At 42.8% G+C, this 57671-nt stretch carries 52 protein-coding genes (1 of these 52 cut by a window edge); 1 reads left to right on the forward strand and 51 read right to left on the reverse strand.

All coding sequences use genetic code 11. The features are described 5' to 3' along the window. The 13 genes from pknB to ACFRAK_RS05565 all read right to left on the reverse strand — a co-directional run. A protein-coding gene (gene pknB / locus ACFRAK_RS05505; protein ID WP_260284225.1) for a Stk1 family PASTA domain-containing Ser/Thr kinase crosses the window boundary here: on the reverse strand, window positions 1–83 show its start. The gene continues 1951 nt to the left of window position 1, outside the view; the window shows 83 of its 2034 coding nt (coding positions 1–83); it begins with the start codon at window positions 81–83; the stop codon falls past the left edge of the window. Between the two features lie 5 nt (window positions 84–88). Beyond that, window positions 89–838 carry a Stp1/IreP family PP2C-type Ser/Thr phosphatase gene (locus ACFRAK_RS05510; RefSeq protein WP_260284223.1) on the reverse strand — a complete coding sequence of 250 codons (750 nt, stop codon included), beginning with the start codon at window positions 836–838 and terminating at the stop codon, window positions 89–91. A 4-nt stretch (window positions 839–842) separates the two neighbouring features. Continuing rightward, window positions 843–1937 (reverse strand): dual-specificity RNA methyltransferase RlmN, encoded by a 1095-nt coding sequence (rlmN, locus tag ACFRAK_RS05515; RefSeq protein ID WP_387599803.1) that lies wholly within the window; start codon window positions 1935–1937, stop codon window positions 843–845. Further along, entirely contained in the window at window positions 1937–3289 is a 1353-nt protein-coding gene (gene rsmB, locus ACFRAK_RS05520; protein WP_260284221.1) for a 16S rRNA (cytosine(967)-C(5))-methyltransferase RsmB, read from the reverse strand. The genes rlmN and rsmB overlap by 1 nt, the downstream gene beginning before the upstream one ends. Beyond that, window positions 3276–4235 carry a methionyl-tRNA formyltransferase gene (gene fmt, locus ACFRAK_RS05525; RefSeq protein ID WP_387599800.1) on the reverse strand — a complete coding sequence of 320 codons (960 nt, stop codon included), beginning with the start codon at window positions 4233–4235 and terminating at the stop codon, window positions 3276–3278. The genes rsmB and fmt overlap by 14 nt, the downstream gene beginning before the upstream one ends. Further along, window positions 4232–4717, reverse strand: coding sequence for a peptide deformylase (gene def, locus ACFRAK_RS05530; protein ID WP_387599798.1), 486 nt, complete (start codon window positions 4715–4717; stop codon window positions 4232–4234). Before def ends, fmt begins: the two co-directional genes overlap by 4 nt. A 93-nt stretch (window positions 4718–4810) precedes the next feature. Then, entirely contained in the window at window positions 4811–7222 is a 2412-nt protein-coding gene (gene priA / locus ACFRAK_RS05535) for a primosomal protein N' (protein WP_387599795.1), read from the reverse strand. A gap of 6 nt (window positions 7223–7228) precedes the next feature. After that, window positions 7229–8437, reverse strand: coding sequence for a bifunctional phosphopantothenoylcysteine decarboxylase/phosphopantothenate--cysteine ligase CoaBC (coaBC, locus tag ACFRAK_RS05540; RefSeq protein WP_394571403.1), 1209 nt, complete (start codon window positions 8435–8437; stop codon window positions 7229–7231). Between the two features lie 260 nt (window positions 8438–8697). Next, window positions 8698–8901: a DNA-directed RNA polymerase subunit omega gene (gene rpoZ / locus ACFRAK_RS05545; RefSeq protein WP_260284216.1), complete on the reverse strand. Its 204-nt coding sequence runs from the start codon at window positions 8899–8901 to the stop codon at window positions 8698–8700. Window positions 8902–8904: 3 nt separating this feature from the next. After that, window positions 8905–9519 (reverse strand): guanylate kinase, encoded by a 615-nt coding sequence (gene gmk, locus ACFRAK_RS05550; protein WP_034313809.1) that lies wholly within the window; start codon window positions 9517–9519, stop codon window positions 8905–8907. 10 nt (window positions 9520–9529) lie between these two features. Beyond that, window positions 9530–9793 (reverse strand): extracellular matrix/biofilm regulator RemA, encoded by a 264-nt coding sequence (gene remA / locus ACFRAK_RS05555; protein WP_034313813.1) that lies wholly within the window; start codon window positions 9791–9793, stop codon window positions 9530–9532. A 53-nt stretch (window positions 9794–9846) separates the two neighbouring features. Beyond that, a complete protein-coding gene (locus ACFRAK_RS05560; protein WP_387599788.1) occupies window positions 9847–10722 on the reverse strand; it encodes a YicC/YloC family endoribonuclease in 876 nt (291 codons plus the stop codon). 155 nt (window positions 10723–10877) lie between these two features. Continuing rightward, the gene (locus tag ACFRAK_RS05565; RefSeq protein WP_394571446.1) at window positions 10878–13556 is read right to left on the reverse strand and encodes a calcium-translocating P-type ATPase, SERCA-type; all 2679 of its coding nucleotides are present in this window, start codon (window positions 13554–13556) and stop codon (window positions 10878–10880) included. Window positions 13557–13977: 421 nt separating this feature from the next. On the opposite strand from ACFRAK_RS05565, the gene ACFRAK_RS05570 reads away from it, so the two are divergent. Further along, a complete protein-coding gene (locus ACFRAK_RS05570; protein ID WP_394571404.1) occupies window positions 13978–15699 on the forward strand; it encodes an Rqc2 family fibronectin-binding protein in 1722 nt (573 codons plus the stop codon). Window positions 15700–15751: 52 nt separating this feature from the next. Here ACFRAK_RS05570 and pyrE read toward each other — a convergent pair whose 3' ends face one another. The 38 genes from pyrE to rsmH form a co-directional block, all read right to left on the reverse strand. Further along, window positions 15752–16387 (reverse strand): orotate phosphoribosyltransferase, encoded by a 636-nt coding sequence (pyrE, locus tag ACFRAK_RS05575; protein ID WP_098371060.1) that lies wholly within the window; start codon window positions 16385–16387, stop codon window positions 15752–15754. After that, window positions 16381–17097 carry an orotidine-5'-phosphate decarboxylase gene (pyrF, locus tag ACFRAK_RS05580; protein WP_387599783.1) on the reverse strand — a complete coding sequence of 239 codons (717 nt, stop codon included), beginning with the start codon at window positions 17095–17097 and terminating at the stop codon, window positions 16381–16383. Before pyrF ends, pyrE begins: the two co-directional genes overlap by 7 nt. Continuing rightward, entirely contained in the window at window positions 17069–18010 is a 942-nt protein-coding gene (locus ACFRAK_RS05585) for a dihydroorotate dehydrogenase (protein WP_387705940.1), read from the reverse strand. The genes pyrF and ACFRAK_RS05585 overlap by 29 nt, the downstream gene beginning before the upstream one ends. Then, complete coding sequence (locus tag ACFRAK_RS05590) at window positions 18007–18786, reverse strand: dihydroorotate dehydrogenase electron transfer subunit (protein WP_387599777.1); 780 nt, start codon at window positions 18784–18786, stop codon at window positions 18007–18009. Before ACFRAK_RS05590 ends, ACFRAK_RS05585 begins: the two co-directional genes overlap by 4 nt. Continuing rightward, window positions 18783–21989, reverse strand: a complete 3207-nt coding sequence (gene carB / locus ACFRAK_RS05595) for a carbamoyl-phosphate synthase large subunit (RefSeq protein WP_394571405.1) — start codon at window positions 21987–21989, stop codon at window positions 18783–18785. Before carB ends, ACFRAK_RS05590 begins: the two co-directional genes overlap by 4 nt. Then, the gene (locus tag ACFRAK_RS05600; protein WP_192203979.1) at window positions 21968–23074 is read right to left on the reverse strand and encodes a carbamoyl phosphate synthase small subunit; all 1107 of its coding nucleotides are present in this window, start codon (window positions 23072–23074) and stop codon (window positions 21968–21970) included. The genes carB and ACFRAK_RS05600 overlap by 22 nt, the downstream gene beginning before the upstream one ends. Then, entirely contained in the window at window positions 23071–24357 is a 1287-nt protein-coding gene (locus ACFRAK_RS05605) for a dihydroorotase (RefSeq protein ID WP_387599771.1), read from the reverse strand. The genes ACFRAK_RS05600 and ACFRAK_RS05605 overlap by 4 nt, the downstream gene beginning before the upstream one ends. Further along, window positions 24320–25255, reverse strand: a complete 936-nt coding sequence (locus ACFRAK_RS05610) for an aspartate carbamoyltransferase catalytic subunit (protein ID WP_394571406.1) — start codon at window positions 25253–25255, stop codon at window positions 24320–24322. The genes ACFRAK_RS05605 and ACFRAK_RS05610 overlap by 38 nt, the downstream gene beginning before the upstream one ends. Window positions 25256–25450: 195 nt before the next feature. Then, window positions 25451–26740 (reverse strand): solute carrier family 23 protein, encoded by a 1290-nt coding sequence (locus ACFRAK_RS05615; RefSeq protein ID WP_260284206.1) that lies wholly within the window; start codon window positions 26738–26740, stop codon window positions 25451–25453. A 176-nt stretch (window positions 26741–26916) separates the two neighbouring features. Continuing rightward, the gene (pyrR, locus tag ACFRAK_RS05620) at window positions 26917–27459 is read right to left on the reverse strand and encodes a bifunctional pyr operon transcriptional regulator/uracil phosphoribosyltransferase PyrR (RefSeq protein ID WP_387599766.1); all 543 of its coding nucleotides are present in this window, start codon (window positions 27457–27459) and stop codon (window positions 26917–26919) included. Window positions 27460–27654: 195 nt separating this feature from the next. Further along, a complete protein-coding gene (locus tag ACFRAK_RS05625; protein ID WP_377395942.1) occupies window positions 27655–28572 on the reverse strand; it encodes an RluA family pseudouridine synthase in 918 nt (305 codons plus the stop codon). After that, window positions 28565–29035, reverse strand: a complete 471-nt coding sequence (lspA, locus tag ACFRAK_RS05630; RefSeq protein ID WP_394571407.1) for a signal peptidase II — start codon at window positions 29033–29035, stop codon at window positions 28565–28567. Before lspA ends, ACFRAK_RS05625 begins: the two co-directional genes overlap by 8 nt. A gap of 207 nt (window positions 29036–29242) precedes the next feature. Then, complete coding sequence (ileS, locus tag ACFRAK_RS05635) at window positions 29243–32011, reverse strand: isoleucine--tRNA ligase (protein WP_387705952.1); 2769 nt, start codon at window positions 32009–32011, stop codon at window positions 29243–29245. Window positions 32012–32404: 393 nt separating this feature from the next. Continuing rightward, window positions 32405–32920, reverse strand: coding sequence for a DivIVA domain-containing protein (locus ACFRAK_RS05640; protein ID WP_034313857.1), 516 nt, complete (start codon window positions 32918–32920; stop codon window positions 32405–32407). An 85-nt stretch (window positions 32921–33005) separates the two neighbouring features. Beyond that, window positions 33006–33779, reverse strand: a complete 774-nt coding sequence (locus ACFRAK_RS05645; RefSeq protein ID WP_394571408.1) for a YlmH family RNA-binding protein — start codon at window positions 33777–33779, stop codon at window positions 33006–33008. 132 nt (window positions 33780–33911) lie between these two features. Further along, complete coding sequence (locus ACFRAK_RS05650; protein WP_053345253.1) at window positions 33912–34178, reverse strand: YggT family protein; 267 nt, start codon at window positions 34176–34178, stop codon at window positions 33912–33914. A 6-nt stretch (window positions 34179–34184) separates the two neighbouring features. After that, on the reverse strand, window positions 34185–34649 hold the full coding sequence (locus ACFRAK_RS05655) for a cell division protein SepF (RefSeq protein ID WP_076366647.1): 465 nt from the start codon (window positions 34647–34649) through the stop codon (window positions 34185–34187). A gap of 21 nt (window positions 34650–34670) precedes the next feature. Next, entirely contained in the window at window positions 34671–35342 is a 672-nt protein-coding gene (locus tag ACFRAK_RS05660; RefSeq protein WP_260284204.1) for a YggS family pyridoxal phosphate-dependent enzyme, read from the reverse strand. A gap of 2 nt (window positions 35343–35344) precedes the next feature. Beyond that, a complete protein-coding gene (pgeF, locus tag ACFRAK_RS05665; RefSeq protein ID WP_394571409.1) occupies window positions 35345–36172 on the reverse strand; it encodes a peptidoglycan editing factor PgeF in 828 nt (275 codons plus the stop codon). 55 nt (window positions 36173–36227) lie between these two features. Continuing rightward, window positions 36228–36497, reverse strand: a complete 270-nt coding sequence (locus ACFRAK_RS05670) for a YlmC/YmxH family sporulation protein (protein ID WP_394571410.1) — start codon at window positions 36495–36497, stop codon at window positions 36228–36230. Between the two features lie 227 nt (window positions 36498–36724). Then, window positions 36725–37504 (reverse strand): RNA polymerase sporulation sigma factor SigG, encoded by a 780-nt coding sequence (gene sigG, locus ACFRAK_RS05675; RefSeq protein WP_034313871.1) that lies wholly within the window; start codon window positions 37502–37504, stop codon window positions 36725–36727. Between the two features lie 150 nt (window positions 37505–37654). Beyond that, on the reverse strand, window positions 37655–38374 hold the full coding sequence (sigE, locus tag ACFRAK_RS05680; RefSeq protein ID WP_034313874.1) for an RNA polymerase sporulation sigma factor SigE: 720 nt from the start codon (window positions 38372–38374) through the stop codon (window positions 37655–37657). Between the two features lie 59 nt (window positions 38375–38433). Next, complete coding sequence (spoIIGA, locus tag ACFRAK_RS05685; RefSeq protein WP_394571411.1) at window positions 38434–39360, reverse strand: sigma-E processing peptidase SpoIIGA; 927 nt, start codon at window positions 39358–39360, stop codon at window positions 38434–38436. Between the two features lie 496 nt (window positions 39361–39856). Continuing rightward, entirely contained in the window at window positions 39857–41014 is a 1158-nt protein-coding gene (gene ftsZ / locus ACFRAK_RS05690) for a cell division protein FtsZ (RefSeq protein ID WP_101224586.1), read from the reverse strand. Between the two features lie 44 nt (window positions 41015–41058). Then, entirely contained in the window at window positions 41059–42357 is a 1299-nt protein-coding gene (gene ftsA / locus ACFRAK_RS05695; RefSeq protein WP_394571412.1) for a cell division protein FtsA, read from the reverse strand. Between the two features lie 264 nt (window positions 42358–42621). Then, entirely contained in the window at window positions 42622–42987 is a 366-nt protein-coding gene (locus ACFRAK_RS05700) for a small basic family protein (protein ID WP_098371078.1), read from the reverse strand. Next, window positions 42987–43697, reverse strand: a complete 711-nt coding sequence (locus ACFRAK_RS05705) for a DUF881 domain-containing protein (protein ID WP_387707157.1) — start codon at window positions 43695–43697, stop codon at window positions 42987–42989. Before ACFRAK_RS05705 ends, ACFRAK_RS05700 begins: the two co-directional genes overlap by 1 nt. Before the next feature lie 42 nt (window positions 43698–43739). Continuing rightward, window positions 43740–44432 carry a DUF881 domain-containing protein gene (locus ACFRAK_RS05710; protein ID WP_387599744.1) on the reverse strand — a complete coding sequence of 231 codons (693 nt, stop codon included), beginning with the start codon at window positions 44430–44432 and terminating at the stop codon, window positions 43740–43742. Further along, a complete protein-coding gene (locus ACFRAK_RS05715) occupies window positions 44419–45201 on the reverse strand; it encodes a cell division protein FtsQ/DivIB (protein WP_387599741.1) in 783 nt (260 codons plus the stop codon). The genes ACFRAK_RS05710 and ACFRAK_RS05715 overlap by 14 nt, the downstream gene beginning before the upstream one ends. 131 nt (window positions 45202–45332) lie before the next feature. Beyond that, entirely contained in the window at window positions 45333–46241 is a 909-nt protein-coding gene (murB, locus tag ACFRAK_RS05720; RefSeq protein WP_394571413.1) for a UDP-N-acetylmuramate dehydrogenase, read from the reverse strand. A 353-nt stretch (window positions 46242–46594) separates the two neighbouring features. Beyond that, the gene (gene spoVE, locus ACFRAK_RS05725; protein ID WP_192203965.1) at window positions 46595–47695 is read right to left on the reverse strand and encodes a stage V sporulation protein E; all 1101 of its coding nucleotides are present in this window, start codon (window positions 47693–47695) and stop codon (window positions 46595–46597) included. Window positions 47696–47855: 160 nt separating this feature from the next. Then, window positions 47856–49208 carry a UDP-N-acetylmuramoyl-L-alanine--D-glutamate ligase gene (gene murD / locus ACFRAK_RS05730; protein WP_394571414.1) on the reverse strand — a complete coding sequence of 451 codons (1353 nt, stop codon included), beginning with the start codon at window positions 49206–49208 and terminating at the stop codon, window positions 47856–47858. Continuing rightward, on the reverse strand, window positions 49209–50186 hold the full coding sequence (gene mraY / locus ACFRAK_RS05735; RefSeq protein WP_192203963.1) for a phospho-N-acetylmuramoyl-pentapeptide-transferase: 978 nt from the start codon (window positions 50184–50186) through the stop codon (window positions 49209–49211). It lies immediately after the preceding gene. A gap of 317 nt (window positions 50187–50503) precedes the next feature. Next, window positions 50504–51976 carry a UDP-N-acetylmuramoyl-L-alanyl-D-glutamate--2,6-diaminopimelate ligase gene (locus ACFRAK_RS05740; protein ID WP_387599732.1) on the reverse strand — a complete coding sequence of 491 codons (1473 nt, stop codon included), beginning with the start codon at window positions 51974–51976 and terminating at the stop codon, window positions 50504–50506. 158 nt (window positions 51977–52134) lie between these two features. After that, entirely contained in the window at window positions 52135–54057 is a 1923-nt protein-coding gene (locus ACFRAK_RS05745) for a stage V sporulation protein D (protein ID WP_387599729.1), read from the reverse strand. A 116-nt stretch (window positions 54058–54173) separates the two neighbouring features. Further along, complete coding sequence (locus ACFRAK_RS05750; protein WP_387706357.1) at window positions 54174–56330, reverse strand: penicillin-binding protein; 2157 nt, start codon at window positions 56328–56330, stop codon at window positions 54174–54176. Window positions 56331–56332: 2 nt separating this feature from the next. Further along, window positions 56333–56689, reverse strand: a complete 357-nt coding sequence (gene ftsL / locus ACFRAK_RS05755; RefSeq protein WP_101224576.1) for a cell division protein FtsL — start codon at window positions 56687–56689, stop codon at window positions 56333–56335. 33 nt (window positions 56690–56722) lie between these two features. Further along, window positions 56723–57655 (reverse strand): 16S rRNA (cytosine(1402)-N(4))-methyltransferase RsmH, encoded by a 933-nt coding sequence (gene rsmH, locus ACFRAK_RS05760; RefSeq protein ID WP_057278450.1) that lies wholly within the window; start codon window positions 57653–57655, stop codon window positions 56723–56725. Between the last annotated feature and the right edge of the window lie 16 nt (window positions 57656–57671).

Raw genomic sequence — 57671 nt, forward strand, 5'->3', positions numbered from 1 at the left:
GCAAGGTAAACATTTGCCATACCGCCGCCACCGACCATCTCGATCAGTTTATAACGGCCGTTGATTCTTCTACCAATCAACATTCAATTCACCTGCTTTCACTTTCTTCAGTAAATTGAACAAGCACAAGGGTGATATTATCTTCCCCACCGTAGTGATTGGCCTTATCTATTAATGAAATCGCCTTTTCTTCAAGTGACTGGCCATTGGTTATGGTTTCTTCCAGTTCCTGTTCACTCACTTTGTTCGTCAATCCATCAGAACAAAGCAATAGTAAATCATTTTCTTCGAAAATGACAGTCATAACGTCCATTTCCACTTGCATTTCTGTTCCCAGGGCTCGTAATAAAACATTTTTCCGTGGGTGGTTTTCGGCATCTTCCTTTGAAATCTGCCCGGAACGGACCAATTCATTAACAAGTGAATGATCTTCCGTGACCTGCTTAAAGCCGCTCTCATTATACAAATAACATCGGCTGTCCCCGATGTTGGCAATGGTAGCAAACTTGTCGGTGCAAATGGCTGCAACAATGGTGGTCCCCATGCCCTTACATTCCGTATTCGCTTCAGCATGTTCAAAAAGCAACTGATTGACCAAGACGATTTGCTGCTTCAGCCAATCCTCGGCATCATTTGCCGTTTCGATACCTGTAGATGCTTCCCAGCCCTTTTTCAGAAGGTCTATCGTCATTGCACTGGCTACATCCCCGGCACGGTGGCCGCCCATGCCATCTGCAACGATGGCAAGGCGAACGCCTTCCGAGTTCTTAAAGATTCCGCCATTATCTTCATTATGCTGGCGGACTTTTCCACGGTCTGTCTTAAATATTGCCCTCATAGGGTCACCTCGTCTCTTCTTTGCGCTCCTTGGCCCGAAGCTGGCCGCAGGCTGCGTCAATATCACTGCCTTGTTCCCTTCGGATCGTTACATTAATGCCGCGCTTCTTCAATGTTTTTTCAAACTCAAAAATTTGGTCCCGAGGTGTACGTACATAGTTGCGTTCAGGTACATAGTTAACCGGTATTAAGTTAACATGGCATTTTATCCCTTTTATTAAACTTGCTAATTCTTCTGCGTGCTCCACTGTATCATTTTCGCCACCGAATAGACCATATTCAAAACTTACACGGCGACCTGTTTTTTCTGTATAGTATTTGATGGCTTCAATCAAGTCTGGAAGTTTGTAGGCCTTATTGATCGGCATCAATTTACTTCTCAATTCCGTATTCGGTGCATGAAGGGAAACAGCAAAGTTTATTTGCATGCTTTCTTCGGCAAACTTATAGATTTTAGGAATGATTCCACTTGTGGAAACGGTAATATGACGGGCCCCGATGTTCAAGCCTTTTTCATGGTTTATATTCTTCAAGAATGACATCATATTATCGTAGTTATCAAACGGTTCACCGATTCCCATGATAACGACAGAACTAACACGTTCATCCAATTCGTCAAGTGCTTGCTGAACTTTAACGACCTGGGCAACAATTTCCCCTGATTCAAGATTACGCTTTAAACCGCCTAATGTCGATGCACAGAATGTACAGCCAATTCTACATCCTACCTGCGTTGTCACGCAAATGGAGTTTCCGTATTCATGGCGCATCAGCACCGTTTCAATCGAATATCCATCATGGAGTTCAAATAAAAACTTCATCGTTCCGTCATTGGACGTTTGCTGAATCAAAGTCTTCAATGTCGTGAAGGTGAATTGTGATTCAAGCTTATCCCGTAATGTTTTCGAAAGGTTGGACATATCTTCAAAACTGGAGACACGCTTTTTATAAAGCCAGTCATATACTTGATCGGCCCGGAATGCCTTCTCTCCATTTTGAACAAGCCATTCTTTAATTTGGTGAAGCTCTAATGAGTAGATCGATGGTTTTTCTGGTGTCGTGTCTTTTCTTACTCTAGATGATTTAGTGATTTCTGCCATTACAGCACCTTCTTTCTAAAACTCGCAATAAAGAATCCGTCACTGCTAAAATATTGCGGAAAAACTTGCAGCGTATGACCCTCGATAAATGGCTGAACGCTTTCAGGCATTCTTGTGGACAAGGATGCATCGCTTTCAAAATCCGGATGGCTTTCCAAAAATGCTGCAGCGACTTTGTCATTTTCTTCTTTATCCACCGTACAGGTACTATATACTAACCGTCCGCCTTGCTTAACAAGCGGGGCAGCCGATTCCAATAATTGTATTTGTATACTTGAGAGTTTCATTATATCATCTTTTGTTTTAGTGTACTTTACATCAGGCTTCCGGCGCATGACTCCCAACCCGGAACATGGTGCATCGATCAGCACCCTGTCAAACCCTTCCTTATTAAAGTGTTCTTGCACTTTCCTGCTATCAAGGGCCATTGTCTTAATATTGTTTCTGAGTTTTAGGCGCTCAGCCTGCTCTTTAATGAGCTTGACCTTATGCTCATGAAGGTCGAGCGCATATACTTGTCCAGTGGTCAAGCCTTCTGCGATATGTGTCGTTTTCCCTCCAGGTGCAGCACAGCAATCAAGTACAGCATCATTTTCATTCGCACCTAATGCATGGGCTACAAGCATTGAACTCTCGTCCTGAATCGATAAATACCCTAATTTGTAGCTTTCTGAATGAGCAAGATTCCCTTTATAGCTGACGATTGCCTCGGGAACGACTTCACTTGCCTCAACATCATATCCTTCTTCCGTTAATATGCTGATCAGTTCACGGCGTGAAATCTTCTTTAAATTAACCCGTCCCGTCTGTAAAGGCGCAGTTAAGTTGATTTCACACATTTCCTTGGTTTTTTCATAACCAAATTGCTCTACCCAACGCTTGACCAACCAAATTGGGTGACTCACTTCTATGGAAAGCCGTTCCAGATCATCTTTAATATCACCTAAAGAAGGAACACCATTTCTTTGAATATTACGAAGCACACCATTTACCATCGAAGATGTACCTTTATGCCCGCGCTTTTTGGAAATTTCGACGGCCTCGAAAATGATTGCATGATCAGGCACTTTATCTAAATAGACCATTTGATAAACGGAAAGTCTAAGTAAATTGATGACCCAGCTTTGCGTTTTTTTCGGTTGTTTGATATATGGGTTCAAATAATAATCCAAAGTCATCTTCCGCTGTATGGTTCCGTAGCTTATTTCTGTAAGCAGTCCGCTATCCACGGCGGATAACTGGTGCTTTTTAATCAAATTGTTCAATAATAGGTTACTGTAGGATTGGTTTTTCTCTACAGATTCCAAGATATCGAGAGCGATTTCACGTACTCCCTTTTTAGTTTGCTTCATTCTGTTCTCCTAACTTCATGCCTGCTTTAATGAACGATCCGGCTCCGCGTAAATAATCTTTCGCCGGCATTTTTTTCTTTCCTGAAGGCTGCAGTTCTGTAACTAGTATTGCCGTCTCATTGCCTGTTGAAACGATGAAACCATCACTTTGTACATCAATGACCGTGCCCGGCACTGCCTGATTGCCATCTTCAAGTTTCTTCACCTGCCAAATTTTCAAAATGGCCCCGTCTAAGGTTGTATAAGCAACAGGCCAAGGATTCAGGCCACGTACATGGTTATAGATGTCTTCCCCTGATTTCGACCAGTCGATTTTTTCCTCAGACCGTTTTATGTTAGGCGCAAAAGACGCTTTTGCCTCATCCTGCTTGATTGCCTGCAGCTCCTGATTTATAAGTTTCGGAAGCGTCTCTGCAAGTAAATCCGACCCTATCTTGCTTAATTTATCATGAAGTGAACCTACATTGTCTTCTTCCTCTATAATCACTTCCGCCTGGGTCAATATATCACCGGCATCCAATTTTTCCGCCATATACATGATGGTTATTCCCGTCTTTTCTTTCCCTTGTAAGATGGAATAATGAATTGGCGCCCCTCCACGCAGTTCAGGAAGCAGGGAGGCATGAACATTAATACATCCGTACTTAGGGGCATCCAGCAATTCATTCGGAAGGATTTGACCGAAAGCTGCCGTCACCACTAAGTCAGGATTCAACGCAATGATTTTTTCAAGTTCTTCTTTTTCTCGGATTTTTTCGGGCTGATAAACGGGGATCCCCTGCTTTTCGGCTTCGACCTTAACTGGCGGCGGCGTCAGCACCTTTTTGCGTCCTACTGGACGATCTGGCTGCGTGACCACAGCGATCACATCATACCCTTCATCAATGATTCTTCTCAATACCGGCACTGAAAAGTCCGGCGTACCCATAAATATAATTTTTGTCATTCTTCCCCAAACCTTTCTAACTCTTCTTCCGAAATATACCGGGAGACCTTACTTGTAAATAAAACGCCTTGCAGATGATCAATTTCATGCTGAAGGGCCCTCGCGAGGAAATCCTCCGCTTCTATCTCGAAAAAAGATCCTTTTCGGTCTTGTGCCCTGACTTTGACACGGTATGGACGCGATACTTCACCATATAAGCTCGGGAAGCTCAAGCATCCTTCAACACCTGTCTGTTCGCCTTCCACTTCCAGCACTTCCGGATTAATAAGTTCGATAGCACCTGACCCTTCATCTATTTCAACGACGGCCACTTGCTTTTTCACGCCAACCTGAGGTGCTGCAAGTCCAACGCCATCCGCCTCCACCATCGTTTCATACATATTATTTAACAGCTTTGCCAACTTTTTATCAAAACTTGTTACTTTATCGCATTTTTGTTGTAAAATTTTTTCAGGAAACAAGACAATCGGTAAAATAGCCAAAATTAAAGGTACCCTCCTAGATATGAAAAACAACACTTCATTATAAAAACGCAAGCTGTAACAGCTCGCGGTAATCATCCATCTCTCAAACAATTACATCATGATCTGTGGATTTAAATCTATTGAAATCTGCAGATGATTTTGAGCGGTTTCTTTTTGGTAATGCTCCAAAAGTGTGCGTAGATGCTGATTAAGGTCCGGCTCTCGTTTGTATTTTATCAGACATTGATAGCGATATCTATTGTTGATTCGACTAATGGGCGAAGCAACCGGACCCAGTACGATAGAATCCCGATTCAATCGTGAGCCTAAATAATTGGTGATTTTTTCAGTAACACTGACCGTCTTCATTAAGTCTTCATGTGAAACGGTTATAAGGACAACATAATAATAGGGAGGGTAATGACTTTGCCTCCTTAAATGCATCTCCCGTTCATAAAAAGCATCAAAATCCTGTAAGGCAGAAAGTTCTATGCTGTAATGCTCAGGCGTATAGGTTTGGATGACCACTTCTCCCGGAAGCTGATGACGTCCCGCCCTTCCGCTTACCTGTGTCAGAAGCTGGAATGTCTTTTCAGAAGAACGGAAATCGGGCAGATGCAGCATCGTATCAGCTGATAGGACTCCAACAAGAGTGATATTAGGAAAATCAAGGCCCTTGGCTATCATTTGGGTGCCTAGCAATATATCGGCCTTCCCTTCACCAAAGGCATTCAGCAACCGCTCATGTGAACCTTTCTTGCTCGTCGTGTCAACATCCATTCGTATGACCCGTGCTTCAGGGAGGATTTTTGCCAGCTCTTCTTCAACCTTTTGAGTGCCTGTACCGAAGAACCTTATATGTTCACTTTCACATTCAGGGCAAACGGAAGGCATTCCCTCTTCAAACCCACAATAATGGCATTTCATTATATCATTAAAGCGATGATAAGTAAGTGAAATGTCACAATTTGGGCAGTTGATGACCAATCCGCAGCTTCGGCACATCACAAAGGAAGAATGTCCCCTTTTATTTAGCATCAGGACTGTTTGCTCTCCCTTCTCAAGCCGGTCTTTCAGCTTGGTAAAGAGCAGCTCCGAAAACATGGAACGATTTCCCGTTCTTAGTTCTTCCCTCATATCTACAATATCCACTGCCGGCAACGCATTTTTATTCATCCTCTGGCTAAGTGTCAATAATTTATAGACGTTTTTCTTGGCACGCGCAAAAGATTCAAGTGTAGGTGTGGCGCTGCCAAGAATTACCGGACACTTATATGATTTTGCTCTTTCAATGGCAACATCCCTGGCGTGGTACCTTGGGGTTTCTTCTTGCTTATAACTGGATTCATGTTCTTCATCAATGATGATCAGCCCCAGGTTTTCAAAAGGAGCAAACACGGCTGAACGCGCGCCCACCACCACTTTAACTTCCTTACGGTGAATTTTCCGCCATTCATCATATTTTTCACCTACGGATAAACCGCTATGCATGACAGCTACCTGCTCACCAAATCGTTCCTTAAACCGCTTCACCGTCTGTGGCGTTAAGGAGATTTCAGGTACAAGCATGATGGCTTCCTTCCCTTTTTCAATGACAGAGGCAATTGCCTGTAGATACACTTCCGTCTTCCCGCTGCCTGTTACACCATATAAAAGAAAGACATCATGTTCATCATGATGTATTTTCTCGTTGATGGGCTTCAAGGCAGCTGTTTGTTCAGCCGTTAGTGTAAAGGGTGTGGATTTTTCGAACACACGGTTTTCATACGGATCACGGTATATTTCTTGATCCATTTCCGCCAAAGCCCCTTTTGACACTAGGGATTTCACGGTACTGCTTGATGTGTTTATCAATTCAAGCAATTCCTTTAACGGAATGGGTTCTTGATGTTCAATAAAGTATTGAAGGAGTTCCTGTTGTTTTTTTGCATGGCTGGACATGGCTGATGCCATTTCTTTCAGTTCCTTAGGGGAAAGCAAAGATTTAATGACACGGACCGTCTTTTTATTTAGTCGGTTTTTCACATTATATACGAGCTCAAGACTGCCATTTTGCATTTCCTTTTGGAAGAGGGAGGCGTTCTCCCCTTCAATCACGTCTTTCCATGATATTGAATCATTTTTTCCGAATAGGTTTTGAATGAAGAGAGGCAACTGATCCTTTTTATCTTCAACGACTTTAATAACTTTTTCATACTTAGCTTTCATCGCTGCCGGAAGCATGGCTTGCAGCGCTGAAATTTTAAAACACATCGCCTCTTTAGTCAACCAGTCACCAAGCTGCAGCAATTCATCATTAAGGATGGGCTCCAAATCCATTGGTTCCTTTATATTGCGTAATTTCGCAAAGTCGCTTTTAGCTTTTAAGCCTGTAACGAATCCCTGCACCATTCTTGGTCCGAACGGCACGATGACCCGCATTCCGGGCTTGATGACTTGGTTCCACTTTTGAGGTATGCGATAGTCGAATTCTCGATCCGTTTGTTTAGCAGGTACATCCACGATTACGGATGCTATATCCATAAGACATCATTCCTTTTGCATGCGGGATACTTCTGACAGAATGCTTTTAGCTATATCCGCTTTACTCATTTTTGGAAGTTCGGTCGCACTTCCATCTTTACCGTAAATGGTCACGATGTTCGTATCCGTTCCAAATCCTGCCCCTGCGATGGTAACATTATTGGCAACAATCATATCTGCATTCTTTTTGACTAATTTTCCTCTTGCATATTCTTCAACGTTGTTCGTTTCAGCCGCAAAACCTACCAAGATTTGATGAGTTTTATTTTCACCGAGTTCCTTAAGGATATCCTTTGTCCGTTCAAATTCAATCACATTTTCCCCTGGCTGCTTTTTCATCTTTTGAGCATGATAAATCTTTGGTTTATAGTCCGCCACTGCAGCCGTCATGATTACGACGTCGCTGGAATCGAACTGTTCGAATGCCGCATCATACATATCCGCTGCAGATTCCACTGGTATTACTCTAGCCTTGAAAGGTGGCGTCAAGTTCACAGGACCAGTAATCAATGTCACTTCAGCACCCATTTCAATTGCCTCTTCTGCTAGGGCATAGCCCATTTTTCCGCTGGAATGATTCGTCACGTAACGCACCGGATCAATCGCTTCACGAGTCGGTCCTGCCGTTATCAAATATTTCTTTCCTTTAAGAGGCTTTTTCTGTGATTTGCGTTCACCGAAATATCGATTAAGATGTTCTACGATTGTTTCCGGTTCCTCCAATCGCCCTTTTCCTACATAACCGCAGGCCAAATACCCTTCGCCCGGTTCAATGAATTGATATCCAAACGACCGAAGTGTCTCCATATTTTTCTGAACCGCTGGATGGACGTACATGTGCACGTTCATTGCCGGCGCAACCCAAACAGGTGCTTCCGTTGCCAGTAGCGTAGTCGTGATCATATCATCCGCGATTCCATTGGCCACCTTGCCAATGACATTGGCTGTAGCTGGGGCCAAAAGGATGATATCAGCCCAATCAGCCAAGTCGATGTGGGCAATGACTGAAGAATCCTTCTCATCAAAAGTATCTGTATAAACATCATTTCTCGAAAGCGCCTGAAAGGTGAGCGGCGTCACGAACTTACGTGCCGATTCACTCATGATCACTTTTACATGCGCACCTTCCTGAGTTAATTTACTTGTCAGGGCAGCAGCCTTAAATACAGCAATCCCGCCGGTGACACAAAGAAGTACTTTTTTATCGATAAGCATGCAAATTTCCCCTAACTATACATTCTATTTTTTCTAATTATGACGGAAAACCAAAGAAATTTCATTTGAAATGCGCAATAACATATGGATCCTCCAGAAATTCCATATATCACCTGACTTCATCAGTGATTTTGGTTACTTATAAAAAAATCAAAACAAACAGGCCTGACACCTTGGCCGCAGGAAGGAAGCACTTTCCAAATGTAACGCTCCTGTTTGCTTTAGGGTGTCAGGCCCGATAGGTTAAGCTATGTGTTCTCTTAGTTTTCCTCGTAAGAATTATCATAAGTCAATTTACCGGAATGAATTTCTTCAAGGGCACGACCTACCGATTTATGGGAAACCGGTTTTACGAGGCAGTTATCTTTAATTTGCATTTCCCTGGCGCGTTTAGCCGCCACTGATACAAGTGAGTATTTAGAATCGATTTTAAGTAATAGAGAATCAATTGATGGATATAACATAATTTATTCCGCCTCCAACATTTTTTTATATAAAACAGCAACTCTTTCCCGACGGCAATGCTCGGCAATTACAATTGCATTAATTCGCGCACATGCGGCATCCACATGATCATTTTCAACAACATAATCGTACAGATCCATAAGTTCTATTTCTTCCTTAGCCACCTTCATACGTCCTTTTATCGCTTCCTCCGTCTCGGTTCCGCGAGTAACGATGCGGCTTTCGAGTTCAGTCAAACTCGGAGGAGCAAGGAAAATGAAAAGTCCTTCAGGGAATTTCTCCCGGACCTGTTTAGCTCCTTGAACTTCTATTTCCAGAAATACATCTTTTCCGGAATCGATTGTTTCACGGACATAATCCACGGGTGTTCCATAATAATTACCGACGAACTCAGCATATTCCAGTAATTTTCCTTCTTCGATAAGTGCTTCGAATTCCTCGCGTTTTTTGAAGAAATAGTCCACGCCGTCCACTTCACCATGGCGAGGCAGCCGTGTCGTCATCGAAATTGAATATTCGAATGCCGTCCCTGGCTGAGAAAAAATCGCCTTCCTTACAGTTCCTTTACCAACACCGGATGGACCGGACAAAACGATTAATAAACCTTTTTCTCTCATATTGTTTCAGTTACCCCTCTTCTACGCTGTCATCTCTATCTTGGAGCCGTGCAGCAACCGTTTCCGGTTGAACGGCAGATAAGATAACATGGTCGCTGTCTGTAATTATTACGGCCCTGGTTCTTCTACCATATGTAGCATCTATTAAGGATCCGCGGTCCCGGGCGTCCTGGATGATCCTTTTGATCGGAGCCGATTCCGGGCTCACGATCGATACGATCCGGTTTGCGGAAACGATATTCCCAAAACCAATATTAATGAGCTTTATTGACATTTTTGTCCCCCATTCATATCTATTGTCACCTTGTTAGGTTCATCATAAACCGACTACTCGATATTTTGAACCTGTTCCTTTAATTTTTCAAGAAGACTTTTCATTTCCACCACTTCTTTGGTAATGGCCGAATCATTCGCCTTTGATCCGATCGTATTGACTTCCCTGTTCATTTCCTGGACAAGGAAGTCAAGTTTTCTTCCAATTGGTTCATTATGGGTAAGCGTTCTTGAAAATTGCTGTATATGGCTATCGAGTCTGGTCAGTTCTTCATTTATATCACATTTATCAGCAAAAATGGCCGCTTCTGTAATAATGCGGCTATCTTCGATCAATCCTTCAGTCAACTCGGCCAGCTTGATTTCCAACCTGGCTTTATATTTCTCGACGACTGAAGGTGCATGCATTTTGACCCCTGCTACAATCTCACCGAACCTTTTCAGCTGGTGTTTCATGTCCAAGGCCAGTTCCTGACCTTCCAGATTCCGCATTTTTTTCAGATTTTCCAATGCCCCCGTGACAGCCTTCAATAATAGGGATTCCAAATCGGCAGGAACCGCAGGTACTTCTTCCGTCATGAAAATCGATTCAAGTTGCAGCATATCCTGTAATGTAATGGAACTTTCCAGATTGTACTTTCGCTTGACTTCATCCATCAAACCCACATACTGATCCGCAAGATTCCAATCGATCATCACCTTTTTGGAAACTAGGCTCTCACCTTCCACTGTAATGAAGATTTCCACCCGTCCCCTTCTTATGTATTGATTCGCCTTCTTCTTCACCTTTTCTTCCAAAATCAAAAGCTGGCGCGGCATCCGAATCGTATATTCACAAAAACGATGGTTCACGGTCTTAATTTCGGCAAAAACCTTGACCTGTTCGTTTTCCGCTTCTTCTCTTCCATAGCCCGTCATACTGGTAACCATGGTTCCACATCCTATCAAACATAATGTAGTAATTTGGCCTTTAACTTTCATTATATATTAGCTACAGCATGAAAACTTTAGCTCACAAATAAAATACTACAAAAATAAAAAGGCAATAGAGCATGACTCTACCACCTTAAAGATTATAACATATATCATTGTGCTTTTCTTGCTAAAAAGGTTCCAGCCAGTAAAAAAGTTGGAATGGATGCCATCCCTATAACTAATAGCCAATCCCTTCCCGAAATTGGTACTGTATGAAAGATTGTTTGTAAAGGCTGGACATACATGACGGCTACCAACAATAATAGGGATGATAGTACCGCCCCCACTAGATAAAGGTTACCGAATGGATTTCTCGAGAAGATCGAATGTTCGCTTCGGCAATCGAATACATGTATTAGCTGAGCTAAGACCAAGGTAGCAAACGCAATCGTTTGTGCATATGCAAGATTATCCGGATTTGCACGGTATACTACATAAAATGCGATCAATGTAGAAATCCCGATCAGAAACCCACGGGAGATGATCTTCCAGCCAAGCCCTCTTCCAAAAACTCCTTCATTAGCATTTCTTGGTTTTCTTTTCATTACATCTTCTTCTGGGGAATCCAATCCCAATGCCATTGCAGGCAGTCCGTCGGTAATAAGGTTCACGAATAAGATCTGGATTGGTATCAAAGGTAACGGCAAGGCAAACAGCATCGCAAAAAACATGACCAAAATCTCCCCAACATTGGAAGCAAGCAGATAACGGATGAACTTCCTGATGTTTTCGTAAATATTCCTGCCTTCATTGATGGCCGATTTAATTGTGGCAAAATTGTCGTCAACCAATATCAAGGAAGAAGCTTCCTTAGCGACATCAGTACCCGTGATACCCATGGATATACCAATATCCGCTGATTTTATCGCAGGGGCATCATTGACACCATCCCCTGTCATTGCAACAACATGTCCTTTACTTTGCAAGGCTTTTACGATTTTCAACTTATGTTCAGGGGAAACGCGGGCAAATACCGAAACACTTTCAACAACTTCCTCAAGTTCCCCGACTTCCATGTCGGCCAATTGCCGTCCTTCCAGTACACGGTCTTTTCCTTTTAAAATACCAAGTTCTTTAGCTATTGCCTTTGCGGTTATTATATGGTCGCCAGTAATCATGACAGTTTTGATCCCCGCATCCCTGCATTCCTTAACTGCCTGCTTCACTTCCGGACGTGGGGGATCGATCATGCCCTGCAGCCCCATGAAGGTCAAATTGCACTCAGCTTCGGTTTCATGAAGCAAAATCGTTCCTTTTGAAAGGGGTTTATAACCAACAGCAATCATTCGAAGTGCCTGCGAGGCAAGCTCATTCATATCCTGTTGCACCCTTTCCTTACTCTTCTGATTCAATATTTCCGACTTTCCTTCCCAAAGAATCGTGTCGGACTGGGCGATTAATACATCAGGTGCGCCTTTTACGATGACGAAATGTTTATCTTTTTCATCCTTCACTATGACACTCATCATTTTGCGGATTGAGTCAAATGGAAACTCCTTGACTATCGTAAATCTCTTAGACAAGTGTTCCCTCGTCATGCCCGCTTTCATTGCCGCGACCAACATCGCCCCTTCTGTCGGATCACCGTCCAAAATATATCGTTTACCATCCTCCTTTAACTCGGCATTATTACAGAGCATGCCGAATGTAATTATTTGAAGCAAGGCATTATGGTTTTTCGGGGCAACTGAAACTCCTTCTAAAGAAAACTCTCCGACCGGATTATAACCAGTACCGCCGACATCCCAAGTTTTCCCTCCACTCCAAACCTTCGTCACCGTCATTTTGTTTTGTGTAAGTGTTCCTGTCTTATCTGAGCAAATCACCGTTGCGCAGCCAAGCGTTTCTACAGCAGGAAGCTTGCGTACTATCGCTTTTTGTTTGATCATACGCTGAACGCCCAAAGACAATGCTACAGTCACAATGGCTGGCAAGCCCTCGGGAATCGCCGCAACAGCCAAAGATACCCCGGCCAAAAACATCGTATAGAGGTCATGCCCTTGAATGACACCAGTCAGGACCACTATTACAGTTAATATTAAAGCCGTGACGATCAAAATTTTTCCTAGCTGCTCCAACCTCCGTTGAAGTGGTGTTTCTTTTGTTTCAGCAGTCTGCAGGAGATCTGCAATCTTGCCCATCGCCGTATTCATACCAGTAGCGATTACGATTCCGACCCCATTTCCCCTTGTTACCATCGTTCCCATAAACGCCATATTTTCCTGATCACCGATACCTTCAACCTCATTCATCAATGGATCAGAAGATTTAACTGCCGGGAGTGACTCACCGGTAAGTGCAGACTCTTCTATTTCAAGGCTTGAATGCTCGATGATCCGTAAATCGGCACCAATTCGGTCACCACTTGAAAACTTCAGGATATCCCCTACTACGACTTCTCTCGATGGGACTTTCAGCCACTGGCCATCCCGAAGTACGTTAACTTGCGGCGCAGCCATTTCCTTTAGGGCATCCAGGGATTTCTCTGCCTTCCGTTCTTGAAAAAACCCAAGTAATCCATTCAAAAAAACAATCGCCATGATGGCAATCGCATCGATATATTCACCCAATATCCCGGAGACTAGGGTCGCGGCAAGTAAAACTATGACCATGAAATCTTTGAATTGGGCGAAAAATAAAAGAATGGCTGATTGTTTTTCTCCTTCCTTCAATTCGTTAAAACCATGCTTTCGCAGCCTGTCCTTTACTTCATCATCGTCCAAACCGTGTGTAACGTTTGTTTGAAGCGCTTTCTCCATTTCTTGATTATTCATTTCCTTGAACTCCATCAAGTATCACACATCCCTTTGAATAGAATGAAATAGGCTCCTGTATACATCTCAACAGGCGCTTTTTGCTTTATTCATCCAACACCTGCCTGCTTACCGATACATAAAACAACCTGCTCTTCTTCCATGATTATTCAGACTCGTCCAAAATAATGCTATAATTAAACAGAATTGCGGAAAGAAGAACGATCCGGATAATTTATGAATGAACGACCGCTAATCATGATGAATGGACTAAATTTGCATTTAATCTCAGAAACAAAAAAATCAGCCATTCAATTTATCTAAACTATCAACCCCAGCTTTTCACCCAGTTCGCTAAAAAATTGGGATTAGCTAAAATGGGCAGCCCCTGATGCTTTGATAACGCCCGGCAAAAATGAGTTCTTAGAAAATCTTATGTAAAGGAAGTAAAAATAGAATGTCATTTGATGGATTATTCACGAAAGCGATGACGGAAGAAATCGCTTCTATATTAAAAGGTGGACGAATCAATAAGGTACACCAGCCTTATAAAAATGAAGTTATACTGGTTGTTCGTGCTGGAGGTAAGAACCATAAGCTCTTACTATCAGCCCACCCAAGTTATTCGAGGGTGCAAATGACCGAAGAAAGTTATGAAAATCCCAAAGAGGCACCCATGTTCTGTATGCTTCTTAGGAAGCACCTCGAAGGCTATACGATAGAAAATATTTATCAATATGAACTTGATAGGATGATCATTTTTGAAGTGAAGGGCCGCAATGAGCTTGGTGATGTCTCTCAAAAGCAGTTAATCATTGAAATCATGGGGCGTCACAGCAACATTGTTTTAGTCGATAAAGAACGAAATATGATTTTGGACAGCATTAAGCATGTTTCACATGCTGTTAACAGTTATCGTGCAATATTGCCCGGCCAGGAATATTTGGCCCCGCCCGCACAAGAAAAGAAGAATCCCTTCGAGGCCACAGAGGACGATATAAGAAAGAATATCGACTTCAATGCAGGAAAGCTGGATCGACAGCTTGTTGCCCATTTTTCTGGAGTTTCGCCATTAGTTGCAAAGGAAGCCGTTTACCGGGCTGGACTTGCCAACAGCACGACCCTTCCATCAGCTTTTTTAAAGATTATCCAAGAAATCTCGGAGCAAAACTATACCGCGATGATCAGACAAGATGGAAATAAAGAAGTTTTTTATATGCTTTCACTCGATCATCTGACTGGGAATCAACGTACATTCCCTTCATTGAGCGAGATGCTCGACCGCTATTACTTCGGAAAGGCAGAAAGAGATCGAGTAAAGCAAAAGAGCCAGGATGTAGAACGTTTCATTACTAATGAAATAGAAAAGAACTCAAAAAAAATCGGGAAGCTCGAACGTACATTAAAAGATACGGAACGCGGAGAACAGTATCAGTTGTTCGGTGAGCTGCTTACAGCTAATCTATATCAAATGAAAAAAGGCATGAAGGAAATAGAAGTCGTCAATTATTATGATGAAGAACAAAGTATGGTCAACATCCCGCTTGACCCGTTAAAAAATCCATCAGATAATGCACAGAAGTACTTCTCCAGATACCAAAAGTCCAAAAATGCAGTCGGAGTCGTCCAAGAACAAATCGAAAAAACAAAATTGGAATTGTCCTACTTTGAAGCCTTGCATCAGCAGCTCCAATCAGCTTCACCCAGAGATATTGAGGAGATTCGCGAAGAACTACAGGAAGAAGGATACATTAGGCAAAAAAAGAAAAAAGGCATGAAAAAGCCTGCAAATGCAAAACCGCAGCTTGAAACATATTATGCTACAGATGGAGATCTCATTTTTGTCGGGAAAAATAATAAACAAAATGATTATCTAACGAATAAGTTTGCACGCCGTGATGAAATATGGCTTCATACCAAAGATATACCTGGCTCACATGTTGTGATTCGAAATGAATCGCCAAGTGAAAAAACGATAAAAGAGGCAGCCGTATTAGCAGCATTCTTCAGTAAAGCACAGCAATCAAGCTCAGTGCCCGTTGACTTCACACAAGTTCGCCATGTTAAGAAACCGAATGGTTCCAAACCCGGGTTCGTGATCTACGACCAGCAGCAGACCGTATATATTACACCTGATGCCGATACTGTCATACGCTTAAAGGAAGCGGTAAAGGATTGAAAGGTAAAAAATAGAGGTGACCCAATCCTTCGTGATTGGGTCACCTCTATTTTCATGCAGAAATCCAAGCCGTATCAGCCGGATTCTCACGCCATTTTTTTAGCTTTTCCAATTCTTCTGCTGTGATGTACCCTTTTTCATTAGCGACTTTTATCAAAGTCGAGTAGTCACTCAATGAATGGTTAATAATGCCCTCAGCATCGAATTTTTCTTTTCCTTTTTCCAATTCGTAAGTGAAGATCGAAACGACTCCTAGAACATCACAGCCAGCTTCTTTCAGCGCGTTAACAGCAGTAATCACACTTCCGCCGGTTGAAATCAAGTCTTCCACAACCACCACTTTTTGTCCTGGAACAGCACGGCCTTCAATTTGATTGCCCTTTCCATGCTCCTTGGCTTTGGATCGAACATAGCACATCGGTGCATTTAATTTTTCACTCACCCAAGCTGCATGCGGAATGCCGGCAGTTGCTGTGCCTGCAATCAGTTCAGCCTCAGGGAAATTCTGTTCAATCAATCCTTTTAATCCTTCCGCTATTTCATTGCGAACCTCTGGGTACGAAAGGGTTAAGCGGTTGTCACAATAAATGGGTGATTGAATCCCAGATGCCCAAGTAAAGGGGTCATTCGGCTGCAGGTACACTGCTTTTATTTCCAATAGATGTTCAGCTATCTTATTATTTAACATGATATTCCCTCCCAAGCTGCTTTCATATCCAAATACGCCTTTAATGGATCTGCCGCCCCCGTTATGGCTCTCCCTACAACGATGGCATCCGCTCCAAAACCCCTAGCCTGTTCAGGCGTTGCAATTCTCTTTTGATCATGCGCTTGTCCACCTGCACTTCGGATTCCAGGTGTGACCGTTAAGAATTCATGACTGATGCGTTCATGTATGTTCTTTACTTCATGGGTGGAACAGACGACGCCATCCAATCCTGCCTGTCTAGTAAGTTTTGCATAATGGAGGACCGAATCCTCCAGAGATCCGGCAATGTTTTGCTCAACATTCATTTGTTCCTGTGATGTGCTCGTCAGTTGGGTAACCCCTATGCATAATGGGCGTTTTTTACCAGCGGACGTTCCCTTATCCAAACCTTCCATGGCTGCTTCCATCATCTTTTGTCCACCCGCCGCATGGACATTGACCATGTCAGCCCCTAAAGTTGCCAATCCTGTCATGGCCATTTTGACGGTATTCGGAATATCATGAAGCTTCAAATCCAAAAACACATCGTGGCCTTGCTCTTTTACGAAAGAAATTATTGATGGTCCATTCTGATAAAATAATTCCATCCCCACTTTTACAGCCAATTTTTCCGAATGGAACTGTTTTAGGAATTCTTCTGTTTGAATGAGGTCAGGAAAATCAAGAGCGATAATTAGTGACTGTTTCATTCTGCTTCCAGCTCCTTCCGGTACATTGTGAAATATGATCAAATCCGAGCTCATCCAACAATTTCGGTAATTCTTCGATGATGGTCGGGCATACAAAGGGATCCACGAAGTTAGCGGTTCCCACCGCAACAGCACTTGCACCCGCATAGAAAAATTCAATGACGTCTTGCGCTGTAGCGATGCCGCCCATTCCGATGATCGGAATAGACACTTGCTGGCTTACCTCATAAATCATCCGGAGCGCAACAGGTTTTATTGCAGGACCAGATAACCCACCCGTCCTGTTAGAAAGGATCGGTCTGCCAGTTTTTAAATCCAATCGCATGCCGACTAATGTATTAATCATTGTCAAACCGTCGGCACCGCCCTCTTCTACTGCTTTGGCCATTTCCACAATATTACTGACATTCGGTGAAAGCTTCACATACACAGGGACGGAAGACACTTCCTTGACCGCCTTGGTCACCTCTTTGGCAACTTCCGGCACCGTACCGAAAGCAATGCCACCTTCTTTAACATTCGGACAAGAGATATTCAATTCAAGTGCTTTTACATTCCCCACCTTACTTATATCACTGGCAACCTTTACATAGTCATCTATTTGCGAACCGGCAACGTTGGCGATGATGGGAACATCATACCCGCCTAGCCAGGCCAATTCTTCACTGATGACCTTTTCTAAACCTGGATTCTGCAGACCGATGGCGTTCAGCATTCCCGATGAGGTTTCCGCAACACGCGGAGTAGGGTTACCGAACCTCGGTTCAGGAGTGGTCGCTTTGATCATGATCGCCCCAAGAATATCCAAGTCGAAAAATTGACTGTATTCACGGCCGAATCCAAAGCATCCAGATGCTGGCATGACTGGGTTTTTCAAGTTTAATCCTGGTAATTCCACTGAAAGCCTGCTCATAATACCACCTCTCCTGCCCGGAATACGGGTCCATCACTGCATACCTTTTTATAACTGAAACCAGTTGGATCATCCCCTGTATGACACACGCAGGCAAAGCATGCACCGATGCCGCATCCCATCCTTTCCTCAAGGGACAGGTATAGCTTTTTCTCACGATAGCCCGCTTCCAACGCTCTTAACATTGGTGTAGGCCCGCATGAAAAGATCGTTGCAAACTCTTGCTCGAGGTTGTCTATTACAGTCGTAACAAATCCTTTTGTCCCATAAGAACCATCAACCGTAGCAATATAGGTATCACCTAATTCACTGAATTCTTTTTCGTAAAAGATGGCTGACTTGGTCTGGAAGCCCAATACATGGATTACCTTAACACCTTTTGCAACCAACATCCGTGATAATTGATACAGGGGCGGGACCCCAATCCCGCCACCAACCAATAATGCCGTTTCGCCCTTTTTGGCCTCATGAACGGGAAATCCGTTGCCAAGGGGTCCAAGGATATCGACCGCTTCCGCCTCTTTACGCTGTGATAACAGCGCCGTTCCTTTACCTTCAGCCCGGTATATCATCGTGAACTGCTTTTCACTGTTGTCGTAAGAAGAAATTGAAATCGGGCGTCTTAGCAATGGCTCAGTGCCATCTGTTGTCTTGACTTGGACAAACTGGCCTGGCTGATTCATCTCTGAAACCAATTCACCTTGAAGAGTAAGTTCAAAAATGGATGGGGCCAGTTCCTTATGATTTAACACCTTCATTCTTTCCTTCTTGATCATATATAGCTCACCTCACGACTTTTTTCCGTTTTTCCCATTGCTTCTGCCGAGAAAGTCATCGATTCTATCACTCTTAAAATAGCTTCTGCCGTATCAAGTGATGTTAGGCATGTCACTCCATTTTCAACCGATTCACGCCGGATTCTGAAACCATCTCGGGCAGGCTGCTTACCTTTTGTCAAAGTATTTATGACAAATTGTGCTTCCCCGTTCCGGATAACATCCAGCAGGTTTGTACCTTCTTCGCCAATTTTACCGACAATCGCAGTCGGGATGCCGGATTGCTTCAATAAGGCAGCAGTTCCGCTGGTGGCTATCAGCTTGAAACCGATATTATGGAAACGTTTTGCTAAAAGTAGCGCTTCTTGCTTATCTTTATCAGATATCGTCAATAACACCGAACCATGCCCCTTAATTTTGAAACCCGAAGCGACCAGCCCTTTGTATAAAGCCTTTTCAAGGGTGCTATCTTTCCCCATTACTTCACCAGTCGATTTCATTTCAGGTCCGAGTGAGATGTCCACACCTCTTAATTTTGCAAAAGAGAAGACCGGCACTTTCACATAGACCCCAGTTTGTTCTGGCACTAACCCCGATTTGTAACCTTGGCTTTCAAGTGTGTGGCCCAAGATGACCTTCGTGGCTAAGTTGGCCATCGGCACGTTCGTAATTTTACTTAAGAATGGAACGGTCCGGCTTGAACGTGGATTTACTTCAATCACATACACTTCTTCATTGCTGATGACATATTGAATGTTCAAGAGACCAATTATATTCAAACCTTTTGCCAACCGGGTCGTATAATCGATGATTACTTTTTTTTGTTTTTCCGTTAAATTTTGAGGCGGATAGACTGCAATCGAATCACCTGAATGGACGCCGGCACGTTCGATATGCTCCATGATTCCAGGGATAACGACGGTTTCGCCATCGGAAATTCCATCAACTTCAATTTCCTTACCCGTTAAGTAGCGGTCGATCAGGACAGGATGATCCGGATTTATTTTCACTGCATTTTTCATGTAATGCAGCAATTCCTCTTGTTTATAGACGATTTCCATCGCTCTTCCTCCGAGAACATACGATGGCCTTACTAAAACCGGATAACCAATATCTTCAGCGATGACGATTGCTTCATCAACCGATGTTGCAGTTTTACCCTTTGGCTGCGGAATGCCTAAATCCTTAAGTGCTCTTTCGAATTTATTGCGATTTTCCGCCCTATCCAGGTCTTCAAGTGAAGTACCAAGGATCTTCACTCCTCTTTCAACAAGACCATCTGCAAGGTTGATTGCTGTCTGTCCCCCAAACTGGACGATGACCCCTTCCGGTTTTTCCAAATCGATGACATGCATGACATCTTCAATAGTCAATGGTTCGAAATAAAGTTTGTCGGAGATACTGAAATCCGTCGAAACTGTTTCTGGATTGTTGTTGATGATGATCGCTTCATATCCCGCTTCTTTAATGGCCCATACAGAATGTACGGTCGCATAATCAAACTCTACTCCTTGCCCGATCCTAATTGGGCCTGACCCCAGAACAATGACACTTTTCTTGGCAGTAACGATGGATTCATTCTCATCTTCGTATGTCCCATAAAAATACGGTGTTTCCGATTCGAATTCCGCAGCACATGTATCAACCATTTTATAAACAGGGATGATTCCTTGCTGTTTCCGGTACTCATAGACGTCAATTTCGGGAACTCCCCATATTTCTGCAATCGTTTTGTCAGAAAACCCTAGTTCTTTAGCCTTTTGCAATACTTCACAATCGAAAGAATGTTCTTTAAGCTGCTTTTCAAAGTCGATTATTTTTTTCAACTTATGCAAGAAGAATAAATCGATCTGGCTCCATTCGTGTATTGTTTCAATCGTTATTCCCCTTCTTAATGCTTCACCGATATAGAATAACCGTTCATCTCCCGCTTTCCTGATCCGTTTCTCTATTTTTCCATCTTCAAACTCGTCATTCAAATTAAGATGGTATATACCCGCTTCAAGGGAACGGACAGCTTTTAGGATTGATTCCTCGAATGTACGGCCGATTGCCATGACTTCTCCGGTCGCCTTCATTTGGGTCCCGAGTCTACGGTTGGCGCTTTCGAACTTATCGAAAGGCCAGCGCGGAATTTTCGTAACGACATAGTCCAGTGCCGGTTCGAAGCTGGCATAGGTTTTGCCAGTGACAGGGTTCATCATTTCATCGAGCGTCAAACCAACGGCTATCTTTGCTGCAAGCTTTGCAATTGGATATCCTGTTGCTTTTGAGGCAAGTGCCGACGAACGGCTGACCCTTGGGTTCACTTCGATGACATAATATTGATAGCTGTTTGGATCTAGCGCCAGCTGAACATTACATCCACCTTCAATCTTCAAGGCACGGATAATCTTCAAAGACGTATTTCGAAGCATTTGGTACTCTCTGTCACTTAATGTTTGGCTTGGTGCGGCAACAATTGAATCGCCTGTATGGACACCGACAGGATCGAAGTTTTCCATATTACAAACGACTATCGCATTATCATTCGAATCACGCATCACTTCATATTCCACTTCTTTGAAACCGGCAATGCTCTTCTCAAGCAGACATTGGTGTACCGGGCTGCTTTTCAGGCCACCCTCAACAATCTCGATCAGCTGCTCTTCGTTATCACAAATCCCACCGCCTGTTCCGCCAAGCGTGAAGGCAGGACGAACAATGACTGGGTATCCGACCCGTTCTACGAATGTATATGCCTCTTCCAAGTTATGAATAATGTCGCTATCAGGTACCGGTTCCCCTAGATCGTTCATCAGCGTACGGAAAAGGTCACGGTCTTCCGCTTGTTGGATAGCTGAAAGTTTGGTCCCAAGAATCTGTACATTGCATTCTTCCAGGATTCCTGCTTCGGCAAGCTCGACTGCCATGTTCAAGCCGGTCTGTCCGCCCAAGGTAGGTAACAGTGCATCCGGGCGCTCTTTACGAATGATTTTGCTGACAAATTCCAATGTGATCGGTTCGATATAAACCGCGTCAGCCATTTCACTGTCTGTCATGATCGTAGCAGGGTTAGAGTTAATCAGGATCACTCGATAACCTTCTTCTTTTAAGGCTATACACGCTTGAGTTCCTGCATAATCGAACTCGGCGGCCTGTCCGATGACGATCGGACCGGAACCAATTACTAGGATGCTTTTTATATCAGTGCGTTTTGGCATGTTTTTTCCCCCTTGTTTGTTGCAGCTTCAATCATTTGTAAGAATTCATTGAATAAGTAGTTGGCATCTTCCGGCCCTGGTGATGCTTCCGGGTGATATTGTACTGTGAAAGCCGGATACTTTTTATGGCGCAGGCCTTCAATCGTATCATCATTCAATGCTGTATGTGTCACAATAAGATCTGTATTTTCAATGGAAAGCTCTTCTACTGTATATCCATGATTTTGAGATGTGATGGATACCTTTCCGGTACGAAGGTCCCTAACCGGATGATTAGATCCTCGATGGCCAAATTTTAATTTTTCCGTATCCGCCCCGTTTGCAAGTGCGAATAATTGATGACCTAAACAGATTCCGAATAATGGCACTTGCGTTTGGATTGTACGGATCATTTCAAGCGTCTCATGAACACTTTTCGGATCTCCAGGACCGTTTGAAAGCATCACGCCATCCGGATGATATTGCATCACTTCTTCGGCCGTGACGTTATAAGGCACAACCACGACATCACAGCCGCGCTTCGTCAACTCACGTAATATCCCATGCTTCATGCCATAGTCTACAAGAACTACCCGCGGGCCTCTGCCCGGGCTGGAATATGGTGCTTTTGTTGAAACCTGTTTCACTTGATTAGAAGGAATCACCGTTGCTTTCAACTGGGAAACCACTTCTTTTGCATCTTTATTGATATTGCAGAGCGCCCCTTTAAGTGCACCTGATTTCCTGATGATCCTTGTCAGCTTTCTCGTATCGATTCCGCTTATACCAGGTATGTTCTTCATTTTCAGATATTCATCAAGTGATAATTGGTTTCTCCAGTTGGAAGGAAGTTCTGCTGTTTCCTTAACGACGAAACCCGATATAGCTGGATTGATGGATTCAAAGTCATCCCGGTTTATTCCGTAGTTCCCGATTAATGGATACGTAAGTGTAACGATCTGACCGCAATAGGATGGATCGGATAGAATCTCCTGGTACCCTGTCATTCCTGTATTAAAAACGACTTCACCTATTTTTTCTACTTCCCCTCCGAATGCTTCCCCAAGGAATACTGTCCCGTCTTCTAAAATTAGCTGTCTTTTCATCCTTGAACACGTCCTTTTTCCCAAGCTATTTTTCCTTCCGCAATCGTCATGACTGGCCAGCCATAACATTTCTTTTCATTAAAAGGTGTATTTTTTCCTTTTGAAGCAAACTCTTCAGCATTAATTTCTTTTTCTGTTTCCAAATCGATGAGCACGATATCCGCAATAGCACCTTCCTTTAGCTCTCCATAAGGAAGGGAGAAACTTTCAGAGGGTTTAATTGTCATGAAATCGATCAATTGCTTTAATGTAATGACGCCCTTTTTAACCAATTCGGTGTAAAGCAGCGGGAAGGCCGTTTCCAATCCCACTATTCCGAAAGGAGCCAGCTGCATTCCCTGCGCTTTTTCCTCTGCCGCATGCGGGGCATGGTCTGTTGCTATAAAATCGATGGTTCCGTCAAGCAGTCCTTCTATCAATGCATCCCGGTCTTCACGGCCTCTTAATGGCGGGTTCATTTTATAATTCGTATCAAGTCCCGGTATATCATCTTCACACAATAATAAGTGATGCGGTGTAACTTCAGCTGTGACGCGGATACCGGCGCGTTTGGCATCCCTTACCGTCCTTACCGATTCCTTTGTGGATATATGGCATACGTGATAATGGCAATCCGCAGCTTCAGCAAGGAGGATATCCCGGGCAATATGTACAGCCTCACATACGGATGGAATTCCATTGATTCCCTGTTCTTTTGAGAATCTTCCTTCATGGACGGAGCCTTTATTAATTAAGCTATTGTCTTCACAATGAGCAACTATGGCCATATCTTGAGCGGCTGCCCGTTTCATCGCTTCCAGCATCATCCCAGCTTCTTGAATTCCCACGCCATCGTCCGTAAAGGCGAAAGCACCCGTTTGTTTTAATGAAGAAAAGTCGGTCAACTCCTTGCCGGCTTCCCTAATTGTAATGGAAGCATATGGGAGTACCCTTACATGAGCGGTTTCTTCAATTTTCCTGTTTAGCGCTTCAAGGTTTTCCACTGTATCGGGAACTGGCCTTGTATTGGGCATTGCCGCTACTGTAGTGAAACCGCCTCTTGCCGCTGCAAGCGTTCCACTTGCGATTGTTTCTTTATGTTCACCGCCCGGTTCGCGTAAATGGACATGCAGATCAACGAATCCTGATGTAATAAGTAACCCTTCAGCGTCAACTACTTTACAACTTTCCGTTGCCAAGTTCTCGCCGATTTTTGTGATGACCTTGCCTTCCATTTCAATGTCCGCTTTTTTGAATGAGTTTTGATTATCTAGCAATACTCCATTTTTGATTACTGTTTTCATGAATGTTTCCCCCTCCGGATTGTTCAAGCACATTTTTTAATACGGCCATTCTAATAAACACGCCATTTTCCATTTGTTTGAAAATTCTTGAGCGGCTGCATTCGACTAAATCACTGTCTATTTCAACACCGCGGTTTATTGGTGCAGGATGCATGATGATCGCACCCGGTTTCATATTTTTTTCACGTTGTTTGGTCAGGCCGAAACTTTCCAGATAATCTCCATTTGCCTGATCGTATTTTTCAATATGCCTTTCATGCTGTATTCTGAGCAGCATGACCACATCCGAGGTAGCTACCGCATGGTCGATGTCTTCATACCTTCCCAAACTGTTTGTTCTGTCAAACCATTCAGGCGGACCCGAAAATACGACATTCGCTCCTAAACGGGTTAATGCTTCTGCATTCGATTTCGCAACCCGACTATGCCTCACATCACCGATTATGGCAATCTTCAGACCTTTGAAACTTTTAAACTCTTGTTTTATCGTCAATAAGTCCAGTAATGATTGGGTTGGATGATTTCCGCAGCCATCCCCTGCGTTGATTATTGGAATCCCGATCTTCTCATTCAATTCATCAAAATAATTATCCTGTTCATGACGGATGATCAAGGCATTCACACCTATTGCTTCTAACGTTTTAACAGTGTCATATAAGGTTTCACCTTTTAACACGGATGATGTACCCGCATCAAAAGGAATGACCTCAAGCCCCAATTTCCTTTCAGCCATTTCAAAGCTTGATTTTGTACGTGTACTAGGTTCAAAGAAGAGATTGGCAACTGTGGTCTGCTGCTTTGGATTCCAGCTAGATCCGTTGGCAAAACCCTCTGCCTCATGTAAAATTCTTTCAATATCAGTTAAAGCCAATTCATTCATGGTCAATAATTTTTTCATCGATCCTGCTCCTTTCACATTTGTGATGCGGGGCATAAAAAATACCCCGCCATTAAGGACAGGGTGTAGGTCATAAAGAGGTGAGGACACGGAATGGTTTACACTTTATCCCGTTCTCATTCTCTTTACAGCAACACCCTTTTAAGCCTCTCTGGACTTCTTTTAAAAGGTGATTTATTGTTTTAATGCAATATCTTATTTTTCAAATATATCTCCGGATATTTTTTCACGGTCCGGAAGAATCAAGTTAAGAAGGATTCCGACGATGGCTGAAAGTGCCATTCCGGAAAGCGATACCGTTTCCGATAGTTGTACGAACGCCCCTCCTATTCCTAACACCAGGATGACTGAAGCTATCATCAGGTTCCTTTTCTTGTCAAAATCGACCTTATTATCAATCAGCATCCTCAATCCACTGGATGCGATGATTCCGAAGAGCAAGATGGAAATACCGCCCATCACAGCTGTAGGTATCGAGCTGATGACTGCTGAAATCTTACCGTTAAAGCCAAAGATGATTGCAGTCAATGCTGCCCCACCGATGATATACACACTGTACGCCTTTGTCATAGTCAGGACCCCAATATTCTCGCCATATGAAGTCAGCGGCGGCCCACCGATTAAGGAACCGATCATGATTCCTGCTCCATCTCCTAAAATCGAGCGATGCAAACCAGGATTTTCTAAAAAATTCCTGCCGACTACTTTGCTCAGTACCATCTGGTGTCCGATATGTTCTGATAAAGTTACGATGGCAACCGGTACCATGATGGCAATGACTTCCCATGAGAAGGACGGTGTATAGGTTACATATGGAAACATGAATTCAGGCATTTCCCACCATTGTGCTGACTTGATCGGTTCATAATCTATTATTCCTGCAACAGCCGAACAGCCGTAGCCGACTATGATTCCCATTAATATGGGGATCAAGTTAATGAATCCCTTAAAGAACACGTTACAGATGATGGTTACCGCTAAGGTGATCAGCGCTATCACTATATATGTGACGCTGTATTTATCTTGTGGATCATACATTGCCATGTCCACGGCCGTTCCGGCAAGGCTTAGTCCGATTACGATAATCACCGGACCCACCACAACCGGAGGAAGTATATTCATTAACCAGCGCAATCCGACTTTTTGGATAATCAGAGCTACTATCCCATATATGAACCCTGCTGCAAAACAGCCGATCATGGCCGCTTCCGGACCCCCTAGAGCCTTAGCTGCTATGATTGGCGTAATGAAAGCGAAAGATGAACCGAGATAAGCTGGTATCTTACCTTTGGTTATCAATAAGTATGAAAGTGTGCCCAATCCGCTTGAAACCAGTGCTACCGCCGGGCTTAATCCTACCAAGAATGGCACCAGCACCGTTGCACCGAACATGGCGAACAAATGCTGGATGCTTAACGTAATCCACTGGCCAGCCTTTGGCACGTCCTCGACATCCAGTACGATGTCCCTTTTAGTTTCTTCCATTTCCGTATCCCCCTCATGAAAATCCCATCAAAACTGCAAAAACCCTCTTTGCCATATACAAAGAGGGTTTCTCAGAAGGCAAATGTCCATGCTTAGACACAGCTCTCCCGATTGACTCCCCTTTGCCAGCCTCTCTGGACTGTCTTTAAAAGGGTAATATGAAATTTTCATGTTGTTTAGTTTTCTAATATAGTAACTTGATCTAATTCATCTACTTCTGTTAAAGTAACCGTAATTTTTTCAGATTGGGAAGTCGGAACGTTTTTACCGACAAAATCCGCGCGAATCGGCAATTCCCTATGCCCCCTGTCTACTAATACGGCGAGCTGGATTTGCGAAGGTCTTCCCAAATCCACCAGAGCATCCATTGCCGCTCTTACGGTTCTGCCTGTGAAAAGAACATCATCCACTAAAATCACTTTCTTGTCAGTGATGTTGACCGGAATGTCCGAGCCTTTTACGATGGGTTCCCCATCATTGGTCTTTTTCGAAAGATCATCACGATAAAGTGTAATATCCAGTTCACCAAGTTCTATTTCCTTGCCTTCTATTTGATTGATGCGCTTTGCAAGTCGGTCAGCGAGGAAAATCCCGCGAGTACGTATCCCGATTAAGACGCAATCCTCAATACCCTTATTTTTCTCAATAATTTCATGGGCAATTCTCGTCAAGGCTCTGCTAATGGCCTGCTCATCAAGTACTATGGCTTTCTCATTCAACACGTCGGCCACCCCGATTCCTTTTTTCTGATAGTCAATTTCAACAAAAAATCCTCATGCCAAGAAGGCATGAGGATTTACTCGCCATGGGCATGGTTATCCCACTTTGCGTATCCGTTTCCTTCTCAGTCTCTCTGAACTGTGTTAAAGGTTCTTATTAAGTTGTTATTATAATATATCAAAAAAAAGAATTTGTCAATCCTTACTTCTACGTAATTGATTAATTAGATTTTCAAACTCTTCCGGAATCGGAGCTTCGAATTCCATATACTCATTTGTACGTGGATGGATGAAACCTAGAAGACCAGCGTGCAACGCTTGTCCATCTAATTTCAGTGTCTTTTTCGGACCATATTTCGGATCTCCCGCCAGCGGGAAACCAATGTATTTCATGTGAACACGGATTTGATGTGTTCTTCCTGTTTCAAGCTGGCATTCCACCAAAGTGAAAGCTTTGAAGCGTTCGATGACACGGAAATGCGTGACAGCATTTTTGGAATTCGAATCTGTGACAGTCATGCTTTGGCGATCCTTTTTATCGCGGCCAATCGGTGCATCGATCGTTCCGAAGTCATGAGGGATCACACCATGTACTACAGCTTGATACTTACGGGTAACCGTTTTGTCAACAAGCTGCTGTACCAGTTTCTCATGTGCCATATCATTTTTGGCAACCATCAATAAACCTGATGTATCTTTGTCGATTCGATGGACGATTCCAGGCCGCATGACTCCGTTGATTCCAGAAAGGTCCTTGCAGTGAGCCATCAATCCATTTACAAGCGTGCCAGATACATGTCCCGGTGCCGGATGGACGACCATGCCGCTCGGTTTATTAACGACGAGTACATCTTTATCTTCATAATAGATATCCAAATCCATTTCCTCTGCTACCGCATCCAATTCCTCAAGTTCAGGAATCGTCACTTCGATTGTATCGCCAGGAATAGCTTTGTAATTCGTCTTTATCGCCGTGCCATTTACCAAAACATGATCATCCTTAATCCATTGCTGGACCTGAGTACGTGACCATTCCTCATTCAAAGTGGAAAGGGCCTTATCAATCCTAACTCCTTTTAGTGTTTCATCGATGCTGTATAACCTTTTATCCATTATCTTTCTCCTTAGCGTTTTTTTCTTCTAAAAACATATGAATCACGAGCAGTCCGACACCAATTGAAAGCGCAGCATCAGCTACATTAAATACCGGGAAACTGTAGCTGAAAATATAGGCATGAACGAAATCCACTACTTCCTGACGAGCAACACGATCGATGAAATTACCAATCGCACCGCCTAGCATGAGAGCAAGTGCAACTCCAATCAAAATGCTTCCCTTCGCCATTTTCTGAATATAATAGACAAGTCCAATAATGACAGCGATGGTGATGATGTAGAAAAACCACATTTGACCTTGTAGAATTCCCCATGCTGCCCCACGATTACGATGCGAGGTGATATATAGAAGGTTTTCAATAATTTCAATGCTTTCTCCGTACTCCATTTTTTTCACAATCATCCATTTTGTCAGCTGATCGAGAGCTATGACCAAAAGGGCAATCAAATAATAAAACACATTTTTTCCCCCAAACTAATCAAATCTTCACTTTTGAATTGTAGCATAAACTAGAAATAATGACTAATCCGAAAAGAATTAGTCTGCTAACTGTACCTGAAGAATATCGGGAAGATTGGATAAAGGTAAAATTCCCTATTGCGGTTTTAGCTTCATTCCCGCAAAAAAAGCCGGCCCTTTATAAAAGGACCGGTTTTTTTGCGGGTATTATTGATTCACGTAATGCTCTTTCACGACTGTAGCACAACGCGGGCAAAGTGTCGGATGTTCTTCCACTTGTCCTACTTCCTTCGAAACATTCCAGCAACGTTCACACGTTTCACCTTCTGCTTTTGTAACAAGGATCGCTATATCCTCAAGTTTAACCGCCTCTGCTGGGGCATTTGCCACATCGCCAGCGATTTCGAATTCGGATACGATGAATAGCTGTTCAAAGCTTTCCTTGATGCCATCAAGCAGATTCTTCGTTTCTTCATTAACATATACCATCACTTTAGCGTTCAGTGATTTTCCGATGACCTTCTTGTTACGGGCTTCTTCTAATGCTTTCAGAACATTATCACGGACATCCATGAACGCCGTCCATTTTTCTTCAATGACTTCAGCATCATCAACTGGAATTTCTTCAGGCATCAATGTCAACTGTACACTTTCTTCCGTTACACCCGGAATGAACGCCCATACTTCATCAGCTGTATGAGAGAGGATCGGTGACACCAATTTGGTTAAGCTGACCAATGATTCGTAAAGGACCGTTTGAATGGCCAAACGCTCTTTACCATTCGGAGCCTCACAATAAAGAATGTCTTTTGCATAATCAAGGTAGAACGAACTTAAATCCTGTGTACAGAAATTATTGACCATATTATAAATTGTAGCAAACTCATAATTTTCATAACTTAGCTTCGACTGTTTGATCAGCTTATTCAATTTAACGAGCATGTATCGATCGACTTCAGGCAATTCTTGGACTGCCACTTTATCGGTTTTTGGATTGAATCCATCCAAATTCCCTAACAGGAAGCGGAATGTATTACGGATTTTTCGGTAAACTTCCGAAACTTGTTTTAAAATAGGATCGGAAACCCTGACATCCGATTGGTAATCCACCGAAGCTACCCAAAGGCGTAAGATATCAGCACCAAGTTGGTTCATGACCTTGGATGGCAGTACAACGTTCCCGATCGACTTACTCATTTTACGGCCTTCGCCATCCAATGCGAAACCGTGGCTAAGTACACCTTTATATGGTGCTTTGCCAGTAACTGCAACACTTGTTGAAAGCGATGAGTTAAACCAGCCGCGATATTGATCGGACCCTTCTAAATAAAGGTCAGCAGGCCGTTGCAAGTCGTCTCTCTCTTCAAGTACCGCTTGATGAGAAGAACCGGAATCGAACCAAACGTCCATGATATCCGTTTCTTTCGTGAAGATACCATTCGGGCTGCCTTCATGTGTATAGCCATCAGGCAGAAGATCTTTCGCATCACGCTCAAACCAGATATTTGAACCGTGTTCGCGGAATAGCTTTGAAATATGGTTGATTGTTTCATCCGTAATGATCGGCTCGCCATTTTCTGCATAAAACACTGGAATTGGCACTCCCCAAGCGCGTTGGCGGGAAATGCACCAATCCCCGCGGTCACGGACCATATTGAATAGGCGCGTTTCGCCCCAAGCCGGTACCCATTTGGTTTCTTCAATCGCTTCCAGTAGTTCATTGCGGAAGTCTTTGATTGACGCAAACCATTGTGCTGTTGCACGGAAGATCGTTGGCTTCTTCGTCCGCCAGTCATGCGGGTAAGAGTGTGTAATGAACGTCAAGTTCAATAACGCGCCTACTTCAGTTAATTTTTCGGTAATAGGTTTATTCGCTTGATCATAAAATAATCCGGCAAATTCCCCTGCCTCTTCCGTCATGACTCCTTTTTCATCTACAGGACAAAGTACGTCCAATCCATATTTTTGCCCAACGATAAAGTCATCTTCACCATGGCCAGGCGCAGTATGAACACAACCCGTTCCAGCTTCAGTCGTTACGTGTTCACCTAACATCACTAAAGATTCACGGTCATATAGTGGATGTTTGGCAACAGCACGGTCCAACTCGCTTCCTTTTACTGTTTTCAGGATAGACGGGTTTTCCCAGCCTAATGTTTCCGTAACCGACTCAAGCAGTGCCTCAGCAAGTAAGAATTTTTCATTTTCGACAGCCACTACTACGTAATTTAATTGCGGATGCAATGAAATACCAAGATTAGCAGGAATCGTCCATGGAGTTGTCGTCCAGATGATGATTTTGACGCCCTCTTCGATTACACCTTTGCCATCTGTGACTTCAAAAGCAACATAGATGGATGCAGAACGTTTGTCTTGATATTCAATTTCTGCTTCGGCAAGAGCTGATTCACTTGACGGGGACCAATAAACAGGTTTTTTCCCTTTATAAATATAGCCTTTTTTCGCCATTTCACCGAATACCTTGATTTGCTGTGCTTCATATTCAGGCTTTAATGTGATATATGGATTATCCCAATCCCCACGGACCCCTATTCTCTTAAACTGCTCACGTTGATTGTTAATCTGACCATAAGCATACTCTTCACAAAGCTTTCTGAATTCGGCAACGCTCATTTCTTTCCGTTTCACGCCTTTTTTTGTCAATGCCGTTTCGATCGGAAGCCCATGCGTATCCCAGCCAGGTACATACGGTGCTTGAAAACCGCTCATTGATTTAAATCGGACAATGAAATCCTTTAAAACCTTGTTCATTGCATGGCCCATATGGATATCGCCGTTTGCATACGGAGGTCCATCATGCAAAATGAATAAAGGACGCCCTTCCGTTTGTTCTTGCACTTTTTTATAGATGTTCATTTCATTCCATTTTTCTTGGATTTCCGGTTCACGTTTCGGCAAATTCCCCCGCATTGGAAATTCAGTTTTAGGCATCAATAAGGTATCTTTGTATTCCATCATAAAATCCTCCATCCGTCTTTACATAAATTCATTCGAACCGATGACTTGATATCCGGCCAAAATAAAAAGCCCTCTCATCCCTAAAAAAGGGACGAGAAAGCTTAGCTTCCCGCGGTACCACCCTGGCTAGAAAGATTCACAAAGTGAATCCAACCTCTCGAGCATTCGTAACGTGAATGAAACGCTTCATTTACTTACTGCAAAAGCAGGTTCAACTCAGAACTCAAGGGTGATCTTCAATATCTTCGCTTATTCCGGGCTTTCACCATCCCCGGTTCGCTAAAAATAAGTGTGTGAAGAATTTACTTTCCCTGTCATCGTCTAATTTCATAATGAATAGTATTGTTAAAAAATTATATGCGAAAAAAGTGTTCAAAGTCAAGGAATCGTTTAAATTTCCTCTTCCACTCTCTCATTTAATTCTATTTCGGTCGCATCAACTTCATAATCCAGAAGATGATCCCAATCGTCATTGTCCAGCAAATCGAGCTGTGCACCGACAAGCATTTTGAAACGCGTCCGGAATACTTTGGATTGCTTTTTCAAATCCTCAATATCCATCGCTATTTTCCTTGCTTTCACGAGTGACTCATTGACGATCCTGTCCGCGTTCTTCTCTGCTTCCTTTATGATCAGTTTCGCTTCTTTTTGGGCATTGCGCCTTAATTCCTCGGCTGCTTCCTGAGCGACAATAATCGACTTGTTAAGTGTACCCTCAATTGTCGTAAAATGTCCCAAACGATCAAAAGTCTCGTTCAGTTTATCTTCAAGTTCTTTCTTCTCCCTCAAAATCAGTTCATAATCTTTAATGACCTGGTCGAGAAATTCATTAACTTCATCTTCATCATACCCACGAAATACTTTGTTAAATTCCTTGTTATGTATATCTATCGGGGTTAAGGGCATTACGGCACCTCCAGAACGGTTTCTACTCTAGTATGTTAAAACTCTATATTCGACAATAAATTTATAAATCCTGCTTTTTATTGAATTATTTTTGTCTGCCTAACGAGATTCTCCACTTATCCTTCTTGGTTTTTCCATCGATTGAAGCTATTTTACATCTGCCAAAACCTCTGATGGAAAGTGTATCATTTTCACGGCATTCTTCCGAGACGTTTTCCGTTTGCTTGAAATTCACCTTTACTTTACCTGACGCTATCAAGGCCTGCGTTTTTTGACGGGACATGTTCAGGACGGACGAAAGCACACTGTCAATCCTAAGAGAACTGACGGTGGTTACTTGCTCTTCCCATTTTTCTTTAATTTGGACGATATCCTCGATTGGAAGACGTCTGATGGAAACAGAAGCATTGCCTATTTTCTCCAGATTCCCTGTGAGATACGAATCCATCTCCTCAGCAGCTATAAACTGAGTGTGCTCCTCCGTCACTATTATATCACCAAATTTTTCACGTTTTACCCCTAGTGACATTAAGGTTCCAAGTATTTGCCTATGTTCAAGCGTAACAAACTTTTTTGGATAGGAGATATCGTATAAGGAGATATTGAAATCCGATGGTTCAGGAGAATAATAATCAGGGTAAATGAGCGCACGTTTTCGCTCTACGAAATCGCCCCCGCCATTGAATTGCAGTTTCGCATCCGGATCATTCCCCAATAAGGAAGTAAGGATTTCCTGCTGACGCGGATCAAGAAAATCAGATAGTTTCGGAGCGTAGGAATTTTTAACCTGATCGATCCAATTCATAGCCTGGTCAATAAAATCTTTTTCCTCCGGCCTGAAATGCTGATAAATACTCATGATTGAATAAATGCTCCTTAGTTATCAAATTAATGAACGATCATAAGAAATTGATTAAACGGCTCTGCGTTGCTACTACACAGCGGAGAATCTTCCGACTGTGTAGTAAGATCATGTCAGGTTAGTTGTTGATCATCCTATTAAAGTCTGTAAGTAATAGATTCCATAACCGCTGGCAAAATTAAGTACCAGCAAAGCCACAAGAGGTGAAAGATCGATCATGCCAAGTGGCGGGATGAACTTTCTGAACGGTTCTAAATACGGTTCGCAAATCTTTTCCAGAAATTGACCGATCGATGTCTCCCTTGCATTAGGGAACCATGACATCAATATGTAACCGATTAATGCCATTGAATAAATTTCAATTAAATAATATAAACCCTGAAGCACTAAACCCATTAACCATTACCACCTCGCTTCTTCGTACTCCTCTTCGGCGGCGAAGCCGGTAATATTACCGGAAACATCGACGTTGTCCGGGGTACATAAGAATATATCTGTTCCGATTTTTTGGATATCCCCGCTGATTGCATAAACAGTCCCACTTAGAAAATCAATGATTCGCTTTCCTTGGTCATGCTGGATCCGTTGAAGGTTCACGACTACAGCACGCCTGTTTTTTAAATGGTCGGCTACCTCCTGGGCTTCTGCATAAGCTCGGGGCTCCAATAATACTACTTTAGAAGATTTCTGTACGCTTTGCAAACTTACGATATTCTGATTGGCATGATTCCCTGCAGAAGCGGACTGATGCTGTTTAGCTGACTTCACGACTTTTGGTTCAGCCTCCTCTTCTTCCATCACTTCATCCTTGTACTCATACTCATCATCCAGCGCGAAATAAGATTTAAATTTTGATACGAACGACATCTATAGGGTACCTCCTTAAAATTATTCGCCTACAAGTGCTGTACCAATCCTGATCATTGTAGCGCCTTCCTCAATGGCAATCATGAAGTCATTGGACATCCCCATGGACAATTCAGTACAGGGGGCATGCTTCAACTCTAAATTTTGTATTTCAACCTGGATGCCTTTCAGTTTTCGGAAGCATTCCCGCAAAACCTGTTCATCATCGGTCAGTGGAGCCATTGTCATCAATCCTGCAACATTCACCTTATCAAACTTGGATAATCCTTTGATGAAATCCATCGTCTCCTCAGGACCCAGGCCATGTTTTGATTCCTCACCAGAAACATTCACCTGCACTAAACAGTTTATCGGCTCATCTGCACGTTTTTGAATTTCTTCTGCCAAAGAAATGCGATCCAATGAATGGATATACGAAATTTTATCGATGACATTCTTTACTTTGCGTGTTTGCATGGAACCGATATAATGCCAGTTTGGCTTGTCCTTCAGCACTTCATATTTAGTCAAAAGCCCTTCGTCACGGTTTTCACCTAAATCAAGTATTCCCGCTTCCAATGCTTCATTCGCTCTCTCGACCGAAACATATTTCGTCACCGCGATCAACTTTATCGCTTCACGGTCCCTTCCGCTATTCTCACATGCTCTATTTATTTTTTCTTCGATGTTTTTTAAATTGTCCACTACTTTCACTGTTACTCTAAATCCTCCTTCCAACCGATAAAACTCATCAACCTTCCTGTCTTCCCGTTATCACGGCGATGTGAAAAAAACAATTCATGATCACAGCTGGTACAGTATGATGTAACGTCGATCTGACTTTTTGGAATTCCTGATTTTTGAAGAATCAATGCATTAAGTTGCTTAAGGTCTAACTGATATTGTCCTTCACTGATTAAATTATAGGGCTTTTCGTCAATATCTACCAGCATATTCTGCACTAAATCCATGACATAATCATCAACTACATAGCACTTCGAACAAATCGACGGTCCAATAACAGCAAATATCTCACTAGCTTTTATACCCTCACTCAGCCATGCCTCAACCATTTTTCGTGCAATTCCATTAACCGTACCCTTCCAGCCGGCATGTGCCACCCCAATCATACCATGTGCCGGAGCAAGAAAGTATAAGGGCACGCAGTCTGCATAGCAAAGGGTCAATAGAGCGTTTTGGTCCTTCGTATAGAATCCGTCAGTCGCTTTAAAGGCTGAATCATAATCCGTAGCACCTCTCCCGCCATCGCGGCTGGTAACTTGATGGATTTTCGTTTCATGTGTCTGCTCGGCGCCTATCCATTCATTAAGCGGAAACGTCAGCTTATCAGCTATAATCCTGCGGCTTCCCTGGACATCTTCAAGTTTATCACCGACATGAAAACCGGTATTCAATGATTGAAAATCACCTGTACTGACTCCCCCATTTTTTGTGGTGAAGCCCGCTACGAGCTGGAGATTTTTTTGTCTCCAGCTGTCAATGAGCATATATTGATCCTTGATTAAAACAAATGGCTCTTTCATGCTATAAACCTCTTTATTTTTAGTCTAGTGTATCATATATTTGGACCACGCACCTTTAAAACCGTTCATCTTTCACTTCTGCTTGAAAAACAGTCTGATGCTCAACAAGGATGACATCTGCACCGATTTTTTTTATTTTACGCCACGGGATCACAATATCCTGTTCCCTGCCAAAAAAACCCATCAATCTAGTTCCACTAGAAACGATGATGGCCTCTATTTTCCCCGTGGCCGTATTGATTTCAAGATCTGACATATTACCTAATTTCTTGCCATCCGCTATATTGACGATATCCTTAATTTGAAATTCGGAAATCCTGGTCACATCACTCAGCTCCTCAAAATTTCATCATAGATGAAGGTCCTATTCCTATGTATATGACATGATGCGCTCAAGGATGAAGAATACGATAAATAAACGTCCATTCGATCACGATCCCTTCCGGAAGGGATTTTCAACAAAATAAAAAAGCCGCTATGGATAAGTAGCGTTAAGCGGGTATTGACATTTTTGCCCTACCCGCTTCAGCTAACTTTTCTCATGCTCAGCTTCTACTGTTGGATATTTTTATTCATTTGTTTGATTGCCGCTTTTTCCAATCGGGAGACCTGTGCTTGTGAAATGCCGATTTCCTCGGCTACCTCCATTTGCGTCTTCCCTTGGAAAAACCGTTTGCGAAGGATCATTTTTTCCCGGTCATTCAACCGTCTCATGCCTTCATTTATAGCTATTTCATCAATCCAGGTACTATCTTTATTTTTTTCATCACTCAGTTGGTCGAGTACATAAATCGGATCCCCGCCATCATTATAAATCGGTTCAAAAAGTGAAACTGGATCTTGTATAGCATCTAGTGCAAAAACAATTTCTTCATGAGGCACTTCCAACACCTTGGCGATTTCTTCAGCTGTCGGCTCACGAAGGGTCTGGCTTATGAGCTTTTCTTTTACCTGCAAAGCTTTGTAAGCAATGTCTCTTAAAGAACGGGATACCCGAATCGGATTATTGTCACGAAGATATCTTCTGATTTCTCCAATAATCATCGGAACAGCATACGTTGAAAACTTAACATTTTGACCTAGGTCAAAGTTATCTATCGACTTCATCAACCCTATACAGCCTACCTGAAATAGATCATCTACATACTCTCCCCGATTGTTGAAGCGTTGAATGACGCTTAGAACGAGTCGAAGATTCCCGTTTACCAGTTTCTCTCTTGCTGAAATATCGCCATCTTGCAGTTCTTTAAAGAGTTTTCTCATTTCTTCATTCTTTAAAACCGGTAATTTTGATGTATCCACACCGCAGATTTCAACCTTATTACGAGACAAAATTATTCCCTCCTCACAGGAGCGCTGTACAAAAAACAGTATTTCCGCGGGAGGAAAAAATATGCACATGGCTAGAACAGAAAATCCCCATTATTTTTCAATATAGGTATCAAAGTATTGATTTGATTGACATTTAAGCACTTTATTTTTTTACACCATTTTATTAAATTCTTTACGAAGCCTCTTAATAATCCTTTTTTCCAAACGTGAAATGTAAGATTGGGAAATCCCCAGCATGTCGGCAACATCCTTTTGGGTTTTTTCTTCTCCGCCTGCAAGCCCAAAACGGAGTTCCATTATCTGTTTTTCACGTTCGGATAACTGTGTAAGTGCTTTTGTCAGCAGCTTACGGTCAACATTTGCCTCAAGGTCTTTCGTGATAATGTCATCGTCCGTTCCAAGTACATCGGATAACAGAAGTTCATTTCCATCCCAATCAATATTCAGGGGTTCATCAAAAGAAACTTCAGAACGGATTTTGTTATTTCTGCGTAAATACATTAATATTTCATTCTCGATGCATCTCGAAGCATATGTAGCGAGTTTTATTTTCTTCTCAGGATTGAATGTATTCACAGCTTTGATCAAACCTATGGTTCCAATGCTGATTAAATCCTCAATATTGATGCCAGTATTTTCGAATTTCCTGGCAATATAAACCACCAGCCTTAAATTACGTTCAATCAAGATCGAACGTGCAGCTTCATCGCCATTGGGTAATTTATTGATCAGTATTGCCTCTTCTTCCTTCGAAAGGGGCGGGGGCAGTGCCTCACTCCCTCCTATATAAAATATTTCGTCCGTTTTCAATCCGAGCTTGAACAATAGTTTGTACCAAAAATAAGTGAGCCGAAGAATGAATTTCTTCAAAATAATTCTCCCTTCTAAATAAACGGATTATGGGTCAAATTAAAGAGTGAATTGATGGTTCAGGAGGCATTTTGCACCGGTATCCCGGTTAACATTTTCGGGTGAACGATAGATTGATAGCTATTGTCGGGAGAGAGTTGCTGAAAGGTAAACGAAACGAGACCCTGCTTGACATGAAATTCTTTTTCTCCTTGAATGATTTTAATGTAATCCGGTTTGATTGCGGTTAACAGCTGATGTTCATGGCCCACGACTTTATAAGGGATGACACGCATTCTTCCTGTCCATGAATATTCTGGCTGCGTTTCCTGACTTATCAGGTTATCAGGATTTTTAAAGAGCTCTAGCATATCGTCCGGAATTCCTGCTTCCCCACCTGAAAGAGAGATGATCATGACCGGGGAGCGTGTAATCGGATCATATAGTTGATTGCCGCTATCCACCAATCCATGAAATTTCCCTTCAAAGTCAGAGATTTTAACCGAGACCGAAACCATTTGCTCATGTGTAAGCTTGGTCATCTCCATCCCTTCTAGTGATCGCTTGGAAAATTGCCATGCGAGCGGGAACCCGATCATTACGAATATCCAGCTGACAGGGTCGCCAAAACGGTTGATTCCTTCATATTGACCAGGGTCCTTGGACACGATTTGGAATTCAAATAAGTAGTGAAGTCCCAGAAGGATACCTCCCGATAAAAACGTCATGAAATATAAAGTGGCCACCGATTTCATGAAAAGTTTCAACCTATTAAACCCAAAGGTTGCCAGCACCATGATAAGGGATACTAAAATCTTCATGTACACTCGGTCGGCAATTGCATAAAAAGGAGTGAATGCCAATACGATAATGAAGGAACCAATCAATCCGCCGATGCATACCCGCCAAAGAGCCACCCTTCGTTTAAGAATGATTGCGGTCCAATATAAAAGGAGGCAGTCAAATAACCAATTCAACAACCAGATCACATCTAAATATAAAGTCAAACACCCTCCCCTCCCTTTATTAACAAACCTTCCACTAGCAAAAAGTATAGCGTACCTGCCCTTAGAAAGTGTGTCACTTTTTGTACTGAAAACTTAAGAGTTTTTCAGTCATTTTTACCCTTTTTGTAGAAAAACAGCCATTGATATTTTCAATACCGTCTTAGAGACTATCCTGCTCCCTTTTACTTCTGTCGATTTATGTTATAAAAGTTTAATAATTTATTGCTCTTCATCTTTTTACAATTATGAATGAAAGTGAACAAATGATGTGGACTCCATTCTGCCAAGGCATTCCACCCTGTACAATTCCGTCTTCCAGCTCACAGGTTATCCAGAAAGTATCATGGATCCAATAATCCAAATTTCATTCATCACTCCGGTCCGAGTGAAACGCCCCATTATTATAAGGTCAATTGACACCAATTGCTTTTAAGAGTTCACATTATCTTAACGACAAAAAACCGTCCCCAAATGGGAACGGCATATGACGTCGGTATTAACGGCGCCTATTACGGTTACGGAGGAAGGTTGGAATATCCAAGGCCTCATCACCTTGATTGGCATTACGTGCAGGCTGTTCATTGACTTCTTCTCTCTTCACTTCACGCTTCACGTTTTGCTGTGGCGTTTGTTGTGTCTGAGGTCTTGATTGCTGCTGTTGTCCGAGTGTTGGACGTCCAGTAGGCCGTATTGAAGCTTCAACCTCGTTAAAACCTGTTGCAATTACCGTAACGACGATTTCATCTTTAAGGTTTTCATTGATAACCGAACCAAAAATCATGTTTACGTCTTGATCGGATGCAGTAGCCACGATATCAGCCGCTTCCTGGACTTCAAAAAGACTTAGGTTCGTGCCACCTGTAATATTCATCAGTACGCCTTGGGCGCCATCAATCGATGTTTCAAGCAACGGACTGGAAATGGCTTTTTTCGCCGCTTCCGCCGCACGGTTTTCCCCTGAGGAAATCCCGATTCCCATAAGTGCGGAACCTTTGTTGGACATGATTGTCTTCACATCGGCAAAGTCCAAGTTAATAAGACCTGGAACAGCAATTAAATCTGAAATCCCTTGTACACCTTGGCGAAGTACATTATCGGCTTCACGGAATGCTTCAAGCATCGGCGTGCTTTTATCGACGATTTCAAGGAGGCGGTCGTTCGGAATGACGATCAGTGTGTCAACCGATTCCTTCATGGATGAAATCCCGCCTTGTGCCTGTGTTGCACGTTTTCGGCCTTCGAAAGTAAACGGACGTGTAACTACACCCACTGTAAGAGCCCCTAAATCTTTAGCGATGCCCGCTATAACAGGAGCAGCCCCTGTTCCCGTACCGCCGCCCATTCCAGCCGTTACGAAAACCATATCGGCACCTTTAAGCGCTTCTTCAATCTGCTCTTTGCTTTCTTCGGCAGCTTTTTTTCCTACTTCGGGATTGGCACCTGCTCCCAAACCACGAGTAAGCTTCCCACCGATTTGCATTTTGATTTCTGCTTTAGATAGATTAAGAGCCTGTGCGTCAGTATTGACAGAAATAAACTCAACACCCTGTACACCATGCTCGATCATTCTGTTTACCGCATTGTTTCCGCCGCCGCCAACACCTATTACTTTTATCGTTGCTAATTGTTCTAGATTAGAATCAAACTCCAACATGACAATCCTCCTATTTTGACGAAATTCCCGATTCTTAATGATTGTTATTCAAAAAAGTAACCCAGGATTTTTTTGAATTTAGATTCACCTTTTTCACCTTGTTTTTTAGCCGTGTTCTCTTTGTTTTTCTGAGAAACCTTCTGGCTGCGCTGGTCGTTTTCTTCTTGAGCTTGTCCAGCTGCTACAGGAGTTTTATTAGCGGTGTTTTTTTGCATTCTCTCTTTCTTGCATGCGTGTTTAATCAAACCAACAGCTGTCGTGTATTGGGGTTCCCTGACACCGATGTAATTCGGTTCAGCTGTCCTTACTCGGTTTTGGAACACATATTGAGCTAGCTCCAGAACTCCCGGCATCTTAACGACGCCCCCGGTCAACACGAAACCACCAGGTATATCCTGGAAACCAAGTCTCTTCAAATCATCTTGAATCAACTCGAATATTTCGGTCACCCGCGCTTCAATGATATCCGAAAGCATTAACTGGTTGCAGGTCTGCTGCTGATCGCTGCCGATGATCGGTATTTGGAATACTTCATCTTCAGACGCGTCATCATAAAAGGCATGTCCATGCTTTACTTTTATTTTCTCAGCTTCCTCCATCGTTGTCCTCAGAACGATGGAAAGGTCCTTCGTAAGTGTTTCCCCGCCTATAGGTATCACAGACGTATATTGTAAATAGCCTTGTTCGAAAATTGCGAGAGTCGTGGAACCACCGCCAATATCGACAAGTGCCACACCAAGTTCTTTTTCATCCTTGGATAAAACAAGGGAACCTGCGGCTAACGGCTGAAGGGCAATATCAGTTATTTCCAACCCTGCCCTTTCCACACAGCGCAGTGTGTTATGTAAAATTGTCCGAAGACCTGTGATTAAAATCCCCCTCATTTCCAACCGGACACCTATCATGCCCCTTGGATCACTGATTTCATCAAGTTCATCAACTTTGTAGTGAATCGGCACCACGTCGATGATTTCCCTGTCGGATGGTATCGTTATTAACTCCGCTGCTTCCCTAACACGGAAAACGTCATGCTCGGTAATCTCTTTATTGTCACTGGATACCGCTACTACCCCATGGCACGGCTGAAGCGTCACGTGGTTTCCGCTTATGCCGACGATTACCTTCTTTATCTCCATCCCTATCATCCGTTCTGCTTGCTCTATAGCCTTTTGAATGGATTGGACGGTTTCATCTATACCGACGATCGAACCCTTTTTGAGCCCTTCTGATTTAACATTTCCTACGCCGATTATATTTAATGTGTCATTGACCATTTCCCCAATGATAACTTTTACACTGGATGTACCGATGTCAAGACTTACGTATATTTCGTTGCTGTTCATTCCATGGCACCTCCTTCAGTTTTATACATGTATTAGTAGAATAACATTTTTATATCGAAGTCTTATACATTATAGAATAACAGAACTGATTACAACAACTCGCGAATTCCATGGATATTCGGTTCATTTTGTATTTCACGAACAAAACTCGTAGATTTCCCACTTTATGGTGCTTATTGTTCGCTTCTCAACGAGACTGATACACTTAATAAACTAGATACTGCCATAAACTATTCGTCATTTATAACTTAATTCCCTTTAAAATTATAGATTTTTTTTCTGCTTTTTCCGGGAAATGGACCATTTTTCAATTAGGATCCTTCTAATCAGGGCGATATTTTGAAAGAGCCTTACACCGAACACAAAGATTGCGGCTAAATATAAGTCTACACCAAGATGTACACCTAGAAAAGCCAAACCTGCGGCTAAAACAATATTAAAGAAGAATCCTGTTACAAATACAACTTCATCATAAAGATTTTGCAAATGAGCCCGTATGCCCCCAAATAAGGTATCAAAAGCAGCAAGTACGGCAATGGAAAGATAATTTGAATATTCATGGGGAATATCAAAATCCACCAAAAAGCCAAGGGTGATTCCTATTAATAACCCAAAAACCGGAAGCCACATTACGATTCCCCCCCATCCATAATGGGTTCCATATGTTCCACATTAATAGCATTTTGGTAGGCCGGCAAAGTCAACTCACCGGAAGGTACATCGATCTGCACTTCAAAACTATCTATAAAGAAATCATCCATAAGTTCGGAACCTTCAATGCGTTGCTTCAGTTTCTTTGGATTAACGGTTATCGCCTTTATTTCGACCGGGTAATGAACAAGAGGATAACCGTCCATTTTCGGCTGCCCATTAATATCACGAATAACCGATGTTGATATATACCTTTGTCCTGAAATGGAAATTTCGTCAGCGCCATACCTATACATTTCATTAATGAGCCGAATGATCAAAACAGGTGAAATATACTCGACCTTCTCACCAAGTAGGATATCTGCTTTGATGGGCTGTATAGATACGATGACGCCATTACCTTTAATTTCGGTCAAACCTGCGTCTGTCTTTAATTCGGTCAGGGTGTCACGCAATACTTCTTCTTTACTCTCATTTTTCTTTGTTTCATAGGATGCTATTTTTCCCTCAAGCTTTCTGATACCCTCTATTAAATCCGCCTGGGTCTGCTGTTCTTTCAATAAATCACTTTTCAGCTCCCACATATCCCTTGTATCGGAAACGACAGGCTGATTCACCAAATTGAATTGAATAGCGAGCATGAAGCCAGCAATCAACGTAACCAAACTAAAAGAAAGCTTTTTTTTCATTTCCAGTTTCTCACCAATCTTTCATCGAATCCGGCGGTCTGATCACCCTCCAATAATTGGATCAAAAATGATATTCTTTTGCTTTTCCACTGTAAAGGTAATATTCTCATTAACCAGCTGTTCCTTGATGCCACCGGGTAAGTCCAGTGAAGCACCCAGGACATCCGGGTCCCCAATCGCAGAAATGATGAAGGGAGCAGGATGTTGTTGACCATCGATTGTAATCACAGGCCCATTACAGATTATGTATGAATCATGATTTAACCTTTGACCGTTAATCGCAACAGCCTCTGCACCTGATATGTATAGTTCATTGACGACCTTGAAGACATGCTGTTCATGGACGAGGTAATTATTAACATTGGCTTTTGAATCCATATCCGTACCATCTTCAAGAGTCACCTGCAGGCCTGAGCCTTTTACTTTCACTTTCCCGAGAAACATACGGTATTTTTCCGTATCCTTTGCCAAATTGAAAAAAAGCTGCTTTTCCTTCGCTAGGTCTTTTTCTATTTGGGATACATTTTCTTGCTTCTGAAGGAGTTCCTTCTGAAGTTCCCGGTTCTGCTTCTCTTGTTCGATCAGCTGCTGCCTGAGTTCATATTCCTGATCCCAGGCTTTGTCCTCCCCTGCACCCTTACCTTCTTTGGTCAGATTGTAAGAGAAGGCAATCATGAATCCGAGAACCACGCAAACCAGGGGTAAAATCACCCGTTTGCCATTAATTTTCCTCATTAGTGTCTTCCTTTTGTTCAGCGTCTTCATATGCCTTAAAATAAGAACCCACTTCCAGATCGATGACTCCCTTTACATTCGGATCCAACTGGCTGACAATTGATGGATAGTGAATCATTTTCTCGTATAAAGTCCGGCTTGTCGCACTTACTTCAAACCCATCGTTCATATACATGACGATATGGTAGACATCAGTTTTGGTTGGAGCGTAATGAATTTCTGAAATGGCATTCTGAATCTCGACAGGAAGCTTGTCCAGCTCTTCTAAAAGCAACTTTAATGCTTTACCCTCTTTGAAACCAATTAAAACAGGGGCAAATACTGGAATTTCACCTGTTGCCAGCTCCTCTAAAACGGACCCGTTCTCCAAAATGGGTGCAAACTTCCCATTATTGGACAGATATGCCATCCTATTATGTTCCGAAACCGTAATTTTTATGGAATTAGGAAATATCGGAGTCACCTTAACGCTTTTTATTTCTTTATTTTTTTTGATATTGGCTGCAGCTTCCCCTGTATCAACCTTCCAGATGCTTCGATCCTTCTTCACCTTACTCAGTTTAATGATCTGTTTGGAAGTAATATAACGATTTCCCTCCACCTGCACGGATTTCACATAGCTTAACGGAGATAAGAAATATAGCACACAAGCAACCAGAATGAAGAAAAGGGAAAGCAAAAGAACAAGCCGCCTGTTTGCTTTGCTTTTTCTTAATTGTTTTAATTTCGGGATGCGGTCCTCAATGGAAACGATTTTCCCCTTTTCCATCCCCTTCACCTCTTCCTGAAAAAATGGATGGTTCTTGACAGTGCGAAATCAAGACAAACTCTATATTTGGTTATTAACAAACTTTAAAAGGTAACACATTATATCACAATATTTGGATATAATGAATCCTACTATTTTCTGCCGATAATTTCCACTTCTGTTTCCATTTTAACTTCAAATTTATCAAACACAGTATCCTTCACATGCTGTATCAGCGCTTGAACATCCGCTGCGCTTCCATTACCTGTGTTAACGATAAAGTTCCCATGCATTGGTGAAATCTGAGCTCCGCCAATGGAATGTCCCTTCAGGCCTGCATTTTCGACCAATTTACCAGCATGGTGTGGAAGTGGGTTCCTAAATATGCTCCCGGCACATGGAAGATTATACGGCTGGGTATCTTTACGATAATTCTTGTTATTCTGCATTCTTTCAACGATTTCGGTTCTATCACCCTCTGTCAATTGAAAAATTGCTTCCAGTACGATACCAGGTCTTTTCTTCTGAAGCAGAGAAGTTCGATAAGAAAACTCCATTTCTTCCTTCGAAAGCCAAGCTAGGGTTCCATCTTCAAATAGAACATGTGCCTCCTTGAGAATTTCACTCATATCGGAACCGTGTGCACCAGCGTTCATATAGACTGCTCCGCCGACGGAACCGGGAATCCCACTGGCAAATTCCAATCCTGCATATCCTTTTTTACTGATTTGTACGGACAGGCTGACAAGTGATACCCCAGCTCCTGCTTTTATCTCCGGCCCATTTATCTCGAGATGATCAAGTCCTTTACCCAATTTAAGCACGGCACCTTCTATTCCGCCATCACTGACAAGTAGGTTCGAGCCCCTGCCGATCACCGTCCATGGAATCTCATTTTCTTTGATGACCTTCATTGTTTTTTCTATATTTTCAATGGATGACGGCACGATGAATAAATCAGCCGGCCCCCCAATTTTCATAGTTGTATGATTTGCAAGCGGTTCCTGTTCAAGAACTTTGCCGATTTTCATTTCATTTAATTGCTTTATCACATTATCCATGATAAACCTCCTTGTTGTTCCAAAAATTCCAAGTTATAATTTTCATTTCCTCTTCCATGAGGTCACTTATATGACAAGATTAATTACGCCTATTTAGCAGAAAATGAGCAGAAGCAAGCCCCAGTATGGCCTAACCCTCTTATACTATAGTCTAAACAAAGACGTATTGCCAATATTTATTGTGGATTCCTTAACATTCATACATGGTAATATTTAAGCGGCATTTCATTTATTTCTAAATTTCGGCAAAGCACAATCCAAAATCGTTTTCCTGCAAAGGTTTTCAACGTAAAAAAGGAAGCCCTGCGTTTAACAGAACTTCCCTTTAGCCAAACCCTATATTTCACTTATTTTCAGAACCTTGAATAACGGCTAATATTCAGGAGCACCCCAATCGCCATCAACATGAGCGTCAATGATGAACCGCCATAACTTAAGAGGGGCAAGGTGATACCCGTAACTGGCATCAAACCCGTTACCACACCTATATTGATCATCACTTGAATGGCGACCATTGCAATGATCCCCACCGCTACAAGGCTCCCATATAAATCAGGGGCACCAAGTGCGATCCGAATGCCCCGCCAAAGCATGAGCGCAAATAATAAAATGACCAGAGAACCCCCGATGAAGCCAAGTTCCTCGGAAAGTATGGCAAAGATGAAATCAGTCTGCGGTTCTGGTAAATAGAAAAACTTTTGGCGGCTTTGCCCGAGTCCCAATCCGAACAATCCCCCGGGTCCGATTGCATAAAACGATTGAATCATTTGAAATCCACTGCCCAAAGGGTCTTCCCAAGGATCCAGAAAAGACGTGATCCTTTTTATCCGATAGGGCGCTGATAAAATCAGACCGACAAAACCTGCTACCCCGATTAGCCCCAAGCCAACAAAATGACTGATTTTTGCCCCGGATATAAAAATCATAACGATGCACGTTCCAACCATCACCGTTCCCGTTCCAAGGTCCGGCTGTAACATGATCAATCCAAATGCCAAAAACACTAAACCCAAGGATGGAAGCATCCCTTTTTTAAAGGAGGTGATCAACTTTTGCCGTTCTGATAAAAACTTAGCTAAAAAAGCGATCATCGCCAGCTTCATGAACTCAGAGGGCTGCACCGAAAAGGCACCTACACCAATCCAGCTCCTTGAACCATTTCTCGCCATTCCTATACCTGGTACAAGCACAGCCAGTAACATGATGAAACAAATGATGATAAGGATTTTGGCCCATGTCCGCCACGTCCAGTAATCCACATTCATGATGAAAAACATGGCTATGACACCAACGCAGGCAAATAGCAACTGCCTTTTAGCAAAATAAAACGAATCATCAAATTTATATGTTGCCCAAATGGCACTCGCGCTGTAAACCATGATTAATCCAACAGTCAAAAGACTTAAGGTGACGATAATGAGAATGAGATCAGGATTCGATTTTTTTAATGGCACGGACATCCACCTCTAGGAAGTTTTTCGAGCCTGCGAATATAAAACATCAATGCTGATTGCTTGTCAGCACTTTAGTCAAAAAAAAAGCGATAACGGCTCATTATCGCTTTTTTCCATGGTGTCAACGTAGAAGCAAGTTAACTTCTCTCTGCGAAAGCTCTTACTTAAGTTTATGCACGGCCTCCATAAACATGTCTCCTCTTTGCTCAAAAGTTTTATATTGATCCCAGCTTGCGCAAGCCGGGGAGAGAAGAATGCAGTCGCCTTCATCTGAAAATTCAAATGCAGCCGGCACGGCCTTTTCTACATTATCGACACGTTTTATATTCGCTATTCCTAATTCTTTGGCTACCCGTTCAATTTTTTCTGCCGTTTCACCAAAAGTTATCACGGCTTTGACATTTTCCATCGCCGGTTTCAACTCATCAAATTCATTTCCGCGATCCAAACCGCCCGCCAATAAGATGACAGGTTCCGTAAAGGAAGTTAGCGCTTTGGATGCTGCTAGAATGTTCGTCGCCTTCGAATCATTATAAAATTTACGGTGATCGATCGTTGCCACAAACTGCAGACGGTGCTCCACACCATAAAATGTTTTCAGTACAGTCTGAATGGCTTCGTTGGCTACACCCTTCAGTTTGGCCGCTGAGATGGCCGCAAGCACATTTTCCAAATTGTGCTTACCAGGAAGGGCTATCCCTGAAACTTCAATGATTTTTTCTCCTCGGAAACAGACGGCACCATCTTCCACATAGGCTCCATTCTCATGTTTCACTTCAGCTGAAAAAGGAACAAGTTCAGCCTTGGTCTTTTTCGCCATGGACAAAACAAGATCTTGATCTGCATTAAAAATCATGAAATCTGAGGCTATTTGATTTTTCGTAATGGCAGCTTTTGCTTCGACATATTCCTGTTTGGAACTGTGATAATCCAAATGTGCATCATACAAATTTGTCACGATTGAGATTTCAGGACGAAATTCATCTATTCCCATTAACTGAAACGATGATAATTCAATGACGATCGAATCATCGGGTTTTGCATTTTCAGCAACACCAGAAGCCACTGTCCCGATATTACCGGCAACCAGCGGGGATTTTTCACCGGTCTTCAACATTTCATATATCAATGTTGTCGTGGTCGTTTTCCCATTTGTACCAGTGATTCCTATGAAAGGTGCCTCACTTATCTGATAGGCCAGTTCAACTTCCGTGATAACAGGGATCCCTTTTTCCAATGCCCCTTTTACGATAGGGTTCCGATAGGGGATTCCCGGGTTTTTCACGATCAGCTCGAAGCCCTCATCAAGAAGCTCGATCGGATGACTGCCGCAGATGACTTTGATTCCCTGTTCAAGAAGTCCTTGAGCCTCAGGATTTTCCGATAATGGCTTCATGTCATTAACCGTCACGAAAGCACCTAATTTATGTAGAAGCGAAGCTGCAATCACTCCGCTTTTTGCCAAACCCAATACTAATATCTTTTTCTCTGAATACTTTGCAGTCTCTTTCAATTATATCCACACCTCTAAATAGATTCCGAGTACCGCACACAGCAGCCCCACTGTCCAGAAAGTCACGACGACGCGCCATTCCGACCAGCCGGAAAGCTCATAATGGTGATGAAGCGGACTCATTTTAAAAATACGTTTACCAGTCGTCTTAAAAGATCCTACCTGCAGGATGACCGAGAGCGTCTCAATCACGAAGACTCCGCCGATGATCACCAGGAGAATTTCAAGCTTCGTTAACAAGGCGATGGTTGCGATCGCCCCCCCAAGGGCCAAGGAACCCGTATCCCCCATGAAAACCTTTGCTGGATGTGCATTGAATACCAAGAACCCGAGTACTGCACCGACAACCGCCACTGAAAAAATAGCGACATCATATTGTGACTGACTCCAGGCCAAAATGGCAAAAGCACCAAAGGCAATGGCAGATGTTCCTGAGACAAGTCCATCAAGCCCATCCGTCAAATTGACGGCATTCGAAAAACCTACGAGCCAGAAAATAACGATAAACAGATAAAACCAGCCAAAATCAAAAGCAAAGTCAGTGCCTGGAATCGTCAATTCTGGATTAAAACGGTCTGTCTGCTTAAAGACGAAGTAAAAGATGACAGAAATCACAATTTGTCCAAGCAGTTTTTGCTTGGAAGTCAATCCTAGGTTTCGCTTCATGACCACTTTGATGAAATCATCCAGGAAACCTAATAAACCAAAACCTAAAGTAACGAATAATAATAAATATGTTTCGGTTGAAGGTGACGAAAATTTCAAAGTCATGACTAGTGTAGCGATGGTGACAGATAATAATATGACCAAACCGCCCATGGTGGGTGTGCCGGTTTTCTTCAGATGCGATTGTGGGCCTTCTTCCCTAATACTTTGCCCGAATTTCAATCTTCTTAAAAATGGGATGAAAATCGGCGAAAGAAGAACGGTTACTAAAAACGCCACCAAAATCGTATAAAAAATCACTTGTTCCAACATTCCTTACTCCCTCATTCCTAACACAATTCAAATATAAAAATCTGCTTGATGTCTTTTCTTATGGCTGTTTTCGCATACTTTGTTGCTATTTACCAAGTAAAGCGGTGTGGTTGATTTCCCCTCCAGATGCTCGCTTTCCGCAGGGCGGCCGGTAAGCCTCCTCGGCGTAAACGCCTGTGGGGTCTCACCAGTCCCGCTGCTCCCGCAGGAGTCTCGCACTTGCGCTCCATCAACCTTAAATCGTTTAGTTTTAAAAAACAACAATCTTTACGAAATGAGCCTTTCTTATTTTTCGCAAAGGCAATTTCAGCTTTGGTTCAAATTGAACCCAGACGACTTTGAATCGCCTTTTCCGCTTCTTCACGGTCATCGAAGTGAAGCACTTCGTCACCGACCAATTGATAGGTTTCATGACCTTTTCCGGCTATTAATATAACGTCGCCCTCTTCCGCCTTGGTAACAGCGTAAGCTATCGCCTGCCTGCGATCTTCAATAACGGTATATTCTTTGCCTGCTACACCAGCTTCCATATCCCGTAGGATCTGGGCAGCATCTTCACTGCGCGGATTATCCGAAGTGAAGATCGGGTCAGTCGCCAAGCTGCATGCAATTTCGGCCATGATGGGACGCTTTGTCTTGTCGCGGTCCCCGCCGCAGCCCACTATCACGAAAATTTTCTTTCTGGCAAACTCGCCAACAGTCTTTAGAACATTTTCTAAACTGTCCGGAGTATGGGCATAGTCAACAATGACAGCGAAGTCCTGATTCGCTGTAATGAGCTCAAAACGGCCTGCAACACCTTTTATATCCTCGATGGATCTAATTGTCTCATCTAGATCGTTACCGGCGCACAAAGCAGCTGAGATTGCTGAGAGCACATTATAAACACTGAACTTACCAATTAGCTTCAGCTGAATGTAACGTTCTTCTTTACCTGCTGTCAAGGTGAACGATGTGCCATTTGCATCAATTTGTATATCCTTGGCCCTGATATCTGCTTCTTTGTCTATGCCGTATGTTACGACTGTAGCAGCAGTCGCTTTAATGAAATCAGCTGCTGCCTCATCATCGGCATTAAGCACAGCATATTTAGGACGATTTTCTATGTAAGCATTGCCTAGCTGTGAGAAAAACAAGGATTTTGCCTGCCTGTATCTGTCCATGGTTTTATGAAAATCCAAATGATCCTGTGTGAGATTCGTAAAGACGGCAATATCATAATCACAGCCATGGACGCGTCCAAGCTCAAGTGCATGCGATGAAACTTCCATAATCGCAGTGGTAACGGATGCTTCGGCCATTTCATGAAAAGCCTTCTGCAGCGTAACGCTATCTGGCGTCGTATTCTTAGTTTCATATACCGTATCGGCAATTTTTGTATACATCGTGCCAATCAAGCCTGTTTTTTCTTGTCGATCCTCGAAAATTTTTTCCAATAAGTGACTGGTCGTCGTCTTTCCATTCGTACCTGTAATTCCGATCAAGCGCATCTTTTGAGTTGGATGGCCATAGAATGCATCGGCAAGCACCGCCATCGCCCTGCTCGAATCCCTGACTATGATCACGGGAACATCGAGGTCAAGCGGCCTTTCGGCAATGACTGCTGCAGCTCCATGTTCTACAGCAAGTCGGGCAAAATCATGGCCATCGACTGTATAACCTTTTATACAAACAAATAAACTTCCGTCTATGACTTTACGGTTATCATTTTCAATGGAGGTGATTTCAGGATTTTCTCCTTCATACGTAAATAAGGAGTGTAAATAAGATAATAATTTGTGAAGCTTCATTTTTCCATCCCTCTCAACTTAATTTGAGGATTCATTATATGTGATTAGCCTTGGCTTGTCGAGAAACCAATTTCAATTATACGGGGTTATCCCGACTCCGTAAACAAAGCGGCTGATGATTCTTCAGCCGCTTTAACTATTCATATATTATATTATACTTATTCTGTATTTTCGCCAAGATAAATTCTTATTGTGGAGCCTTGTTTTACTTTAACACCTGGATCGGGGGCTTGATTTATGACTTTATCCCCATTTCCGGCAATATCCAGCTTAAGGTCAATGAGCTGGGTTTGCAACTCTTTTTTGCTGATACCCACAACGTCAGGTACCTCGACCATGACCGGATCCGTCCAGACCGTTTCCTTCTCAATCTGGTTTTTCCTTGGCTTGACGCCCATGGCCCTAAGTGAATCCTCCATGATATTCCCAACGATCGGTGCGGCAACGACCCCGCCGAACTGTACCGTTCCTTTAGGATTGTCCACAGCTATATAAACGACGATTTGCGGATCATCCGCTGGGGCGACCCCGATGAATGAGAGAATATAATTATTATCAAGGTATCTGCCATTTTCAGCTTTTTGGGCTGTACCCGTTTTCCCGCCAACTCGGTACGACTCCACGAATGCTCCCTTACCGCTACCTTGGGCGACAACGGATTCAAGTGCTTCACGGACTTTCTTCGAGGTCGCTTCTGAAATCACTTTTTTCTTCGCCTGCGGGGTCTTTCGCATCAGTACTTCCCCATTTTTTGGATTAACAAGTTCCTTCGCGATATAAGGTGTATACAAAGTTCCTCCATTCACGGCCGCCGATACCGCTGTCACCTGCTGAATGGGCGTTACGGCTACACCTTGTCCAAACGCTGTCGTTGCCTGCTCAACCGGACCCACTTGATCCATGTTGAACATGATTCCTTTTCCTTCTCCGGTTAAATCAATCCCTGTCTTTTGACCAAACCCGAAATCACTTATATATTTAAACAGCTTGTCTTTACCAAGCCGGTTCCCTAATTCTACAAAACCAGGGTTACATGAGTTCTCGACGACTTCAAGAAAAGTCTGGTCCCCATGTCCTCCTCTTTTCCAGCAATGCAGTGTAGACCCTGACACTTCCACATGTCCGGAATCGTAAAAATGTTCCTTTTGTAAGTCGACCTTCCCTTCCTCAAGCGCCGCAGCAAGCGTGATGATCTTAAAAGTCGAACCTGGTTCATATACACTCCAAACTGGTAAATTACGGTTATATACTTCTGAAGGTACATTTTGGAAGTTGGCCGGATCGAAGGTTGGCCTGCTTGACATTGCCAATATTTCCCCTGTATTCGGGTCCATCGCAATGGCAATTATACCATCGGGATCATATGTAGCCTCCGCATTATCGAGCTCCCTCTCCACAATTGTCTGGATTTTACTATCGATGGTTAGCTTCAAGTTATCACCATCAACAGGGGGCTTATAGTCATCGGCCATATTTTCAAGTCTTTTCCCTTTAGCATCGGAGTAAAATTTCACGAATCCCTTTTCCCCGCTTAGTTCCTTATCATATGACAATTCAATACCCATCAACCCTTGATTGTCAGAGCCTGTAAAGCCAAGAACATGCGAAAGGTATTCACCAAATGGATAATGGCGCTTTGAATCCTCAGCGATGTAAACGCCCTTTATCCCTAATGCTTTAATTTCCTTCGCCTTTTCATGAGAGATCTTTCTGCCTTCCGGAATTCTGACGCTCATCGCCTGTTTCGTTAACCATTGATAAGCCTTTTCCTTTGTCATATCCAATATTGAAGCAAGCTGTTCCGACGTCTCCCCAGGATTCTCAATCTGTCTTGGGATGACATAGACTGTTGGTGCAGATATATTCGTTGCCAGCTCAACACCATTCCGATCCAGAATTTCTCCTCGTTTGGCTTCAAAAGGAATATTCCTGCTCCAGGAATCTTTAGCCAGCCCCGTCAACTTATCCCCTAGATAAAACTGTACAATTCCCAATCGGATATCAATGATAAAAAAAACAACGATACCGATCGCCAATGCGATTGCCAGCCGTTTTCGGACAGTAACATTCGAAACACGCAAAAACAGGCACCTCCATTTCATACATGCTTCAATATATGCTTGTCTACTCGATGCTAGACTACAAACTTTGTTTGAAAGAATTAAAGAGGGGATCCATTTGGATCCCCTCTTTATCTTCACTCTGTTTTCCCTTTTGTCGGTATATCTTCACCAGCCCCCTCAGGCTGGGATAATTCAATATTGAATGTCTCTCCTTCCTTTACTTTTTTCCCAGCCTCAAGACTTTGTTTACTCACATATCCAGTACCTTCAGTTTTTAGATCCAGTTTTGCAACCTTAGCCAATTTCATAACATCGCGCAGGGACCATCCCTTCATGTCAGGAGCTTTCATTTCGCCTTCCGTCCTGAGGATTACCTTTTCACCCTGTAAGAGTACGCTCCCCGCTTTTGGGGATTGATCGAGCACTTTACGTCCACTTCCTATCGTACTTACATCATAGCCAAGTTCCTTCAGTTCTTTGACAGCTGAACTCCCGGTTTGATTCGCATAGTCCACGATTTTATTTGCTTTTTGTTTTTTCACCTCAGAAGGTTTTATGTTTAGATATTGCAGGCTATTTTGCATAACAGGATTAAATATCTCTGACAATGGATCAGCCCCAACATAAGATACACCTAACTTCGGCTGCTTGACCGCCACATACATGACCAACTGCGGATCATCTTTTGGAGCCATGCCTAGAAAGGAGAACACATAGTTATTTTTCCCTTCTAAATATCTACCTGTCGGACCCGCAATTTGTGCAGTACCGGTTTTCCCCGCTACTTCATATCCTTCAATGGCATATTTTTTCCCTGTTCCTTTTTTCGCGGAAATTACCGTTTCCAAATAATCACGTACTTGTTTTGCAGTTTCTGCCGAAATCGGTTGCCCTGTAACTTTCGGCTTAGTTGTTTTCAGAATTTTTCCAGTATCCTGATCAGAAATGCTTTTTATCACATACGGCCGCATCATTTTCCCGTCATTGGCTATTGCGGATGCAGCTTGGATTTGTTGAATCGGTGTAACGGTCGAACCCTGTCCAAAGGAAGTAGTAACTTTTTCAAGCTTATACTTGTATTGAATTTTTCCAGTTATCTCGTTCGGCAGGTCAATTCCCGTTTTTTTATCAAATCCGAACTTAGTCAAATACTCACGGAAAGTATCCGCTCCTATCTTATCCATTGCAAGAGTAGCAAAAGCGACGTTGGAGGAACGTTGAACCCCTTCAAGAAAGGTCATGCTCTTCCCTCTTTCGATTCCGCTATGATCTCCGATTTTCCCTGATCCGGCTTTGTAGGTTCCAGCGACAAAGCTTTCATTCGGATTAAAGACCCCTTCCTCAACAGCTGCGGCAAGGGTGAATGTTTTCATGGTTGATCCCGGTTCGAAGGTTTCTTCAATAGCCAGGTTCCGCCAAGTATCCGTAAGACCGACTTTCGTTGTCGGATGGAAGGTAGGCCTTTGCCCCATCGCCACGATTTCCCCCGTTTTCGGATTGGAGACAATCGCTATGATTTGTTCAGGATCGTATTTTTCCTGCACTTTGCTCATCGAGTCTTCCAAGAATGTTTGTATTTTCTTGTCGATGGTAAGCATGACATCATTGCCATTATCCGGAGCAACAACCTTTTCTTCCTTATCAGGTAAGAGGAAGCCCCATGAGTCACTGTCATATGTCAGCTTCCCATCCGTTTCCTGCAATTCTTTATTGAGGTACCTTTCGATGCCGAATTTACCAGCCATTTCTCCCGTTTTTTCATCCTTTTCTACATAGCCAATCAGATGGGAAGCGAAAATCCCATTAGGATAAAAACGTTTATTGGTCCTTCCGAATGTAATTCCCGGCAGTTCCAATTTTTCTATTTTCTGCTTTGTGACCTGAGTCAAATCCTTGCCGGCACTGCCAAACTCCACCTGGTATGCCTTTTTTTTCGTAAGTCTTTCATAGATGTCCTGTTCATCCATGTCGATATATTTAGCAAGCTTATTGGCAGTCATCTCCGGATCCTTGACATGCTCCGGCTCCTTTTCACTGAGTACCGCCCTTAAGATATAGGAGGAAGTATCCTCGGCGATGACTTCACCTTTAGTATCGAGTATGCTTCCCCTTTTTGCTTCTATGACCTGTTTTTTTTCATATTTCTTGTCGATTTTTGAAGCCAGTACCTCCCCGCCTGCTGTACCTGTCACCTGAATATACAAAAAGCGGCAGACTAACACAAAAAAGAGCAGGCCGAATAAGAAGAATAATCCGGCTGCCCCATGCTTCATATTTTTTTGTTTCTGCATTATCACTGCACACCCTTCACATTATTCTCATTTAACTTGAACCCTAGCGCTGCAGCTTTTTTCCAGATTCTTTCGTATGTACTAAGTTCAGCAACCTGCACTTTCAAATCATCATTCACTTTACCCTGTTCTTCAATCGACGTTTCCACTAGCTGGATTTCTTTATTCGTTTCATAGATGGCCGCTTGATTAGAGACTATTTTCACTCCCATAAAGGTAACCATGATAGCAAGGGCACATAGTAAGAAAACTTCACCAATGGATATCTTCGCTTTACGGATGACCACTGTTTGGTGCGTCTGTTGCTGCTGTTGGTCTTCATATTGCTGTTCTTGTATTTTTTTGGCTATGGAACTCATTCATGTTCCCCCTCTACTGATTTTTTTCTGTATTTATTGCTTTTCGGCGATTCTTAGCTTAGCCGACCGGGAACGATTATTCCCTTCCAATTCTTCTTCAGATGGCAAAATCGGTTTTCTCGTAATTATTTTCATAGTTGGTTTGAATTCATCCGGGATAACTGGAAGTCCAGGCGGAAGGTCCGGCATGCTGCTGGCTTTTTTAAATACCGTTTTACAAATTCTATCTTCTAGTGAATGGAATGTAATGACAGATATTCTTCCTTCTTTATCCAAAAGTGATATGGCTTGCTCCAAGGAATCTTCAAAGACACCAAGTTCGTCATTCACAGCGATTCTTATTGCTTGGAACACTCGTTTCGCAGGATGTCCGCCTTTACGTCTTGCCGGGGCTGGTATCCCATCCTTAATTAACTCCACAAGTTCGAAGGTCGTTTCAATCGGTTTTATTTCACGTGCCGCTTCAATTTTCCTGGCAATTTGTTTCGAAAACTTTTCTTCGCCATATTGGAAGAAAATTCTCAGCAAATCATGGAATGACCAAGTATTCACGACATCATAGGCAGAAATGGCAGCACTTTGGTCCATCCTCATATCCAATGGTGCATCATGGTTATAGCTGAAACCACGTTCTGGTGTATCCAATTGTGGGGATGAAACACCCAAATCATATAGGATCCCGTCCACTTTCTCGATTCCGCGGGCATTCAACTCTTCTTTTAAGTATTTAAAATTATTAGGAACAAGAACAATACGTTCGCCATAGCTTTCCAATTTTCCCTTGGCATTCCGAATCGCCGTTTCGTCCTGATCAAAAGCATAAAGCCTACCCTTGTCAGAGAGCTGTGAAAGTAAGTATTCGCTGTGACCGGCTCCTCCTAAAGTACAATCCACATAAATTCCATCAGGTTTGATGTTCAATCCATCAACCGTCTCTTTTAATAACACTGTTGTATGTTGAAACATGTTAGACATCCTTCCA

It is taken from the genome of Peribacillus sp. NPDC056705, from assembly GCF_043656335.1.

Coding starts and splice junctions, on each gene's coding strand:
- rlmN (WP_387599803.1), bottom strand. CDS start 1,937: ATGGCAGAAATCACTAAATCATCTAGAGTAAGAAAAGACACGACACCA.
- ACFRAK_RS05640 (WP_034313857.1), bottom strand. CDS start 32,920: ATGCCCTTAACCCCGATAGATATACATAACAAGGAATTTAACAAAGTA.
- ftsZ (WP_101224586.1), bottom strand. CDS start 41,014: ATGTTGGAGTTTGATTCTAATCTAGAACAATTAGCAACGATAAAAGTA.
- ACFRAK_RS05715 (WP_387599741.1), bottom strand. CDS start 45,201: ATGGAAAAGGGGAAAATCGTTTCCATTGAGGACCGCATCCCGAAATTA.
- ACFRAK_RS05705 (WP_387707157.1), bottom strand. CDS start 43,697: ATGAAAAAAAAGCTTTCTTTTAGTTTGGTTACGTTGATTGCTGGCTTC.
- ACFRAK_RS05750 (WP_387706357.1), bottom strand. CDS start 56,330: ATGCAGAAACAAAAAAATATGAAGCATGGGGCAGCCGGATTATTCTTC.
- fmt (WP_387599800.1), bottom strand. CDS start 4,235: ATGACAAAAATTATATTTATGGGTACGCCGGACTTTTCAGTGCCGGTA.
- ACFRAK_RS05610 (WP_394571406.1), bottom strand. CDS start 25,255: ATGAAAAAATTATTGACCATGAATGAATTGGCTTTAACTGATATTGAA.
- rsmH (WP_057278450.1), bottom strand. CDS start 57,655: ATGTTTCAACATACAACAGTGTTATTAAAAGAGACGGTTGATGGATTG.
- ACFRAK_RS05510 (WP_260284223.1), bottom strand. CDS start 838: ATGAGGGCAATATTTAAGACAGACCGTGGAAAAGTCCGCCAGCATAAT.
- ACFRAK_RS05590 (WP_387599777.1), bottom strand. CDS start 18,786: ATGATCAAGAAGGAAAGAATGAAGGTGTTAAATCATAAGGAACTGGCC.
- coaBC (WP_394571403.1), bottom strand. CDS start 8,437: ATGCTTATCGATAAAAAAGTACTTCTTTGTGTCACCGGCGGGATTGCT.
- ACFRAK_RS05605 (WP_387599771.1), bottom strand. CDS start 24,357: ATGAAAACAGTAATCAAAAATGGAGTATTGCTAGATAATCAAAACTCA.
- mraY (WP_192203963.1), bottom strand. CDS start 50,186: ATGTTGGAACAAGTGATTTTTTATACGATTTTGGTGGCGTTTTTAGTA.
- ACFRAK_RS05625 (WP_377395942.1), bottom strand. CDS start 28,572: ATGGATAAAAGGTTATACAGCATCGATGAAACACTAAAAGGAGTTAGG.
- ileS (WP_387705952.1), bottom strand. CDS start 32,011: ATGGAATACAAAGATACCTTATTGATGCCTAAAACTGAATTTCCAATG.
- rpoZ (WP_260284216.1), bottom strand. CDS start 8,901: ATGTTATATCCATCAATTGATTCTCTATTACTTAAAATCGATTCTAAA.
- ACFRAK_RS05645 (WP_394571408.1), bottom strand. CDS start 33,779: ATGAGTATTTATCAGCATTTCAGGCCGGAGGAAAAAGATTTTATTGAC.
- carB (WP_394571405.1), bottom strand. CDS start 21,989: ATGCCAAAACGCACTGATATAAAAAGCATCCTAGTAATTGGTTCCGGT.
- gmk (WP_034313809.1), bottom strand. CDS start 9,519: ATGAGAGAAAAAGGTTTATTAATCGTTTTGTCCGGTCCATCCGGTGTT.
- pyrE (WP_098371060.1), bottom strand. CDS start 16,387: ATGTTAAATAATAAGATAGCTGAACATCTATTGGAAATAAAAGCAGTG.
- ACFRAK_RS05700 (WP_098371078.1), bottom strand. CDS start 42,987: ATGTGGCTTCCGGTTTTTGGGTTATTAATAGGAATCACCCTTGGCTTT.
- ACFRAK_RS05650 (WP_053345253.1), bottom strand. CDS start 34,178: ATGGGTTTAGTGCTTCAGGGTTTATATTATTTAATTGAAATTTATTCA.
- ftsA (WP_394571412.1), bottom strand. CDS start 42,357: ATGAACAGCAACGAAATATACGTAAGTCTTGACATCGGTACATCCAGT.
- rsmB (WP_260284221.1), bottom strand. CDS start 3,289: ATGAAGCAAACTAAAAAGGGAGTACGTGAAATCGCTCTCGATATCTTG.
- priA (WP_387599795.1), bottom strand. CDS start 7,222: ATGGATATAGCATCCGTAATCGTGGATGTACCTGCTAAACAAACGGAT.
- ACFRAK_RS05600 (WP_192203979.1), bottom strand. CDS start 23,074: ATGAAAAGACAGCTAATTTTAGAAGACGGGACAGTATTCCTTGGGGAA.
- pyrF (WP_387599783.1), bottom strand. CDS start 17,097: ATGAAACAGTCACTAATTATCGCTCTTGATTTTCCTGACCTCATTCAA.
- ACFRAK_RS05565 (WP_394571446.1), bottom strand. CDS start 13,556: ATGGAGTTCAAGGAAATGAATAATCAAGAAATGGAGAAAGCGCTTCAA.
- ACFRAK_RS05570 (WP_394571404.1), top strand. CDS start 13,978: ATGTCATTTGATGGATTATTCACGAAAGCGATGACGGAAGAAATCGCT.
- ftsL (WP_101224576.1), bottom strand. CDS start 56,689: ATGAGTTCCATAGCCAAAAAAATACAAGAACAGCAATATGAAGACCAA.
- ACFRAK_RS05615 (WP_260284206.1), bottom strand. CDS start 26,740: ATGGAAGAAACTAAAAGGGACATCGTACTGGATGTCGAGGACGTGCCA.
- ACFRAK_RS05655 (WP_076366647.1), bottom strand. CDS start 34,649: ATGTCGTTCGTATCAAAATTTAAATCTTATTTCGCGCTGGATGATGAG.
- pgeF (WP_394571409.1), bottom strand. CDS start 36,172: ATGAAAGAGCCATTTGTTTTAATCAAGGATCAATATATGCTCATTGAC.
- ACFRAK_RS05710 (WP_387599744.1), bottom strand. CDS start 44,432: ATGAGGAAAATTAATGGCAAACGGGTGATTTTACCCCTGGTTTGCGTG.
- ACFRAK_RS05560 (WP_387599788.1), bottom strand. CDS start 10,722: ATGGTTACCAGTATGACGGGCTATGGAAGAGAAGAAGCGGAAAACGAA.
- ACFRAK_RS05740 (WP_387599732.1), bottom strand. CDS start 51,976: ATGAAGCTTCACAAATTATTATCTTATTTACACTCCTTATTTACGTAT.
- ACFRAK_RS05585 (WP_387705940.1), bottom strand. CDS start 18,010: ATGAGCAGGCTTTCAGTGGAATTACCAGGATTAAACTTGAAAAACCCA.
- murB (WP_394571413.1), bottom strand. CDS start 46,241: ATGGATAATGTGATAAAGCAATTAAATGAAATGAAAATCGGCAAAGTT.
- remA (WP_034313813.1), bottom strand. CDS start 9,793: ATGTCAATAAAGCTCATTAATATTGGTTTTGGGAATATCGTTTCCGCA.